We start from the raw sequence: 57,282 nt of genomic DNA on the forward strand, positions 1-57,282 counted from the left end.
CGGCCGCGACCAGGGGATGGGCTGCAGTCATGATCCATTTCATGCGGACGCGGCCCGCGGGCCGACGTATCGATGAACTCAATTGAAAATGAGACTCGATACTAGGCCGACTGATCCTGCCAGGCAAGACACGAGAAACATACGCGGCACATCTGTTGCATCGCGGGGCCGGTCGCCCGGCGCGATGCCACGCCCCAGCAAGCCATCAAGCCAGGTAGGCCGTCCCCGCCGTTTACCAGACCCTATCCCATATCTGCGCCGCACGCGTATCGCTAGGATTTGCCAACCCCTCCGTTCGTCGCTGCCGAGATAGCCAGATGCCACAGTTACCAGCCCAAGAGGTTCCAGATTCCGGGGACGCCTCCGGTCCGCGGTTCTCCCGCGACAACACGCTGCAAGCGCTGCCCCTGCAGTTCGTCGGCGCCGCGCGCGATTACTTCGGCGTCTGGCTCGTCAACGTCCTGTTGACGCTGTGCACCCTGGGAATCTGGTCGGCCTGGGCGAAGGTCAGGACGCGCCGCTGGTTCTACGGCCATACCCGCCTGGCGGGCGCCGGATTCGACTATCACGCCACCGGCGGGCAGATACTGAAAGGCCGCCTGCTCGCCATCGCCCTGCTCGTCGGCATCTCGGTCATCACCGCCTTATGGCCGCGGGCCGAGAGGGCGCTCACCCTTTTGTTCCTGGCTGGCATGCCCTGGGCCATCAATGCCGGCCTGCGGTTCAACGCCTGCATGACGTCCTGGAGCAATGTGCGTTTCGATTTCCGGGGCCGCTATGGGCGCGCGCTGCTGGTCTTCGTGCTCATCCCGCTGGCTTCGGTCTTCACGCTCGGACTGCTCGCGCCCCTGGCCACGCAGCGCCTGGCGCGCTACACGGCGTCAAGCTACCGCTTCGGCGCCGCGGCCTTCAGCTGCGCGCCGCGCCTGGGAACGCTGTATGCCGCGCTACTGCGCAGCATGGCGCTGTTGCTCGCGGTCTGCCTTCTCGGCCTGTTGATCACCCAGTTGGTCGGAACGGCGATGATCCCCGAGTTCTCGCTTGCAGAAATGCTGCGAGGACTGTCCGGGCCGTTGCCGAACCGCCATCGCCCGCTCACGCCCGGCCTGCGCATGTTCCTGGCCGTGCTGCCCGTCATGCTCGCGATGCTCTACGCCGCCGTGATCGTCGCGGCCATGTACTACAGCGCCTGCGCCCATAACGAAACCCTCAGCCGCTGCGCGTTGGCGGGCGGCCATCGCCTGCACAGCGACATGGCGCCGCTGCGCTATATCTGGATCACGCTGTCCGGCCTCGCGGCTAGCCTGGTCAGCGTGGGCCTGGCCTACCCCTGGGCGCGCGTGCGCCGCTACCGCTACGTGGCGCAATGCATCACTGTCCTGGCCGCGCCGGGCCTGGACGAATTCATATCGCAACAGCCGGCGCGTCGCCCCGGCGCCTTTGGCGCCGAACTCAGCCAGCTCGAAGGCTTTGCCGTTGTCTCATCGCTCTGACCTCCCCCTGCCCACAGGCGGCCCGGCCGATATGCCCGGCGCCGCGGACGCCGCGGCAGGCCATGCGATCCACGGACGGCTGTTCGAGGCTCGCGCGTCGGCCAGCCGCCCCGCGACCCTGCATTGGCGCGAGGATGGCAGCCTGATCCTGCGGCATGGCCAAGCGCAACAAGCGCTGCCGGCCGGCAGCGTGCGGTGGTCCAGCCGTATCGGCACGGCCGTCCGGCGCGCCACGCTGCCCGGCGATGGCATCTTCGAGACCGCCGATAACGACCAAGTCGACCGGCTGGAATGCCTTCACGGCCGCCGCACGCATCTGCTGCACCGCCTGGAACGTCTCAACCTGCCTGGGCTGGCGCTGGCGGCGCTGGTCACGCTGGCGTTCCTCGTAAGCCTGCGCTGGACCATCCCGTGGCTGGGCGACGCCATCGCCCGCACGGTTCCCCCCGCTGTCGAAGGCCGTCTTGGCGCCCACGTCCTGCAGACGCTGGATCAGACCGTATTGCGCCCCAGCCAACTCTCCCCCAACCGCCAACGCGCCATCCAGGCAGTGTTCGATGAATTGACGACCTATGCCGACGTGGGGCCGCAACGGCCACGACTGCTGTTCCGCCAGGCAGGCCCACTGGTCGGGGCCAACGCCATGGCATTACCGGGGGGCAGCGTCATTGTCACGGACGAATTGGCGCGCCTCGCCGAAACACCCGAAACCCTGGCCGGCGTACTGGCCCATGAAATCGGCCACATACAGCATCGCCACGGGATACGACGCCTGGGACGACTAGCCGGCCTGTCCACCGTGGCGCTGCTTTTCAGCGGCGACACCACCAGCCTGCTGCACGAGGCCAGCCTGCTGGGCACGGGACTGCTGGATCTGTCCTACTCGCGCGCCTTCGAACACGAAGCCGACGCCACCGCGGTGTCGCTGCTGCGCCAATCCGGCAGGGACCCGGCGCTGCTGGCGGCGCTACTACAACGCCTGAGCGCGCAGTCCGCGGCGGCGGGCGCCCTGCCGAACTGGCTGTCCAGCCATCCCGCGACGGATGCGCGGACGCGCTTCATCCTCGAAGCACGTTAGCCCGCGCCGGCGCCGCGCCACCCGGCATGCCTTGCTCCGCACTCCAACCTGTGTAAAATCCTGCCTCGACGCATCTGCAACGGATGCGCATCGCTACGACAGCGATCTTCGTGGACCCGGCATCGCCGGGTGGCTCGGCCGGGCGCCTATCCCTCGGACAATCCCAAGCGACTTACGGCTCGCTCCAGACTCGACATAGCATTTCGCTGCGATGCCGCGCTTGCTGACTTCAAGTTGGCCAAACCATGTCTTTTGTTTCCTCGTTCCGCCGTGACTGGCTCGCCAGTCCCCGCGCCGACATCCTCGCGGGCATCGTCGTTGCCCTTGCCCTCATCCCGGAAGCCATCGGCTTTTCGATCATCGCCCACGTCGATCCCAAAACCGGCCTGTATGCCTCGTTCTCGATCGCCGTCATCATCTCGCTGGTCGGCGGCCGTCCCGGCATGATCTCCGCCGCCACGGCCGCCGTGGCGGTGGTCGTCGCGCCCTTGGTGATCGAGCATGGCGTCGACTACCTGTTCGCCGCCACCGTCCTGATGGGAGTCATCCAGGTCCTGGCCGGATTCCTGCGGCTCGACCTGCTGATGCAGTATGTTTCGCGGTCGGTCGTCACCGGCTTCGTCAATGCGCTCGCCATTCTCATCTTCATCGCGCAACTGCCGCAACTGACCGGCGTCACCTGGGTCAGCTACGCCATGGTGGCGGGGGGCCTGGCCATCATCTACCTGTTCCCGCTGCTGACGCGGGTGGTGCCCTCGCCGCTGGTCGCGATCATTGTGCTGACAACCCTCAGCATCCTGGGCGGCCTGTCGGTCAATACCGTCGGCAGCATGGGCAAGCTGCCCTCCGCCCTGCCCTCCTTCCAATTGCCGGACGTGCCGTTTACGCTGGACACGCTGCGCATCATCCTGCCCTACTCGCTGACCATGGCGGCGGTGGGCCTGCTCGAATCGATGATGACCGCCCAGATCGTCGACGACATGACCGACACGCCCAGCGACAAACGGCGCGAATGCAAGGGCCAGGGCATCGCCAACTTCGTCACCGGCTTCTTCGGCGGCATGGGCGGCTGCGCCATGATCGGCCAGTCCGTCATCAACGTGAAGTCCGGCGGATCGACCCGGCTGTCCACCTTCGTCGCCGGCGCCTTCCTGCTGTTCCTGATCGTGGTGCTGGGACCGCTGGTCGCCCAGATCCCCATGCCCGCGCTGGTCGCGGTGATGATCATGGTGTCCATCGGCACGTTCAGCTGGCGCTCGCTACGCAACCTGCGCAGCCATCCCTGGCAATCGTCCGTGGTCATGCTCGCCACCGTCGTGGTCGTGGTGTGGACCCACGACCTGGCGCGCGGCGTGCTGGTGGGGGTGCTGCTCAGCGGCGTCTTCTTCGCCGCCAAGGTCAAGCGCCTGCTGACAGTCGAATCGAGCCTGTCCGCGGACGGAGCCACCCGCACCTACGCCTTCGCGGGGCAAGTGTTCTTTGCGTCCACCGACCGGTTCGCGGAGTCGGTCGACTTCAAGGAACCGGTCGGCCACGTGGTGCTGGACGTGTCCGCCGCGCATTTCTGGGACATCTCCGCCGTCGGCGCGCTGGACAAGGTGGTGATCAAGCTGCGGCGCGGCGGAGTGCGGGTGGACGTGCGTGGGCTGAACCAGGCCAGCGCCACGCTGATCGGCCGATTCGGCGTCCACGACAAAGTGCTCAGTACCGGTAGTTCACCCCCAGCATCGCACTGAACGGCGCGCCGTAGTAGTTGCTGTAGACGTTGGTGCTGGCGTAGTACTTCCTGTCCAGCACATTGTTCAGGTTGAGCGTGGCCGACCACTGGCGGTTGACCTGGTAGCGCGCCATCAGGTCGAGCACGGCGTAGCTGCTCTGCGACGATTCCAACTGCCTTCCACCCGGCCCCCGGCTGGTGAAGCCGCTGGCGCCTTCCCAGCGCACCCCGCCCCCTACCGTCAGGGCGCTCCAGTCGCCAGGCAGCCGGTAGGTGGTGTAAAGCTTGGCGATGTGGCGCGGCAACCCGACCTGGGTCGAGAATCCGCTTGGCAGGCGGCGGTCCACATAGGCATACGACAACTGCATCTGCCAGCCGGGCGCGAGTTCGCCGCTGAGCTCGGCTTCCACGCCGCGCAGCACGGCGCCATTGGCGGCGACGTAGGCGTTGTCGCCATTGGGCGCCAGCTTGTCGCCGTCCAGCATGGCATAGTTGTCCTGACGAGTGCGGAACAGCGCCAGCGCGCCGTTCAGGCGTCCGTCCAGCCAGGCGGTCTTCAGGCCGATCTCGTAGGTGTTGCCCTCGATCGGCGCGATGCCGCTGCCCGACACGGTCTGCGCCTGCTGCGGCAGGAAGATGCTGGTGTAGCTGGCGTAGGCCGACAGCGTCGGCGTCAGGTCGTAGACCACGCCGGCATACGGCGTGTAGACGCCGTGCTCGCGCATGTTGTCCGGATAGGCCGAGCCGTCGTTGTAGTTATAGGAGGCCTGCTGGTCCCACCAGGTGACGCGCGAGCCGAGCACCAGCGACAGCGCATCGGTCGGGCGCAGGCGCAGCGCGCCGTAGATCGCGCGCTGCTTCTCCGTGTAGTGGCGCTTGCCGGTGACCTGCCACTGCGGTTCCGGCATGTCGCCATCCCAGGCGCGCGCGTCCGGGATGGCCGGGTCGTAGCCCGGCGCGGCCCACAGCGGGTAGGTATCGTAGTCGCCCCGGGTGCGCGACAGGCTCACGCCCAGCACCAGGTCGTGGCGCCGGCCCAGCGCGTCGAAGGCGCCGCTCAGACTGGCGTCCAGGGCATTCTGGGTCTTTGGAATGGGCCACTTGGCGACCCACAGCGAAGCGCCCTGCCCGGTTTGAGGATTGGCCCAGCCGTTGCTGCTGAACCAGCCATAAGTGCGGTCATTGTCATCGCCGGTGCGCGACAGCGTCAGCGATCCTTTCCATGACGGCGTGAATTCGTGGTCGAGCGTGGCGAAGACGTTGTAGCGCGTGCGTTCCTGGCGGCTCCAGTTGGTGGCGGAATTGAAACGCTGGCGAAAGTCGGTCTTGGAACCATCCGCGTAATAGGCGGGGAAACCGAAATACGAGCACGCCGTGCATGTCTTGCGCTGGTATTCCGCGCCCAGCGTCAACAGGGTGCGTTCGCTCAGGTCGGCTTCGATGACGCCATACAGCAGTCGCGAATCCTGCTTGACGCGGTCGATGAACGAGCCGCCCTCCTGCCAGGCGCCCACCAGCCGCCCGCGCAGCTTGCCTGCTGCATCCAGCGGGCTGCCCAGGTCGAACTCGGTGCGGCGGTAGTCCCATGACCCCACGCGGGCGCCGACGCCGGCCTCAAACTCGCGAGTCGGCCGCTTGCGCACAAGATTGATCGAGGCAGCCGGGTTGCCCGCCCCGCTCAGCAGGCCGGTGGAACCCCGCACCACCTCGATGCGGTCATACAACGCGGTATCCAGCCCCAGGGCATTGAAGTCCTTGTGGGTCGGCACACCGTCGACCTGCATGTTGGTGATCTCCATGCCGCGCGCATACAGGCCTTTTTCGTTGTCGTCCGCCGAGCCCTTCTTCTTGAAAACCAGGCCCGGCGTATTGACGATGGCGTCCTCCAGGGTATTGAGGCCCTGGTCGGTAAGCCGCTGGCGCGTCATCACCGAGACCGATTGCGGCGTCTCGCGCAGCGTCATCGGCAGCCGGGTGGCGGTGTTCGACACGCCGACCGTGTACGAATCGGTCGCCTCGCTGGGCAGGGGCTCGCGCGCCCCCAGCACCTCTACCGGCGCCAGCATCTGCGCGTTGACCACGCGCAGGCCATAGCGATTGCCTCCCTGGTCGATCGCTTCCAGGCCGGTTCCCGACAGCATCGCCGCCAGGCCCGCGGCCACGCCATAGTCGCCTTGCAGGCCGGCGCTCTGGCGCCCTTGGGTGAGGGTGGCGTCGAACGCCAGCACCACGCCGGCCTGTGCGGCAAAGCGGCTCAGTGTCAGGCCCAGCGGTCCGGGGGGCAGGTCGTAATGGCGCGATACCTGCACGCTGGGCACGGCCTGCGCCAGCACCGGCGGCGCGGCGCCGAAGGCTGTCAAGGCAATCAGAACGGCAGGCGCCAGGGAAGCGAAGGCGGGGGGATGGCGAAGCAAGGGTACAGAAGGCATGGACTCAGGTTTCCGTGTGGCAGATCCGACGTAATCCCTGCTAAGTCGGACGAGGGCGGAAAAAGGACAATGCCGTGGGGAAAAAAAATCAGCGCCGGGCGACGATGCGGACGTAATAACGGGTGAAACGGGACACGCGGACCGGCAAGGCGCGCGCCACGGCGGCCAGGGCCTGGTCGGTGTCGTCAACCGGAAACGCCCCCGATAACCGCAGCCCCGCCACCGCTTCGTCACATTGCAACAGGCCCGGCCGATAGCGGTCGAGGCGGGCGATGAAGTCGTCCAGCCGCCAGTTGTCCACCACCAGCAGGCCGCGGGTCCAGGCATCGGGTTCGCCGACGATGGCGCCCGTCGTTTGCGCGCCCGATAGTGTCAGCGTGCCCTGCTCGCCGGCATGCAGGATCAAGGGCGCGCCCCCGTTGGCGGGTGCCAGCGCGACGGCATGGCGCAGCACTGCGACCCGCGTCATGCTGTCCAGCCGAGTGACGAGAAAGCGGGTGCCCAAGGGCCGCACGGCGCCATGCACGGTGAGCACACGCAGGGGCGGCAGGCCGGGCCGGGCATGTTCGGTGTCGATCAGGATTTCACCGGCATGCACGACGATGCGGCGCTGGCCGGCATCGACCGTGACGTCCACGGCGCTGGCGCTGTCGAGCCACAGCAGGGTGCCATCGGCCAACCGCAGCTCGCGGCGCTCCCCGGCCGCGGTACGGTAGTCGGCCAGCATCCGTTCCATCGGCAAGGCGCGCCAAGCCGTCAGGCCGCCCGCGCCCAGCAGCGCCACCACGCCCAGGCCATTACGCAGCGCGGCGCGGCGGCGCGAAAAATGCCGGTCGGCGCGGTGCAGCGTGTCCGCGGCCAGCCGCGCCGGCGCGGCCCCCAGCGTGCCCCGCAGCCGTTCGACCTGGCGCCAGATGCGCGCATGCTCGGGATCGGCCGCCAGCCACCGCCCATGCGCGGCCAGGTCGGCCGCGCTGACATCGTCCGCACAGAGCCGTGCGTACCATTGCGCCGCCGCGGCGATGGTCTTGTCCGCCATGGCCGCCTACGGCCTGGCCAGCGCGTACACCAGGCAATGCTCGGTGGCGCGCGCCATGTACTTCTTGACGGAACTGACCGTCACGCCCAGGCGGACGCCGATCTCGGCATAGCTGGCCCCTTCCAGCTGGGACATCAGAAAGGCGCGCCGCACTTTGTCGCCCAGGCCGTGCAGCATGGCGTCGATCTCGCGGATGGTTTCGAGCAGGATGGCCTGGGTCTCGGGGGACATGGCGCTGGCCTCGGGCTGCTGCGCCAGCGTTTCGAGCCAGGCGCGCTCGAGCGCCTGGCGCCGGATATGGTCGACCAGCGTGCGCTGCGCCACCGTCGCCAGGAAACTGCGCGGCTGCCGCACGCCCTGCAATTGCGCCATCGACGCCGGCGAGGCCAGCAGCCGCAGGAAGGTGTCCTGGGCCAGGTCGGCGGCCTCGGTCGGCACGCTCAGGCGCCGCAGCAGCCAGCCGCGCAGCCAGCCATGGTGGTCGCGGTACAGCCTGCCCAGTTCGCGGTGTTCCAGGGATTCCGTGGACGACATGGCCGTCGCATCAGCGCCTTGTGAATTTCAGGAATGGGAATTGTAATCATTATTGATGCGGGCGTTCAATTGCCGCTCCCCGCCCGATCCGGCCGGCGCCTCACGACGCCGGCCGCGTAACGCATCGCGTCCATGCGGACGCGACCCAGACCTACTTCAGCTTGCCCGAAGCGTCCTGCTCGACCACCAGGTCCAGCACATACACCTTCGACGGCGCATCCGCGGGCGGGTTCTTCCAGTCGTAGCGCTTGACGCGCAGCACCGTGCGCACGCCGTCGCGGTGGTCGTAGCCTTCGATCGATTGGTACAGCGGGTGCCAGTCTTCCTGCGGCGGCAACTGCACGCCGGCGTCGTTGTAGCGGCGCTCGCGCACCATCAGGCACTGATAGCGCGGGATCATGGGATGGCTGCAATCGACCCGCCGGGGCGCCACCTCCAGGAACATGATCTCGCCGGCGCTGCCATACAAGGTTTCCGGCGTCGGTTCGCCGACGAACGTCAGCACGCTGCCGTCGGCCGCCACCAGCGCCAGCTCGGGCTCGGCGGCATCGCCGCCGAGGGTGGCGCGCAGGTCGCCCTTCAGGCGCTGGCCGATGGCGGCGTCCAGCTGCATCAGGGCCGGCTCGCAGGCCTTCATGGTGGCAGCCAGGTTGGCCACGTGCAACACGCCGTCCTTGTAGGTATAGCCGCCGAACTGCGCATTGCAGCCGCCGCGCACGTTCATGGCGTCGGCCGTGAACGACAGACGCAGGGGCTGTTCAACCCCCTTTTGCAAGGCGGGAATGGACTTGCCCGAAGCATCGGTGGCCGACACCAGTCGCCAGTAGTACGCGGGCAGGCTCAGCGCATTCGCGGCGGCCGTGGAGGAAGAACGGGGCATGGTGGACGATCCTTCGCCAGGAGTGGAAACCGGTGCGCAGGCCTGCAGCAGCGCGGCGCAGACGGACGCCAGGAGCATTGTTTTTTTCATGGGTTTTTCCTATCAGCCGGAAGGCACTGGTAAAAACCCGGATTCTACGTCCGCGGCATGGACGAAACAGACCGGCTCTGTCCTGGGACGTATCAAAATCTTGCCACGTCGTTGAACGCGCGAAGTCATCTTCCGCCCACCAGATCGCTCGCTCGCCCCGGGACCGCACGAGCGATTCCAGCGCCCGGGGCGAATGGATCGCCGCCCTTCGGGCAATTACTTTCTGACACGCACGCGCTCCGGCCGGCGCAACGATGCTGCGCAGTGATGCGGATCTTTGCAGCATTGAGACGCGCCATCCATTGCGATGGCGCGCCCGCGTCGCGTCAATCGACCCGCAGCATGCCGGCCGCTTCGCGCACCCGGCCTTGCGCCAGCAGCGCCGCCAGCGCCAGCCCCAGGCGCGCCTCGGCATCCGCCAGGGTGCGCGACAGGCCCAGCAGGCGGCAAACCGACTTGACCACGTCCGCGCGCGGCGCATTGCCGGTCATGGCCAGCACGCGCAGGATGCCATTGGCCAGTTCCTCCAGGCAGACGTCGTCCACGCGGCGGCGCGTGGCCTCGTCCTCGCCCGCGCCACGAAATCCCGCCCAGGTCGCGGGCTGCGCCTGCGCCGGCCATAGGAAAGTGACCTCGCCTTCGCGGGTGCGGCCAATATCGGCGGGCGTCAGCAGGCGCAAGCGCTCGACGATGCGCGCCCCGGTGCGCTCCAGGCCCCAGGCCCGCGCCACCCGGCGATACAGCACGCTTTCGGGAAGCGGCCCTTCGGTCTCGATCACCTGGCGCAAGTCGGCGCTCAACCGCTCGTTGCTGGCCCGCGCGTAGAACGCCTGCGCGTCGCCCGCCGGCAGGTCGGTCACCGGATAGGTATCGATGCCGCCCGCCGGCTCAGACGGGCCTGGCGGCATGCCGCCCTCGGTGGTGATGGCGAAGGCCACGCCATCGTCCGCCGCGCCCTCTTCTTCGGGCGGGAGTTCGGGTTCCTGCGGCGCCTCCTCCTCTTCCTCTTTACGCGCAAGTTCCGCGTCCAGCCGCGCCAGCAGCTTTTCCTCTTCGCGCCCGGGATTGATCCACCAGTCGGTCGACCAGATCCGGTGCAGGCGCCATCCCAGCCCTTCCAGCACCACCTGGCGCAGGCGGTCGCGGTCGCGCGCGGTGGCGCCGGCGTGATAGGCCCGGCCGTCGCACTCGATGCCGAGCAGGTAGCGTCCCGGCGCGCGCGGATCGACCACGCCCATGTCGATGCGGTAGCCCGAGCAGCCGACCTGCGGATGCACCACCCAGCCGCGCTCGCGCAAGACCTTGATGACCTGCGTCTCGAACGGGCTGTCCGGCTCGCGGCCGCTGGGCAGCGATTGCGCCACCAGCGCGCGCGGCCCCTTCAGGGCGAACTCCAGGTAGTGCTTCAGGTCGCGCACGCCGGCGGCGCGCACGCGCGACAGGTCGATCTGCTCCGGCAGCAGCGTGCTATAGATCACCACGCCTTCGCGGGCCCGCGAAATCGCCACGTTCAGGCGGCGGTGCCCCCCTTCGCCGTTGAGCGGGCCGAAGTTCATCGTCATCTTGCCGGCCGCGTCCGGGCCGTAAGTGATCGAGAAATAAATCACGTCGCGTTCGTCGCCCTGCACGTTCTCCAGGTTCTTGATGAAGAGCGGTTCGCGCCCCTGCGCCGCGATGGCCCTGTCCAGCGCCGCATTGGCGCGGCGGCGCGCGTCCAGCAGGGTCTCGATGAGCGACTGCTGCGGCTGGTTGAACGTCACCACGCCCAGGCTCTGGCGGCGGCGCGCCGGGTCCAGGTAATGCTGCTCGATGCCCTGGACGATGGCATCGGCCTCGGCGCGGTTCGTGCGACTGCCGCCACGGTCGTAGACGCCGGCCACGCGCTCCAGCCGCACCGCCACATCGTCGGTGACCGGCGACGGGAAGGTGATGAGCTGCGAGTCGTAGTAGGTCACGTTGCTGAAGGTGATCAGGCTTTCGTGCCGGCTGCGATAGTGCCACTGCAGGCGCAGGCGGTTCATGTCGGCGCCCAGGCATTCGTCCAGGATGCTTTCCAGGTCTTCCACCAGGCCATCATCGCCGGCGCCATCATCCTCGTTGGCTGATTTGCTGAAGAAACTGGTGGGCGGCAACTGCTTGGTGTCGCCCACCACCACCAGCTGCTGGCCGCGCGCGATGGCGCCGATCGAATCCCACACCGGGATCTGCGAAGCTTCGTCGAACACCACCACATCGAACTGCGAATGGCCGGCATCCAGGTATTGCGCGACCGACAGCGGCGACATCAGCAGGCAGGGCTTGAGCCGGGGCAGCAAAGACGGCAGGCGCTGCATCAACTGGCGCACCGGCACATGGCGCGTCTTCTTTTGCAACTCGCGGCGCAACAGGCCCAGCTCGCTGTCGGGACTGACCAGCACGGCGTTGCTGGCGGGGACCTTGCCCGCCAGCAACGCCGCGATATGGGCGCACGTCAGTTGCTGGAAGCGCTCATCGGCCTCGCGGAACTCGCGGATCTTGCGGTCGTGATCGGCGCTGGAGAACGAACGCAGCAGCGGCGAATGGTCGATGACCTTCTTGACCCACCAATTTCGGTAGCTGAATTCGAAATGGGCCTCGACCCCGGCCAGCGGCACGCGCCCCGATTCCAGCGTCGCGACCAGGCCCTGCAACTGCATGCCGACCGCCTGTTCGCGCGCCTGGCGCCAGACGCACCACGACATCAGGCTCTGCCGATTGAGGCGCCAAGCGGCCAGCACCGCCTGGATGCGTTCGAGCGCGCCGTCATCACCTGGCGCCCCTGCCAGCGGCATGGTGGGCCGCGCCAGCGCCTCCAGCGCGGCAAGCTGGTCGCGCAGCGCGCGCCAGGCATCGCGGGTGTCGAGCAAACGCTGGCAGAGCGGCGCGCCCGGCTGCAGCAAGGCGCGGTTCTCGCCCACCAGCGGCTGCAGGCGCGTGCGCAGCGCGGTGGCCGCGGCCGGATCGCCGGCCATCAGCGTGACCGCTTCGGCAAAACGTTCGGCCCATTGCTCATGGCGCCCAACCTGCTCCCAATCCGTTGCCAGGCCGGCGTAGTCATTCAGCAGCAGGCGCTCGGCGTCGGCCTTCAAGGCCGCCAGTTCACGGTCTTCGGCGTTTACGCGCGCCAGCGGCTCCAGCATGGCGGCGATGGCGGTGTCGTCCGGACGGCGCGCGTCGGCACGATACGCCGCCAGCCGCTTGCGCACGCCGCGCCTGGCGAAGACCGACTTGGGCCACCAGGCGGCGCAGGCGGCCTGCCACTCGGCCCGCAGCGCCGTGGCATCCAGGTCCGCCAGCCGGGCCTGCCAGCCCGTTCCGACCTCGGCCCAGCAGGCATTGCGGGCCAGCCCATGGCGGGCCAGGGCCTGCACCCGCAGGCGCGCGGCCGGATCGTGCGCCTGCGCGGCCAGGCCGGCGGGCACGCGCGGCGCGGCCAGCAAGACATCGATCAGCGTGTCCAGGCGCGCGCAGGCATCCAGGCTCAGCCCGGCGGCCGGCACGCCCAGCTCCGCGCCGGCGGCATCCGCGCACGTTTTGAAAGCCGCCACCGCCTGATCCAGCGCCTGCGCCGCCGCCAGCAGCGCGTCCTGCCAGCTCGGGCTCCACTCGGTCATGCCGATATGCGCCAACGCGTGGCCATGCAGCGTGCCCAACTCGCCGGATAGCGTCGACATGCGCCGCGCCGCCTCGCGCAGCCGCGCCAGGTCTTTTTCATCATGCGACTGGGCATCCGGCCAGAACATGGGCGATGCTTCCTGACCGGCGTGCCGGATGCTGGTTCCGATGGCGTCATAGACCGTCAGGCCATTGGGGTGCCGCTGGTGCAGGGCCTGGACCAGCCCGTTCAGTGCCTGGCGCAGCACGCCCAGGCGCTCGGCTTCGCGGTTCCATTGCTCGCTGGTGCGCTGGCTGCCCAGCTCCAGCGCCTGGCCCAACTGCTGCAGCACCTCGGATTTACGCGCCTTGGACGAATGCAGTTCCAGGCAGAACGGCCCCAGGCCGATCTGGGCCAGGCGGCGATACACCACTTCCAGCGCCGCCATTTTCTCCGAGACGAACAGCACGGTCTTGCCGCGCGCCAGCAGGTGCGCGATCAGGTTGGTGATGGTCTGGCTCTTGCCCGTGCCGGGCGGCCCCTCCAGCACCAGGTCGCGGCCGGCGTCGACCGCGCAGATCGCCTTCAATTGCGAGGAATCCGACAGCAGCGGCGTCAGCAGGTCTTCCGGCCGGTAGTTCTCGTCCAGGCGCTCCAGGCGCGGATCCCAGGGTTCCTGCGCAAAGGCCTGGCCGGGATGGTCGATCAAGTGCCGCACGACGCGGTTGGCCTTGAGCTGGCCGCTGCGGTCCTGCAGGTCCTTCCACATCAGGTACTTGGTGAAGGAGAAAATCCCCAGGTGCACCTGCTCCAGCACCTCCCAGCCGGCGATCTCGCGCACCGCCAGCCGGAACGCCTGCAGCACCCGCGCCACATCCACGCCTTTGTCGTCGCTCGGCAGAACGTCCAGGCCGGGAATGCGCAACTCATACTCGTTGCGCAACATCTGCAGCAAGGTGGGATTGATGATGGTCTCATCGTCGTGGCGCACCAGCCGGAAACCGCTGCGCACCGACTGGCGCTGCAGCGACACCGGCATCAGGATCAGCGGCGCCAGGTGCGCGCTTTCGGCGGCGGCATGCTCGGTCCAGCGCAACATGCCCAGCGCCAGGTACAGGGTGTTGGCGCCGCCCTCTTCCAGGCCGGTGCGTGCGGCGCCGAAAATATTCAACAGGTTGGCGTCCAGCGCCTCCTGCGGCACGCGGGCGATCAGTTCATGATTGGCCAATGCCTCCAGCGCCATGTCGTCCAGCGGCGCGCGGCCGCCGCGGTCGACATGCACCTGCGCCACGCGCGGGTCGCTGCCCTCCATCAAGGCCGCCGGCAGGGGCCGTATGCGGAACTCACTGCCCTCGGCAATGGCATCTTCCAGCCGTGCCAAATCGGGCACCACCAGCGGCAGCGTGGACTTGGTGAGCTTGAAGTTCAGCAGCCGGTTGCGCAGTGTCAGGTCGAGCAGGCGCGACTTCCACCTGGCCAACCGGCCTTCGGGCGTGTCGTCGGCCGGTTCCAGGCTGATGACGAACTCCGGATCCAACGGCGGCAGAGCAGGCATCGGTTCGATGGCGGCGGGCGCTTCGATGGCCGGCGCCGCCTCCGGCGCCAGACCCGCGCCGCGCGACGGCAAGGGCTTGATCTGCAATTCGCGCGCGCGATGCACGTCGATGGCATAGCGGAAGGTATCCGCTTCGCGCAGGTGCGCCGCGCCCTGCTCCAGCGCCAGCCGCAAGGAGGGCCGGAAACTCGGATGCTGGGCGATGCCGGTGGTCTCGAACGCCAGGAACTCGCCGCTGTCCACGCGCTTGCGCACGGCCTGCACATCGTCGGTCAGGGGATCGGGGAAACTCGCCGGATGCAGCCACACCCCCACCCAGGCGTGGCCTTCCTTCATCAGGATCACGGGGCGCAGCCCGGCCTGCTCCAGGCACGACGAGAACAGCATGGCCAGATCCAGGCAGGTGGCCACGCGGGCCTCCAGGATGCGCTCCGGCGTGCGGATCTTCTGGCCATCGACACCGAAGGAGGCCGGCGGCTCGGCGTAATGCAACGCTTCGGCCGCCAGCGTGCTGTAGATGGCCGACACCTGCTGCCACACGACATCGCGGCGCTTGGACTGATAGCCGTTCAGAGTCAGGTCGGCCTGCTGTTCGCGCAGCAGCCGGGCGGCCTTGCCGATCAGCGCATCCACGGCCGGATTGTTGGGCATGGAAAACGCGGCCAGCAATTCCGGCAGGGCGCGCGTGCCGGCCCACTGGTCATAGGCCAGCACGGCCACGGACTGCGTCGCGCGGCCCACTTCCCGGCCGGCCGCCAGCGCCGTGACCTCGATGGCGGCGCGCTGCGCTTCCTGCAGTCCGGCCAGGTAGGCATGGTCAGGCGCCAGGTCCAGCGGCGCAATGCGGCGGATCTCGCCCGGCACCAGCATGTCGAAGCGCAGCCGCGCGCCCTGGGCGAATGCCGGATTGCAGCGGATCGCGATTTCGACGTTCTCGAAGGTCTCTTGCGAGCGATTGGTCAACCGCAGCGACCGCAGCACCGGCACCGCGTTCTGGATCGACGCGTAACCCAGCGTCGGATCGGCCTCGATGTCGATCGTGAGGGCGTCCAGCGCGACCGGCGCCGGGCCGGCCGGTCCGGCGGCATGCGCCGCGCCCTCCTGCAGGGCCAGGGGAGCCAGGTCTTGTCGCTTGTCCATCGATCTCTCTCTGCTCGGTTCATCGCCGTCAACCGGGCACTATAGACGGAAATCGATGGAATATTCGCCGCCTTCCCGACGTCCACACCAGTAGGGCCCGCTGCCGCAACGGCGCCGCGCCCCATCTGCCCATCCGCCGGTCAAACCGAAAAACATCCGGGACTGCAAGGACTTGCTCAAGCCAGGCACCAAGGTCATGGCGATCGCCGGCGCGGGCCAGACCGGCCAGTGGGACGACGTGGCCGGCCGCCTGGCAGCGGCGTTCGGCGCTACGTTCGGCGATAATCAGACACCGCCACGACTCGCGCCCGGTCCGCCCCGAGGCCACGCCCATGCGTATCCACGCCGCCCTGCTGCTCTGCCCCCTGGCCCTTGCCCTGCACACCGCGCTGGCGCGGGCCGACACCCGGGTGCAATCCCTCGACCAGGTGCCCGGCGCCATCAAGACGCAGGACGCCCGCAGGATGTACGACAGCCAGATGAGCGGCGCGCCACAGCCTGATGGCCTGGGCACGCAACTGCCGGCCGGCTTCACCAACGCCTTCCTGTTGCAGCAACTGGCGCCCGGCCGAAACCCGAACCGCCTGCTCCTGGCCGGCGCCAAGGCCTGGCCGCAACGCCCGGGCGCCTATGTAGCGCTGGTGTGCCTGGCGGCCAGCGCCGAGCGCGCCGAACGGCTCAAGCAGTTCGGCGGCGGCGACTGCGCCACCCTGTCGCGCGACCAGGACAACAACGAAGTCTGGATCGGCGTGTTCGAGTCGGTGCCCGGCGCCGCGCCCCGGCTGCTGGCGCGCACCGAGGCCCCGGTGACGACCCCCACCGACTGGAGCGACACCGATATCGACCCGCCCATGGGCCTGACCATGCAGGACGCCGGCGCGCCGATGCTGGCCACGCCCGAAAGCTGGAAACGCTTCGACCTGGCGCCCTACCGGATCGCGCCCGGCAACACGGCATTCGGCCTGCGCGCCGGCTGGAGCGAAGGCTACGCGGGCGGCGGCGCCGACTTCGAGGCGCTGTACCTGTTCCGCCTCGACGGCGCGGCCCTGCGCGTGGTGTTCGCCCAACCCATGGCGTTCGTCAAGAGCATCGCCGGCGACTGGAACCCCGACGGCACGCGTGAACACGACGAATCCGATGCCAGCAATTCCCTGGTGATCCTGCCGGGCAAGACCGCCGGCTACTTCGACATCCAACTGCGCCAGCAGGGCGGCAAATGGAAGCGCACGTTCAGGTGGTCGGCGGCGAAACAGGCTTACGAATAACGGCTCGTGTCGCTTCAGGCCGCATCCACATAATTCGGCTTACCGCCCAGGAATTTCAGCAACGCCTCCGGCTGGCTGACCTGCGCCAGCGGGATGAAATACACCTCGTCCGGCACATCCTGGCGCTGTACCGGAATGATCTGCAGATAATCCGGCGTCAAGGCGATCAACGCGATCTTGTCGTTTTCGTATTCGGACTCGAAATGGCTGCCGTTCTGGTCCAGCACAAAACGCTCGGGATAGAAACGCGCCGTTCCCTTCAGGCTGCTGGCGCCCTTGAAAATCGTCTTGCGGATCATGCGCTTGAGCACCCATTTGGGCGTCGGCTGGCCGCTGCCCAGGCTCTTGATGATGCGGCGGGTTTTGGCGGCGGCAATGAAGCTCAGCGCCATCAACAGCATCACGCTGGCGAAGACGGCGGTATGGGCGCCCACCTTGCCGGTGACCAGTTTCTCGATGCCGACGATGACGATGGACGCCAGGAAGGCGCCATGACGCACCCAGGTCCAGTTGCGTGTTGCTGCCTTGACCACATCGGCGGCGCGCTGGCGTTGTGCCAGCAGATGCGCTTCGAGCGTCTCCAGGGGCAGATCGTAGTCGGCTTGGCTGATGGGTGCGGCGTCGTTCACGGCAGGGCCTTTCTGTATACGGACAAAACCCACGATTATGCCTGCCCGCGGCGCAGGCGCTCGCGCGCCGCGCCGCCTGCGCGGCGTGGCCGGCCCGCCGCCCCGCTCGTAACGCTCCGGCCGCCCAATGAAAAACCCGCAGTCCCCATGCCGGGGACCTGCGGGTTTCGCGATCCGGTCTGGCGCCGCGCGCCAGACGCCCGCATCAACCGACCACGCGGAAACGCTCGGCGTCGTCCATGAAGGCCTTTTCGCCGAAGCCGTTTTCGTTGGAGCCGAACGGCATCTGCGCGCGCAGCTTCCAGCTGGCGGGCACGTTCCATTCACGCGCCACGGCGGCGTCGATCAGCGGATTGTAGTGTTGCAGGCTGGCGCCCACGCCGGCATTGGCCAGCGCGGACCAGACCGACAATTGCGCCATGCCGCCGGCCTGTTCCGACCACACCGGGAAGTTGTCGGCGTACAGGGCGAATTTCTCCTGCAGGCTGCGCACCACGTCCTGGTCTTCGAAGAACAGCACGGTACCCACGCCGGCGGCAAAGCTCTTGAGCTTGGCTTCGGTCTTGTCGAAGCCTTCGGCCGGGGCGACCTTGCGCACTTCCTCGATGGCCAGGTTCCACAGCTTGTCGCTTTCGGCGCCGAACAGGATCACGGCGCGCGAGCTTTGCGAATTGAACGACGAGGGGCTGTGCTTGATCGCTTCCTGGATCAGGGTCGCCAGTTCCTCTTTCGAGGCGGACAGGTTGCGGCCCAGCGAATACTGCGTGCGGCGCTTCTTCAGTGCGTCGAGGTATGCGTTGCTCATGAGGATATGCCTTTCGACTGGTAGATAGAGGGGTAAAGAGTGAGCAAATTCTACTGGCCGGCATCGCGGGCGACCACCGCCGGGCGGCCAAAAAGGGCGATTTTTCGCGGAACAAACTGTTCCAGTTTTGGAGCAAATGCCCTCGGACACCCAGCCGCGTGCGGCGATTGGCGCCCACCTTGGCACCGCCTTGGACAGCGGCGATCTTCAAGCCGCGCTTGAAGATCGCGCAAGAAACATTCGTTTCCCGAAGGCCGCGCGATCCCGGATAGTGAACGCCACAAGCCAGCCGCCTCCGCGGCGGTCCATTCCCCTCACCCGGCTCGTCGCGGCCCGCCACGACGACCTTTCCGGAGCATTCCATGCCGGCAGACACGGCTTCCTTCGTAGTCCAACTGGACGGCCACGCGGCCAGCGCCACCGACCTGGCGCCACTGGCGTTCGCCGGCTACGCCCATTTCACCGCGATGCAGGTGCGCGACCGCCAGGTGCGTGGCCTGGACCTGCACCTGCGGCGCCTGCGCGACGCATCGCTGGCGCTGTACGGCGTGGCCCTGCCGGACGACACGCTGCGCGCCTACCTGCGCCAGGCGATCCAGGCCGGCCCGGCCGACCTGTCCCTGACGGCCACGGTGTACTCGCCGGCCGGCGAATTCACCGTGGCGGGTCCCGAGATCCTGCCGCGGGTACTGGTGCGCACCGCCCCGCCCGCCGACGGCCCCGCCGGCCCCTTGGCGTTGGCCGTCATCGCGCACGAGCGCGTGGTGCCCGCCATCAAGCACGTCGGTGAGACCGCCAAGACCTATTACCTGCGGCAAGCGGCCGCGCAGGGCTACGATGATGTCGCCTTCACTGACCGCCAGGGGCGCCTGAGCGAAGCGTCGATCTGGAACCTGGCGTTCTGGGACGGCGATGCCGTGACGTGGCCCGAGGCCGACATGCTGGCCGGCACCACCCAGGGCATCCTGCAACGCCAATTGACGCGACTGGGCGTGCCGCAGCGCATCCGCGCCATGACGCCGGCCGACATGGCCCGGCAACAGGGCGCGGCGGTTATGAACTCGTGGACCCCGGGCATTGCCGTCAGCCGGATGGGAGACGCGGTGCTCCCCCTGTCGCATGACTTCATCGCGCTGCTGCACCGCGCCTACCAGGCCGAGCCGGCGGCCGCCATGTGAGGCCCGCTGTCGCGCCGGCGGCCTGCCCCTGAGGCCGCGACCGCCTGGCTTGGCTCGACCGCCTGCGACCGGCGGCGCCGGCCGACGCGTGTGCGACGCTGCGCTGCGCACGGCGGCGATGACGGACAGGGCGCTGCGGGAAAGCGGAATATTCCGGAGTGTGGGCAGGTACGTGGGTGGATGAAAATGGTGTCAGACTACGACTTCCCTCACTCGGAGCCTGCCATGCTGAAAGACCGCCGCTTCCTGATCTGGCTGTCCGTATTCGCGCTGGTCACCCTGTCGCATGTGGCACTGCTCTGGCCGCGTAGCCCGGAATATCCGTCCATTGGCGGCGGTGGCTATGACCTGTCGGGCTTCGTCTACACGCTTACCCTGCTCGCCTTCACCGGCATCTGGTCGCTCATCGCGCTGCTGGTGGCTTTTGGCCGCAACGAGGCCGCGGCGGCCCGGCGCGCCTACTGGCTGGCGGGCATCGGCGCGGCGGCCTTCGTGGTGGCGGCCATGTTGTTCGGCCACCACCTGCATTGAGGGCGGCGGGCGCGCGGTCCGCCGCCCTCTTGCGCAGTGCCGTCAGGTACCGACGGCGCTGCCGTCCTGCTTCCAGATCACCACGGTGGCCGGACGCGGCCGGCTGGCAGTGGCGTCGTCGGGCCACTTGGACGCCATCAGCGGGTTGTTCTGCGCATCCGTCACGCTCGGGCCTTCGCCCGGGTGCTGGATGTTGATGAACAGATACTTCTGGTCGGGCGTCCAGGTCAGCCCGGTCACTTCGCAACCGATCGGACCGGTCATGAAGCGGCGGATTTCCTTGGTGGCCGGATTGGCGACCAGCATCTGGTTATTACCCTGGCCGGCGTAGGCGCCGGTATTGGAGTAATTGCCGTCCGTCTCGATCCACAGCAGGCCGCGCTTGTCGAAGGCCAGGCCATCCGGGCTGTTGAAGGTGTTGTCCGCGGTGATGTTGGCCGAGCCGCTGCGCAGATCGGTGCGCGGGTACAGCGTCGGGTTGCCCGCCAGCACGAAAATATCCCATTCAAAGGTGAGCGACGCCGGGTCGCCGTTCTGCTCGCGCCAGCGCACGATCTGGCCGTACTGGTTGGCGGTACGCGGATTGGCGTCGTCGGCGCCCGGATGCTGGGGACCGCCCGGGTAGCGGGTGCCGCCGCCGCCGCGCGCGCTATTGTTGGTCAGCGTGACATATGCTTCGCGGGTGGTCGGATGGGTGGTGATCCACTCGGGCCGGTCCATTGGCGTGGCGCCCACGGCGTCGGCGGCCTGACGGGTCTTGACCAGCAGCTCGCCCATGTCCTGGTTGAACAGCGCGCCCAGCGTGCCGCCTGCCTGCGCCGGGGTGTCGAGCTTGAGTGGAATCCACTCGCCCACGCCCATGGCGTCGCCCTGCGCGGCGCCGTCCAGGAAACGCGCAACATACAGCGTGCCCTTGTCCAGCAACAGGCGGTTCAGCGCCGGGCGGGCTGGATCATACTTGCCGTCGGAGACGAACTTGTAGATGTACTCGCTGACCTGGTCGTCGCCCATGTAGACCACCACGCGCTTGTCGTCGGCCAGGGTCAGGGCGGCGTTCTCATGCTTGAATCGGCCCAACGCGGTCAGCTTCTTGGGCGTGGAGTTGGGATCGAACGGATCGATTTCCACCACCCAGCCGCAACGGTTGTATTCATTGGGTTCCAGCGCCCAGTTGAAGCGGTCGTCGTAATGGTCCCAACGGTACGAACCGCTGGAGGTCTTGCCCGCGCCCTTGTAGCGCTCCATGTGCGCCTGGTACTCGGCATCCGGGTAGTTCACGGTGGTCGGGTCGGCCGTGCCGACGCCGAAGTAGTCGGTGAAATTCTCTTCGCACGTCAGGTAGGTATTCCACAGCGTGTAGCCGTTGCCGCAATTGCCAAACGTGCCGAAGCAGCGCGTGCCCGACGGATCGGCGTTGGTGCGGACCAGGCGATTGCCCGCGGCCGGCCCCACCAGTTGCATGGCGACGGTGGCATTGACGCTGCGGTTGAAAGGCGAATCCAGCACCGGCTCCCACTGGCCATTGCTCAGGCGCAGATGGCGCACCGACACGCCGTGCGCATGTTGTGACTTGCGCACCCAGTCCAGATTCCACTGTGCATTGCCGGGCTGCACGCCAACGGGATAGAAGTACTCCGGCGTGGTGTATTCGTGGTTGGTGACCATCAGGCCTTCCACGCTGCTGCCGTTGGCGCTGTCGGTGCCATCTATCGGAAAGAAATGCATGCCGTCGTGGTTGTAGCCGAGCTGGCGCGCCTGATCGTCGCCGCCATTGCTGGCATCGGCCTTGAAGGCCGGCGCACCAGCGAACAGCGGATCGCCCCAACGGTTGATCACCGCGAACTGGTAGCCCTCGGGCACCACCACGGTATCGGCCGTGCTGATCGGCACCGCCTTGAAATTCAGTGCGACCGGCTTGGACGGATTTTCCCCGCCGGGCGTGGCGCCGGACGAATCGCCATCACCATCATCATCGCCGCCACAGGCGGTCAGGCCCGCGCCCATGAAGCCGACGGCGCCAGCGCCCAGGCCCGCCTTGAGAAAGCCCCGGCGCGACACCGCGCGGCGCACCACTTCATTGAAATGCACGGCCTGGGAAGGGTTGGACGCGATGTCGTCCTGATCCGAAGAGCTCATCAGTTTTTCCTGTCATTGTCGGTGTTCTCGACTGGCACACCCGCGAGCCAGCCTGGCGGCATCATCGTTCCCGAACATGACGCAGCAATAACAGCAAAATGAAAGGTTTATGAACAAAAGCTGAATACCATTGGCGGCATCAGGATGGCATGGCTATCGAGGCGGCGCACCGGGCTGGCGAGCCCAGAGGGGCGCCAGCTGGCACAGGCTTCGCCGCAGTGCGCTGGCCAAGCAAAACGCCCGCTGGAACTTGCGTTCCAGCGGGCGTTTTACAAGGAATTCCTGGTGCCGACGGCGAGACTCGAACTCGCACAGCTTTCGCCACTACCCCCTCAAGATAGCGTGTCTACCAATTTCACCACGTCGGCGGCTTTGACCAGAAAAGGCGTGCTTTCCTGGAAAGTCGAACATTCTATCACGTAATTACCGATAGGCGTAAATCTGTCGCTGGCATCACACTGTCATCTCGGCCGGCGATACTGGCAACGCCATGCCGCCCCGGCGATTGCCCCCGGATATCCATATGCACGGGAAGTCGTTGGCGCGCATGCCGGGCAGGCTTACGATGCCAGCCATACACAACAAACAGGGCCCCAGAGGCCCACGGAAGGGCTCCACCATGCAACGCTTGATATCCCCGATCCTGACCCGCCGCCCCACGCTGCTCGCCGGCCCGCGCAGCGCACGCCGCTATGATGCCGTCGTGTCCCTGCGAGCCTACCGCGAAGCACGCCAGTGGCGCGAATCCGCCCAGCGCATCCTCGCCGTATCCGCGCGCCACATGTTGCCGGGCGCCTGAGCGCGCCAGGCGCGGCGATGAGATTGCCGCGCGGTTTGTACGAAAAAAAAGCCGGCTGACGCCGGCTTTTTTCATGCTGATACGGGCCCTTACTTGGCCGGGGTTTCAGCCGGCTTGTCGCCCGCGGCAGGCGCGGCGGCCGGGGCCGACGGCACCGACGCATCCGGCTTGGGCGCGGCCGCCGGGGCGGGAACCGAGGCGGCGCCCGGGACCGACGAGGCGGCGCCCGGCACGGACGAAGCGCCCGGGACCGACGACGCACCGCCGCCTTGCGGCGCGGGCGCAGCGCCCGGCACTTGCGGCACGGAGCGGTCGGCCGGGAAGTTCTGCATCACGCCCGAATCGACGGCCGTGGCGCTCGACCCCTTGTGGCTGACATAAGCCAGGCCGGCCGTGGACGCGAAGAAGACCACCGCCGCCCACTTGGTGGCGCGCGACAGGAAATTGGCCGCGCCGGTGGCGCCGAACAGGCTGCCCGCCGAGCCGCTGCCGAAGGCGGACCCCATGTCGGCGCCTTTGCCCTGCTGCAGCAGGACCAGCACGATGATAGCCAGCGCCGAAATTACTTGGACGGCCAGCAGAAGTTTGAGCATCAAGGGCATTACAGACTCCGGAACGGAAACTTAGATGGCGGCGATTCGCAAAAATTCTTCGGCCACGAGCGAGGCGCCGCCGACCAGGGCGCCGTCGATATCAGGCATGGCGAACAAACTGGCGGCATTGGCAGCCTTGACGCTGCCGCCGTACAAAACCTGTACCTGGGCCGCGCCCAGCGCGGCCAGGGCGGCGCGGATGGCGCCATGGACTTCCTGCGCCTGCTCGGGGCTGGCGGTGCGGCCGGTGCCAATGGCCCAGACGGGTTCGTAGGCCAGCACCATGCGCGACACGGCCTCGGCGCCCAGCGCCAGCACCGGCTTGAGCTGGCGCTCGATCACGGCCAGCGTGTCGCCGGCTTCGCGGTCAGCCAGGGACTCGCCCACGCAGACCACCGGCGTCAGGCCGGCGGCCAGGGCCGCGCGGGCCTTGTCGGCGACCATCTGGTCGGTTTCGCCGTGCAGCACGCGGCGCTCGGAATGGCCAGCCAGCGCATAGCGGCAGCCGAATTCCTTGAGCATGGCGCCCGCGACTTCGCCCGTATAGGCGCCCTTGTCGTGGGCGCTGACGTCCTGCGCGCCCCACGACACGGCGCTGCCGGTCAGGGCCGAGGCGGCCTGGGCCAGATACGGAAACGGAACGCAGACACCGATCTCGCAATGGCTGGCGGCATCCGCGGCGCGCAGTTCGGTCAGCAACGCGGCATTCTCGGCCAGGTTGCCGTGCATCTTCCAGTTGCCCAGCACGAGGCGGGCGCGGTGTTCGACTGAAGTCATGGCGCAAATGTCAGAGTGGGTGAACCCGGGGGAAAAGCACCCGCCCACGGGCTGGCCTGGAAATAATTCCAGGCGAAACCCGTGATTGTATCCTGTTGCGCGGCCGCGCGCCGAACACCGCGCGTTTCTTACATCGTCAGGATGATTTTGCCGATGTTCTCGCCGCTTTCCATCATGGCATGGGCTTGGGCAGCCTGGGCCAAGGGGAAGGTGGCGTGGACGATCGGCTTGATCGCGCCCTGCTCCAGCAGCGGCCAGGCGCGCTCGCGCAGCGCCTGGGCAATGGCGCCCTTGAACGCCACCGGGCGCGGCCGCAGGGTCGAACCGGTGATGGTCAGGCGGCGGCGCATGACCTGGCTGGTATCCACGGCGGCCTGGGCCCCGCCCAACTGGGCGATGATGACGATGCGGCCATCGTCGGCCAGGCATTGCATGTCGCGGGCGATGTAGTCGCCGGCCACCATGTCCAGGATCACGTCGACGCCACGGCCGCCGGTGGCGTCCTTCACTTCCTTGACGAAGTCCTGCGTCTTGTAATTGATGCCGCGCGCGGCGCCCAGGGCTTCCACCGCGCGGGCGCGTTCATCGCTGCCGACCGTGGCGTAGACCGTGTTCCCCATGGCGCGGGCCAGCTGGATGGCCGTGGTGCCGATGCCGCTGGCGCCGCCGTGCACCAGCAGGATCTCGCCGTCGGCCAGGCTGCCGCGATCGAACACGTTGCTCCAGACGGTGAAGTAGGTTTCCGGCAGGCCGGCCGCTTCGATCTCGGACAGGCCCTTGGGGATCGGCAGGCACTGGGCGGCCGGCGCGACGCAGTATTCGGCATAGCCGCCGCCCGCCACCAGGGCGCACACCTTGTCGCCCAGCGCGAAACCGCTGCCGGCCAGGTCGCCGCCCACGATTTCACCCGCCACTTCCAGGCCCGGCAGGTCGGATGCCCCCGGCGGCGGCGCGTAGTTGCCCTTGCGCTGGAACACGTCAGGACGGTTGACGCCCGCGGCGCTGACCTTGATCAGAACTTCCCCCTTGCCGGCTTCGGGCGTAGGGCGTTCGGCGGGAACCAGGACCTCGGGGCCGCCCGGGCGTGAGATTTCTATACAGTGCATCGCGTGCCTCCTTCGCAGCAAATGGATTATTATTGCGCCCTTTACGGCAGGTCGCGTGTTCGCCGGGTAGAGTGTTTGCCTGGCGGCCGGATTGCCGCCGCCGCAGTAAAGCGGGACGCCAGGAAGCGTGGCAGAGTGGTCGATTGCACCGGTCTTGAAAACCGGCAACGGGCAACCGTTCGTGAGTTCGAATCTCACCGCTTCCGCCAAGGAACCGTTCCCCGCCCATTGGCAGCAATGGGCACGCGCCGCGCCTGTCGAGGCCGGTGCGCCAGCCCATGCTCTCCAGCATGGGCGTAGCCCACGATGCCCGCCCGCGCGACCGAGGCCACTCCCCATCGCCCCCGACCGGAACGTGACTTGCAACATGCAGTGCCCCAAATGCAATTGGCAGAACCCGGCCTCCCATACCCACTGCTTCAGCTGCCATGCGCCCCTGCCCGCGCCGGCGGCGCCGCGCGAACCGCGCGCCGCGAACGTGCCCGTCATCCCCGGCATCTGGCCGCGGCTGACCGCGAGCATGGTCGACGCGGCCACGATGATCGCGGCCATGTTCGCGTTCTCTTGGGCCGCCAGCCTCAGCTACGAAACGCTGCGGGGCCAGCCAGCCCCCCTGCCGCTCAGTCTCACGGCCGGCCTGATCGGCTTGTTGCTGCCCGCCTTGATGGACGCCTGGAGTAGCGGCTCACCCGGCAAACGGCTGTTCAAACAGCGCGTGGTCGCGCGCAATGGGCAAAGCCCCGGCCTGTTGCGATCCCTCTGGCGGCACCTGTTGAAATTCCCCCTGAATCTGGCGTTACCCGGCGTGTTCCATCACATCCAGCAAGCCATTTTCGGCGACCGCGCCCTGCATAACTGGGCTGCCGGCACCTACGTGGTGTCCAGCCAGGCCGACCCGCGACGGGTGCAGGCCGCCCTGGCCCAGGCCCGCCCGATCAGTGGCGCCGGCAAATTCCTGCTGTTCACCGCCGGCGCGGTGGTGCTGCTGCTGGCCGGCTTCGTGCTGGCCGCCCTGACCCTGGGCCCGCGCGATGCCGACAGCCCCCTGGCGGCCGATGTGCGGCGGCTCGACCGGGTGTCGCAACCGGTCAGGATGCTCGCGGAAAACCACTACCGCAGTACCGGCAAGTTCGCCGCGACGCTGCAGGCGCTGGGCGTGACGCGGGAATCGCTGGCCGCCAGCGGCTTTTCGGACTTGGAACTGAACCCGGTCAATGGCGTGCTGCGCTTCACCATCGCCGCGCCGGCCGGTATCGACGACACCTTCCCCCTGGCCGGCAAGCACCTGGTCTACCTGCCCGAACTGCGTGCCGAACGCAAAGGCGGCGGCATCCGGCGCTGGCAATGCGGCAGCGATGACATCGCCCCGAACGACCGCCCTTACCACTGCCGCCATGCGGCCGGCGCCGCGGCGCACTGATGCCCGCGCGCCCGATGCGGCGCCGCCCCACCGCCAGCGCGCTCACCAAGGAATCTGCTTGTCCAGCCTGATCGAATCCATCCTGCGCGCCGAAGACGGCGACGACTCGCCGCTCATGCTTGCGCTGTGCGACCGGGGCCTGCGCGAACAGCCCGACCGCGCCGTGATCTGGGCGTTGCGCGCGCGCTGCCACGCCACGAGCGGCGCCGGCGCCGCCCGCGATACCGACCTGGCGCGAGCGCTGGCACTCGACCCCTATTGCCCGGAAGCCGTCGGCGTGCAGGCCATGGCCTGCTATGACAAAGGAGACCGGCAAGAGGCCTGGCGCCTGCTGCGCGCCGCCGACCAGCGCGCGCCCGGACATTTCGGACTGCTGATGGCCCAAGCCTATCTGCTGATCAATGACCGCCGCCTGCAGGACGCCATCGATTGCTGGACCCACGCAATCCAGCGCCGCCCGCAAGCCGCCGCGCCGCATTGCTATATCGCCTCCAACCTGGCCAATGCCGGTCGCCACAACGAAGCCGTGCCGTACTTCGAGCGCGCCGTGGCGCTCGCGCCAGGCAGCGGCCGCTTCATGTATGACGCCGGCAACACCTATCGCCGCCTGGGCGACCTGCGCCAAGCCATCGCCATGTTCGACCGCGCCCGCGCGATCCTGGGCGAAGAAAACGCCATCCAGCACAACCGCGCCTCGTGCCTGCAGGCGCTGGGACGCGATGCCGATGCGGTGGAGGAATGGACCAGCCTGCTGCGCCGCGAACCCGACTGGGATTGGCCCCTGGAAGGCAAAGCCCGCTCGCTGCATCGCCTGGGCCGGGCCGACGAGGCCGCACCGCTTTGGCAACGGCTGGATGCGCTGTCGGACAGCGGCTGGGAAGGCCGCAAGGAGCAGGCCCGGGAATTCGTCCGCAGCGGGCATCCGGAACTGGCGCAGCAGGCCTTGCGCGGCCTGGATCCGCTGACCAGCGGCGATGCCCAATTGCTGTTCGTGGCCGGCAATGCGCAGCGCGACCTGCGCCAATGGGAACAGGCCCTGGCGTACTACCTGCGAGGCTACGAACTGGCGCCGGACAACGACTTTCTGCCCGGCAACGCCGCCGACATGCTCAACCGCCTGGAACGCTACGGTGAGGCCTTGCCCCTGTCGGAAGTCGCAATCTCGCTGGATCCCGATTGGCTGAAGTGGCGCCGCGTCCGCATCGACGCCTTGACGCACCTGGGGCGCGGCGCGGAGGCCGTCGCGGATGCCGAACGCGCGCTGCAGCGTTGGCCCGACGACAGCATGCTGCAGGCCGACGCCGTCAATGCCCTGCTGGCCGCCGAGCGTCACGACGACGCGCTGGCCGCGTGCGAACGGCTGATCGCGATGGACCCCGAATTCCGCAGCTGGGCCTTGTTCTCGCGTGGCGAGATCTACGGCGCCATGAAACGCCATGCGCAATCCGCGGCGGCTTTCCGCCAGGCCGCCGCGGCCTACCAACAGAACGGCAAGCCCCAGTACCAGCAACTGTCCTTGGACAAGGCCCTGGCGGCCGAGCAGGCAGCCAGCACGCCGCGGAGCCTGCTGGGCCGACTTTTCGGCCGCAAATAGGCATCACCAACGGCTTGGCGCGCGGCCTTGCGGCAGGGGCGTGTCAGGCCCCTGCGGGCGCCGCCGTCCAGCGATAGCCTTGCAGCAGGCCCAGCAGGCAATGCCGGACCGCGGCCACCGCCTCGTCACGCAGCGCGTCGGCGCGCCAGCCCATCTCGATGGCATAGCCCGGCATCGCCACCGGACACGGCAGCAGCCGCAGGCCGGTGACCTGCGCCAGCCCGCGCGCGGCATGGGTCGGCAGGGTGGCGAGCGCATCACCGCCGCGCAGCAGAAAAGCCAGCGCCGAAAAATGCGTGGTGGCCGCCAGTACCCGGCGCTTCAACCCCAGCCCGTGCAGCACTTCATCGACCACGCCGATGAAACCACCGGATGAAACCAGCACGTGCGGCCGAGCCGTGAAGTCCGCCAGCGACAGCCCGCCCCGATCCTGCGGCAGGCTGGCCGGGTCGACCAGGCAGGCATAGCCGCCCTGCCCCACGGTCACGCGTTGCAGCGCCGGCGCGGTCAGGCCGCCGGACGCGATCACCAGATCGACCTCGCGCGCCATCAGCATGTCGGCCGCCAGGCGGCTGTGGGTCTGGCGGAAAATCAGGCGCAGGCCCGGCGCGGCCGTGGCCAACGCCGCGATCGCCTCGCGGCCCAGCGCGATCTCGAAATCGTCCGACAGGCCCAGCGTGACTGAACGTCCGGCAAAGCCGGCCTCCCCCGGGCGGGCCAGCGACAGGCTCTGGCGGCATTTGTCCAGCGCTTCGCCAATGATCGGGCGCAATTCCCGCGCCCGCCGGCTGGGCGCAAGACCCCGGCCGGTGCGCACGAACAGCGGGTCGGCATACACGAGGCGCAGCCGCGCCAGCGCCGCGCTGACGGCTGACTGTGTCAGGCCCAGCCGTAACGCCGCGCGACCGGCGCCGCCTTCGTCGTAGATCGCTTCGAACACCTTGAGCAGGTTCAGATCGGTCGATTCGATATCGATATCACTCATATCACTTATTGCCAGATGGGATTGATTGATTTTAGGCGCGCCCCGACACTGAAACCTGTCGCCACGCGCGCCCGCTAACCCCTATCCCACTTCCCCGCAAGGAATCCCCATGGCCGCCAAGACCGTCGCCGCACTGCAGATCGGCGCCTCGCCCGAGGGCAAGGAACACACCCTGGAACGCATCCTCGCATTCGAGGCCGCGATCATCGATGCCGACGCCACGCTGGTGGTCATGCCCGAAGCCCTGCTGGGCGGCTACCCCAAGGGTGAAATCTTCGGCACCCGGCTCGGCTATCGCCTGCCCGAAGGGCGCGAGGCCTACGCCCGCTACTTCCAGAACGCCATCGACGTGCCCGGCCCCGAGACCGACGCGCTGGCCGGGCTGTCGCACCGCACCGGCGCCAGCCTGGTGATCGGCGTGATCGAACGCGCCGGCAGCACCCTGTATTGCAGCGCCCTCTACTTCGATCCCGCCACCGGCCTGGCGGGCAAGCACCGCAAGCTCATGCCCACCGGCACCGAACGCCTGATCTGGGGCCAGGGCGACGGCTCCACCCTACCCGTCCTGGAAACGCCAGCCGGCCGCATCGGCGGCGCCATCTGCTGGGAAAACCACATGCCGCTGCTGCGCACCGCCATGTACGCCAAGGGCGTGCAGATCTGGTGCGCGCCCACCGTCGACGAACGCGACATCTGGCAATGCTCGATGCGCCACATCGCCCACGAAGGGCGCTGCTTCGTCATCAGCGCCTGCCAGGTACAGCCTGCGCCCGCGGAACTGGGCGTGGAGGTGCCCGGCTGGGCGCCGCAACGCCCGCTCATCAATGGCGGCTCGCTCATCGTCGGCCCGCTGGGCGACGTGCTGGCCGGCCCGCTGCATGGCCAGACCGGCCTGTTGACCGCCTCTGTCGATGTCGACGACCTGGTGCGCGCCCGCTATGACTTCGACGTGGTGGGCCACTACGCGCGGCCCGACATCTTCACGTTGGAGGTGGATGAACGCGCGCGCCAGACCGTGCGTTTCAGCGGCTGATTTCCGCCGGCCAGCCCCTGGCCGGGCGTGAGACGCCCGGCTGCAGTGGTATAGTCACGGCCGCTGGATACCCATGCCGCGCCCGCGCGGTTCACCCGGTATCCCATTGCCGCCCCGCCAGCGGGGTCCGCAATGCCCGAGTGGTGAAATTGGTAGACACAAGGGACTTGAATCCATTTGAGCCCTCCGGAGGAAACTCCAGAGGTGTAGCCCGTCAAACTCGGCGAATGCCCTGGACCCGTTCCGAGCCAACGCCGAGCCAAGCCCGGTTCGCGAGAACCGGGAAGGTGTAGAGAGCAGACGGCGGGCACCTAAGGCCGCAAGGCTAAGGTGAAGGCGTGCTCCAGACCACGAACGGCGCCCCGCGCGCCGGCGGCGAAAGCCGAAGTGGTACGAAAATCCCTCGGCCGCAAGGCCGTACCGGTTCGATTCCGGTCTCGGGCACCATCGCACGCCTCCGTCGGCCCGCGCTTGCGCGTCCTTGCCGCCCCCATTCCTCTTCCCCCGTGGACATCCGGCCCTGGCCCGCTTTCCAGGCAGGCACGCTAAATATAGAATTGCGTCTGATTCCTATTCGCAAATCTTTTTTCATCATCGTGCAAGCGCCCTCAAATCCTGCGGCGGCCGATCCCAACCTGGTCGCGTCGATGTACCGCGAACACCACGCCTGGCTGTTCGCCTTCATGCGGCGCCAGACGGGCGGACACCCGGCCGACGCCTGGGACCTGGTGCAGGACACCTTCGAACGCCTGCTGCGCCAGACCTACCTGGAATCGCGCGGCTGGAACCGCGGCTACCTGGCCACCATCGCCCGCCGCCTGCTGATCGACCGCCACCGGCGCCGCGAACTGGAGACCGCTTACCTGGCCGCGCTGGCGCAACAGCCCGAGCCGCTCTCCCCGTCGCCCGAAATGCTGGCCCAGGTGTCGCAGCAACTGCTGGCCGTGTGCGCGGTGCTGGACCGCATGCCGCGGCGCATGCGCGAAGTGTTCCTGCTGGCGCGCCTCCAGGGCCTGTCCTACGAGGCGATCGCGAGCCGTCTGCATATCACGGTCAACGTGGTGCAGAAAGACATGGTCCAGGGTTGGCAACGCCTTTATCACGCGCTCGATGTCTAGGCGCCAGCCCGACGTGGTCGCGCAGGCCGCCGGCTGGCTGGTGCGCCTGGAACAGGACGGCAGCGCCGCCACGCGGCAGGCTTGGCAGCGCTGGTACGAAGCGTCGCCCTCGCACGCCAAGGTCTGGCGGCGCTTCGCGCTGCTGCAGGATGCCGTGCCCGCGAGCGGCGACGCCGCTGCCGCCGCGCTCGGGGCCATCGACTTTCGCCACGCGCGCCGGCGCACGCTCAAACTGCTGGCGGCCGGCGCCGGGATCGCGGTGGGCAGCCCGCTGCTCTATCGCCAGGCACAGGGAGCCGGCTGGTTCGCGGCCTACCGCAGCGCAACCGGCGAACAGCGCAACCTGGCGCTAAACGACAAAGTGGCGTTGATGATGAACACCGGCACCGCGCTGGACCTGAGGCAGGACGAACGCGGCCTGGACATCGAACTGCACGACGGCGAGATCATGCTGGACACCCGCGCCGCTGACTCGGCGCTGCGCGTGCTGACCCGCGGCGGCTGCATCGTGCCGACGCGCGCGCACCTGGCGGTGCGCGCGCAAGGCCCGCTGACGCGCGTGGCGCTCGATGCGGGAGAGGCCGTCCTCACCACCCGAGGCGATCTCAGCCTGAACCTGCGCGCAGGCGACGTGCGCCGCTTCTCGGCGCACCGCATCGAAGACGAGGCCGGTTGGGCCGGGCGCGAGTTCGCCTGGGTGCACGGCATGCTGATCGCCGACGATATGCCGCTGGCGGCGTTTCTCGCGGAACTGGCGCGCTATCGGCCGGGCCTGGTCCAATGCGACGCGCGCGTGGCCGCCCTGCGCGTGAACGGCAGTTTCCGCCTCCAGGATACGGACCAGGTCCTGGAGGCGCTGGCCGTCACGTTGGGCCTGCGGGTGCGGTATCGCACGCGCTACTGGGTCCGTGTCGAACCGGCCTGATTCTGAAACAACATGTAAATATCCGGCAGGTTCCCGACGCCCGCTCGTTAGGACAAGTTGAAGCCCGCTGCGCGGGCCCCAACCGAAGAACCCATACCGATGTCCCAACGACTCTCTCCTGACGGCGGCCGGATCCGCCGCTTCAAGCCAGCCGCGCTTTGCCTGCTTCTGTGCGCCGCCGCGCTCGCCGCGACGCCGCCTGCGCGGGCAGCGGAAAACGCCCCGGTGGATATCACGCTGCCAGCGCTGTCCTTGCAGGACGCGCTCCTGCGCCTGGGCCAGGCCGCCCGCGTGACCATCATCAGCGCCCCGCCGCTCACGGCCGGCAAACAGGCGCCGGCCATGCGTCTGCGGGGATCGGTGGCGGACGCGCTGCGACAGTTGCTACGCGGCAGCAAGCTGCGGGCCGTGCCCAACGCCAATGGCGAGGGCTACCGCATCGAACGCGCGCCCGAGCCCGTGGGCGCGGGCACAGCCATACTGCCCAGCGTGACGGTGCCCGGCCAGGGCATGGGCGACATCGGCCCGTTGGCCCTGGACAGCGGCCTGGGCACCAAGACCGCCACGCCACTCATCGAGACCGCGCAATCCGTGTCCGTGGTCAACCGCGAGCTGATGGACATGATCGGCGCGAAGAACACCGCCGAAGCCCTGCGCTACAGCGCCGGCGTCTCGGTAGGCTCGTATGGCGTGGACAGCCGCGTCGACGAGATTTCCGTGCGCGGCTTCCGCACGGGCAGCTTCGCCAACAACCTCTACCTGGACGGCCTGCGTCCGCCGGGCAGCAGCAGCGGCGCGACCGCCTCGGCCACCCAGTTCGACGGCTTCGGCCTGGATCGGGTCGAAGTGCTGCGCGGCCCCTCGTCGGTGCTGTACGGCCGGATCGCGCCGGGCGGGCTCGTCAACGTGGTGAGCAAGCGGCCCACCGATTACGCGCGCGGCGAGATCGGAGTCGGCACCGACACCGACGGCCTGGCCCGCCTGAACGCCGACGTCAGCGGACCGATGGGCGACTCTGGCGAATGGCTGTACCGCGTGGTGGGCACCGCCTATCACGCCGACACCCAGGTCGACTACGTGGAACTGAACCGCGTGATGCTGGCGCCCAGCCTGACCTGGCGGCCGTCGGCGCGCACGTCGTTGACCCTGCTGGCCAACTATCAGCAGGACCGCGGCGGCAGCACCTACCAGTTCCTGCCTTCCCACGGCACGTATCACGCGACCGCCTACGGCCGCTTCGGTTCCGACCGCTTCCTGGGCGAACCCGGCTTCAACCGCTACGACCGCACGCAATACGCCATCGGCTATGAATTCAGCCACGCCCTGACCGATCAGGTGAAGCTCGGCCAGAAGCTGCGCTACATGCGGGTGGATACCGACAACGCCGGCGTCTCGCGCCAGGGCGACCTGCAGGCCGACGGCCGCACGCTGCGGCGCACGGCGTCCAGCAACCAGATCCGCTCGGAAGGCTTCACGGTCGACAACAACGCCCAGTTCGATTTCGGCCTGGGCCGGACCGAACACACCCTTCTCACGGGCCTGGACTATCGCACCCAGACTATCCGCGTGGCGCAAGCGTCCGGCCGGGCTTCCTCGCTCGACGTCTTCGCCCCGGTCTACGGCAGCCCCGTCGTCATGAGCGCCATGACGCCCAGCCGGCGCAGCGACAGCGAGCAGACCGGCATCTACGCGCAGGACCAGATCCGCTGGGGTCCATGGGCCGCCACGCTGGGCCTGCGCCACGACTGGTCGCGGGACAATTCGCTGGTGCGCGCCACCGGCGCCAAGACGCATTACGACGACGAAGCCACCACGTGGCGCGCCGGCGCGGTCTATCTGTTCGAGAACGGCCTGGCGCCCTATGCCAGCTATGCCACGTCGTTTGAGCCGGTCAACGGGGTCGGTTTCGAGGACCGGCCTTTCAAGCCGACCGAGGGCAAACAGGCCGAGGTCGGCATCAAGTACCAACCGCCGGGTTCTCGCAGCATGATCACGTTCTCGGCGTATGAAATCAAGCAGCGGAACCTCACCACACCGGACCCCGATCCCACGCATTTGTGCAACGGCCGCCAATGCCAGGTCCAGACCGGCGAAGGCCGCGTCCGCGGCCTGGAGCTGGAAGGCAACTTCGCGCTGACCGACAACATCACGGTCGTGGCCTCGGCCACGCTGATGCGCAGCGAAGTCACCCAGAGCAATGGCACGGAGCAGGGCAACGAACTGCCGCGCGTGCCGCGCCGCAGCTACAACCTGTGGCTGGACTATCGCCTGCCACAGGACATCGCCCCGGGCCTGAGCCTGGGCGCCGGCCTGCGCCATACCGGCAGCAGCTACGGCGACACCGCCAACGAGTACCGCAGCCCCTCGGTGAACCTGATCGACGCCGCCATACGCTACGATCTGGGCGCGGTATCTCCCAGCCTGAAGGGCCTGAAATTCTCCCTCAACGCCAGCAACCTGACCGACAAGGAATATCTCGCAAGCTGCTCGGGTAGCGCCAGCTGCTACTACGGCGCGCGGCGCAATATCTCGGCGACCCTGAACTACAACTGGTAGGCCTCTCATGAAAAACAAGATCCCGCATCCGATTTCCGCCGCCGTGCTGGCGTGCATCCTGGCCACAGCCGCGCAAGCGCCGGCGGCCGCGCCGGACGCGCCGCTGCGTCCGGGCATGCAGCCACTGGGGGAAACCGTGGCCGATCGTCCCTCGGCGGTCTACCGCTACGAAACACACAATCTGGCATCGGACGACGGCAAGCGCCACTACCGTATCCAGATCGCCATCCCCAGAAAGGCCCCCGCTAGCGGGGGCAGCCCGGCGCTCTACATGCTGGACGGCAACGCCGCCCTGGCCACGCTGACGCCGGACGACCTGGACAAGCTGGGCCAGGGCCACGCGCCGGTGCTGGTCGCGCTGGGCTACGACGTCGACACGCGCAACGACGTCGTGTCGCGGGCCTATGACTACACCCCGCCAGTATTCGAGAACGGCAAGCCGGTGCCCGGCCCCGTGGTGCGCGGCCGCGTCGGCGGCGGCGCCGACATTTTCCTGGCGTTCATCCGCGCCCAGGTCAAACCGCTGGTGCGCGAACGCGCCGCCATCGACCCGGAACGTGAATACCTGTGGGGCCATTCATACGGCGGGCTCTTCGCGCTGCACGTGCTCTTCACGCAGCCGCAGGCCTTCTCCCGCTATATCGTCGGCGACCCCTCGGCCTGGTGGCACGACGGCGCGCTGATCCAGGAATGGCGGCGGTTCGACGCCCGCAAGGCCGCCGGCAAGCGGGTGGCCATCCTGGTCGGCACCAAGCCGCGCGATCCCAGCCGTCCCACGCCCGGCGGCGCTGTGCCCGCCACGAGCGAAGATCCGCGCGCCGCCGTGCGCGAGATGGCCCAGGGCCTGCAGTCGGCGGGCGCCGACGCCAGCTATGAAGCCTTCCCTCAGTTCGGCCACGGCGAGATGATCCGGGCGTCGCTGGAACGCGCGCTGGAAATCGCGATTCAGCCTTGAAGACCGGCCACCCAGCGCAAGCGCTTACACTGCACGGTCGCGGCCGCATCCCGGCCGCTCCGAACGCTTCGCCTGCCTTGACCATTCCTAACGCCACTCCGCCCTTCATCGTCCTGGACGCCTGCGTCCTCATGTCCGGCATCCTGCGCCGCCTGCTACTGCGCCTGGCCGAGGCCGGCGTGTTTCAGCCGGTCTGGACCGAACGCATCGGCGAGGAGTGGCGCCGCAATGCCTGCCGCATCTGGGACATTCCGCCCGAGGTCATGGCCGAATTCTGGGCCGAGATGAACGCCCGCTTCCCGCAGGCCAGCGAGCGCGACACGCAGGTCTACGAAGCCACGCTGCGCTACAGCGACCCCAAGGACTTCCATGTCATCGCCGCCGGCCTGGCGCGCCGCGCGCGCTGCGGCCTGCCACAAACACCCGTGGTGCAGGTGCTGACCTGGAACCTGAAGGATTTCAATCGCTCGGAGCTGCGCCGGCAAGGGCTGGACGTGTACAACCCGGACCGCATGCTGGCGCAGTGGTGGCAGGACGGCGCCGAGCGCATGCGCGCGGCCATCGCGCAGATTCCGGCGGACTACGTCGCACTGGGGCGCGACCCCGAGCCCCTGGGCGCGACCTTGCATCGCGAGCGGCTGTACCGGCTCAAGAACCAGGTGGGACGCGACCCGGAACTGGGCCGCGCGTGACTCAATGGTCGTGGTTGCTAGCCGCGAAACCGGCCGCATTCAGGATATCGATCACTTCCTGGATGTGCTCCGGGCCGCGCGTCTGCAGCACGAAGTCTACTTCCACGTTGCGCACCGGCAGTGAGGTGAACGCGCGCTGGTGATGCACCTCGGTGATGTTGGCCTGGGCGTCGGCGATCAGCTTGGTGGCGTGCGCCAGCGCGCCCGGCAGGTCGCGCAGGTCGACGCGGATGCGCGCCAGGCGCCCGGCGCGCACCATGCCGCGCTCGATCAGCTCGCCGAGCATCAGGGGGTCGATGTTGCCGCCGGTCAGCACCAGGCCGATGCGCTTGCCCTTGAACTGTTCGCTGCCCGCTTCCTGGGCCCGCAACAAAGCCGCCAGGCCGGCAGCGCCCGCGCCTTCGACCACGGTCTTCTCGATTTCCAGCAACACCACGATGGCATGCTCGATGTCGGCCTCGCTGACCAGTTCGATCTGGTCGACCAACTGGCTGACGATCGGCTGCGTCAGCGCGCCGGGCGACTTGACCGCGATACCTTCGGCGATGGTGTACTGGCCCTGTTCCATCGATACGCCCTTGACCGCGGCGTACATGGCGGGAAAGCGTTCGGTCTGCACGCCGATGATCTCGATACCCGGCTTGAGCGCCTTGGCCGCGGTGGCGATGCCCGCGATCAGGCCGCCGCCGCCGATGGCGATCACCAGCGTGTCCAGTTGCGGCTGGTCTTCCAGCATCTCCAGCGCCACCGTGCCCTGCCCGGAAATCACGGCTTCGTCATCATAGGGATGGATCATGATCAGCCCGCGCTGCCTGGCCAATTCGTAACCATGCGCCTTGGCGTCATCGAAGGTATCGCCGGCCAGCACCACCTCGGCGCCGAAGCGGCGCGTGTTGGCGATCTTCACGGTCGGCGTGAAGCGCGGCATCACGATCACCGCCGGCACGCCCATGCGCTGCGCGTGGTAGGCCACGCCCTGCGCGTGGTTGCCGGCCGACACAGCGATCACACCGGCGCGGCGTTCCTCGTCCGACAGCGTCAGCATGCGATTGAGCGCGCCGCGCTCCTTGAAACTGGCGGTGAACTGCAGGTTCTCGAACTTCAGCCAGATCTCGGCGCCGAAGATGTCGGACAGCGTGCGCGACAGGGTAAACGGCGTCTTGAGCACCTGGCCGCGCAGGTTCTCGCGGGCGGTCTGGATGGAAGCGATATCGATCACGATGAAAAAATCCTGTTAGCGCACCGGCAGGAAATTGAACAGCAAAAGCCCTTGCGCGTAATTGATGCCGATGCGCCGCGAGTTCTCGCCAAGCAGGTTGGCGATCAGATCGAGCCGGCCGATGATGGCGCCGAACTCGCGCTCGAAGCTGAGGTTGGTGGCCTGCGGTGAAATCTCGTTGGCCAGCAACAGCGGCTCGCCCAGGCTGTTGCGGCGCGACGCCAGCAGCCAGGCCGCCGCCTCGACATTCCGTGCCGCATTGTAGACCCGCTGCCCGTCGAGCGCGTCGGTGGCATACAGGCGCGTCTTGCCGTTGTGCGCGGCGATAATGGTGTCGGCCAGCCCGTAGATGAAGGCGCCGACGCGGTCGCCGCTGTAATTGGGATCGAGCGAGACGGCCAGGATCTGGATGTCATGCAGGCCGGCCAGATCGGCCGGCGGGACGCGCACCTCGATCGCATGCTTGACCCGAGCCACCGCGGTGGCATGGTCGGCCACGCCGGTCTTGCGCCATTCGCGGGGATTGCGCCGATAGAGCTTGTCCAGCAGGCTGTAGAGGCTGGCCAGGTTGTCGCGCACCTCAAGGGTGACGGTACGGTTGAAATCGGTCTGGACGAACTGGTCAGCCGACATGCTTTCGCCCTTGGGCGACCCCTGGCCCGGCCCTGGCGCGGACATGCATCCGGCCAACAGCGATCCCAGCAGCACGGCCGCCAGCGTGGCGTATCCTCGCCCTCGCGTCATGCTCGACCCATCCGAATCCCCCTTTTCGTGGCGCCCTTGCCGGCTCGCGCCGTGCTGGCGTTGGTATCACGCGCAAGACTTTACCGTAAGGCGCGCGAAGATGGGAGATACCCGGTATTCGAAGACGAAAGAAGATGAATCAAGGCCGCAGCCGGGCGTAAAAAAAACGGCGCCTGACGGCGCCGCTTTGCTCACGCGGAAAGGCCGGCCTTATTCGGCTTGCGGTTCCGCTTGCGGAGCGGCTTCGGCAGCAGGTTGCTGCTGCTCGATGCCGCCGATAGCCTTGATCGACAGGCGCAGGCGGCCCTTGTCGTCGGCCTCGATGACCTTGACGCGGACCTGCTGGCCGACCTTCAGCACATCGTTGATGTTGGCGATGCGGTAATTGGCGATTTCCGAGATGTGCAGCAGGCCGTCACGGCCCGGCAGCACTTGCACGATGGCGCCGAAGTCCAGCAGGCGCAGCACCGAGCCGTCGTAGATCTGGCCCACTTCGACGTCGGCGGTCAGCTCGACGATACGGCGCTGGGCTTCCTTGGCCTGCGCTTCGTCGACGCTGGCGATCACGATCGTGCCGTCGTCGGAGATGTCGATCTGCGTGCCGGTCTCTTCGGTCAGCGCGCGGATGGTGGCGCCGCCCTTGCCGATCACGTCGCGGATCTTCTCGGGGTTGATCTTGATGGTCAGCATGCGCGGGGCGAAAGCCGACAGCTCGCCGCGCGAACCGTCCAGCGCTTCCTTCATCTTGCCCAGGATGTGCAGGCGGCCTTCGCGGGCCTGCGCCAGCGCCACTTGCATGATTTCCTTGGTGATGCCCTGGATCTTGATGTCCATCTGCAGTGCGGTGACGCCGTTTTCGGTGCCCGCGACCTTGAAGTCCATATCGCCCAGGTGATCTTCATCACCCAGGATGTCGGTCAGCACGGCGAACTTGCCGCCGTCCAGGATCAGGCCCATGGCCACGCCGGCCACGTGATCCTTGACCGGCACGCCGGCGTCCATCATGGCCAGCGAGCCGCCGCAGACCGAAGCCATCGACGACGAGCCGTTGGACTCGGTGATTTCCGACACGATACGGATGGTGTACTGGAAGTCTTCCGGAGCCGGCAGCAGCGGGATCAGCGCGCGCTTGGCCAGGCGGCCGTGGCCGATTTCACGACGCTTGGGCACGCCGATGCGACCGGTTTCGCCGGTGGCGAACGGAGGCATGTTGTAGTGCAGCATGAAGCGGTCGCGGTATTCGCCCATGAGCGCGTCGATGATCTGCTCGTCCTGCTTGGTGCCCAGCGTGGCCACGACCAGCGCCTGGGTTTCACCACGGGTGAACAGGGCGCTGCCGTGCGCGCGGGGCAACACGCCCAGGCGCACGCTGATGGGACGCACGGTGCGGGTGTCGCGGCCGTCGATGCGCGGTTCGCCGTTCAGGATCTGGCCGCGGACAATGGCCGATTCCAGCGAGAACAGGATGTTGTCGACCGTGACGGCGTCCGGCGCCGGCTCGCCCTTATCGGCGGCGGCGGCGTTCAGCTTGGCCGAGACGTCGGCGTAGACTTCGCGCAGCTTGGTGGTGCGGGCCTGCTTTTCACGGATCTGGTAGGCGGCGTTCAGGCCTTCCTGGGCGGCCGCGGTGACGGCGGCGATCAGGGCCTCGTCCTTGGCGGGCGGCTGCCAGTCCCAATCGGGCTTGCCGGCGTCCTTGACCAGTTCGTGGATGGCGTTGATAACGGCCTGCATCTGCTCGTGGCCGTAGACCACGCCGCCCAGCATGATTTCCTCGGACAGCTGATCGGCTTCCGATTCCACCATCAGCACGGCGTTTTCAGTGCCGGCCACCACCAGGTCCAGCGCCGAGGACTTGAGCTGCGAAGCGGTCGGGTTGATGGCGTATTGGCCGTCGATGTAGCCCACGCGGGCGGCGCCGATCGGGCCATTGAAGGGGATGCCCGAGATGGCCAGCGCGGCGGACGCGCCGATCATGGCGGGAATGTCGGGATCGATTTCAGGATTGACCGACAGCGTGTGGATGACCACCTGGACTTCGTTGTAGAAGTCTTCGGGGAACAGCGGACGCAGGGGACGGTCGATCAGGCGCGAGGTCAGCGTTTCCTTTTCGGACGGCTTGCCTTCGCGCTTGAAGAAACCACCGGGGATACGGCCGGCGGCGTAGGTCTTTTCGATGTAGTCGACGGTCAGCGGGAAGAACGTCTGGCCCGGCTTGGCCTTCTTGGAGGCCACGACAGTGGCCAGGACGACGGTGTCCTCGATCGACACCACCACGGCGCCGGAGGCCTGGCGAGCGATTTCGCCGGTTTCCAGGACGACCGTGTGCTGGCCGTACTGGAACGATTTTGTCACTTTGTTGAACATGACGATTATTCCTTACAAATGAAAAACCGTGGCCGTCGCGACATGCGTCGCACCGACCACGGTTGCGTCATGGGGAGCCAGCCCCGTCGATCACTTGCGCAGACCGAGTTTTTCGATCAGTGCGCGGTACGAGTCGGGATTGCGGCCCTTGAGATAGTCGAGCAGCTTGCGGCGACGGCTGACCATACGCAGCAGACCGCGGCGCGAGTGATGGTCCTTCATGTGTTCTTTGAAGTGACCGGTCAGTTCGTTGATACGGGCGGTGAGCAGAGCCACCTGGACTTCGGGGGAACCGGTATCGCCTTGAGCGCGTTGGAATTGCGCAACGATATCGGATTTCTTGATGTCAGCTACAGACATGGATGACCTCTTCGGACATGCGACAGGGCCGAGGCGCCCTGACGTGGTTTGAAAAAAAATCGCTGCCGGCGAAAAGCATTATTGCGTTCTCACTGCTGCTTCGGGGCCACCCTGGAAACACCGGAAATCCCGGGCCAGCGCCCTGTTGGATTCCCATCCAGCCCAGCCCCGTTGCCGGCGCAAAGCATCTTGCAAAATCAATACACTTGATAAAGCCCGGCGATTATAGCCGATTCGCTAGAATTACCCCAGAGACAGCGCCGGCCCGCCGCCAGGCATCGCACCGCTGCCCCGCCGCAAGGCATCAGGAGCCACGATATGTCAAATTATTACAGAATTGCCCGCACCACCCTGGCCGCCGCGGCCCTCGCCGGGCTGGCCGCCTGTGCCAATCTTGCCCAGGTCGCCCCGGGCACCCCGCTGGCCGAGGTCCAGACCCAGTTCGGCCGGCCCAATTTCGAATGCCCGCAGGCCAACGGCGGTCGCCGCGTGATCTGGACGCAGCAGCCCATGGGCCAGTACGCCTGGGGCGCCAACGTCGGCGCCGACGGTCGGGTCGACCGCGTCATGCCATTGCTGACCGATGCCCACTTCAGAGTGCTGGAACAGGGCCAATGGGGCCCGGACCGCGTGCGCTGCGAGTTCGGCCCGCCAGCCCGCATCGAGGAAGCCGGCCTGGGCGAGAAACGCGAGGTCGTGTGGTCGTACCGCTACAAGGAAAACGGCGTCTGGAATTCCCTGATGTATGTCTACATGGGGCGCGACGGCAACGGGGTGACACACTTCCACCCCGGCCCGGACCCGATGTACGACGATGACCGCTTCATGTGGCGCTGATATGTGGCGCTGATCCTGCGCCGCCTGCCCAGCAAAAAACCCGCTCGCGGCGGGTTTTTTGCGTGAGGCGCCACACGTTCGGTCAGGACGACTGGCCGCGGCGCTCCTGCTGCAAGCGCCGGGCGCGGTTCCAGCGCCAGGCCCAGGTGATCCAGCCCGACAGGCCATACAGCACGAACAGGCCGAACAGCACCACCGGGGGATCGCTGGACACGAACACGAACACCGCCACCACCAGCAAGATGCCCCAGAACGGCACGCTGCGGCCCAGGGCAAAGCTCTTGCCGCTGAAGAACGGCGCGTTCGACACCATGGTGATGCCGGCGTACATGGTCAGCGTGAACGCGACCCAGGCCATCACGCTGTCGTGGATCGGCAGCTTGTTATCGACCGCCAGCCAGACGAAGCCGGCCACCAGCGCCGCCGCCGCCGGACTCGGCAGGCCCTGGAAGAAGCGCTTGTCCACCACCGCGATATTGGTATTGAAGCGCGCCAGGCGCAGCGCGGCCCCGGCCACGTAGACGAATGCCGCCAGCCAGCCCCAGCGTCCCAGGTCATTCAGGATCCATTCGTACATCACCAGCGCCGGCGCCACGCCGAACGACGTCATGTCCGACAGCGAATCGTATTGTTCGCCAAAGGCCGACTGGGTATTGGTCAGGCGCGCCACCCGGCCGTCCATGCCGTCCAGCACCATGGCCACGAAGATGGCGATCGCGGCAACCTCGAAGCGGTTGTTCATGGCCTGCACCACGGCATAGAACCCCGCGAACAGGGCCGCGGTGGTGAATGCATTGGGCAGCAGGTAGATGCTTCGGTGGCGGTTCTCGGAATCGCGCATGGAAAAATTGGGCATGGTCTCAATTACTTACGACAGACATTGAAAGGTTAACTCATCTGGCCCCGCAACGGGCCGCAGCAAGGGCCATGCCCGCGCCGGCACAAAAAAAACGGCATGCCTTCGCCAGGCATGCCGCTTTCGGCCGGCGCGCGCGGGGCGCAAACCCCGCGCGCACACCGGAATCAGTTCTTGGACTTGTCCACCAGCTTGTTGGCGGCGATCCAGGGCATCATGGCGCGCAGCTTGCCGCCCACCACTTCGATCTGCGATTCCGCGTTGATGCGGCGGCGCGAGGTCAGCGTCGGGGCGCCGGCGGCGTTTTCCAGGATGAACTTCTTGGCGTATTCGCCGGTCTGGATGTCCGTCAGGCACTGGCGCATGGCCTTGCGGGTCTCGTCCGTCACGATCTTCGGGCCGGTCTCGTACTCGCCGAATTCGGCGTTGTTCGAGATCGAGTAGTTCATGTTGGCGATGCCGCCTTCGTAGATCAGGTCGACGATAAGCTTCAGTTCGTGCAGGCACTCGAAGTAGGCCATTTCGGGCGCGTAGCCGGCTTCCACCAGCGTGTCGAAACCCGCCTTGATCAGTTCGACGGTGCCGCCGCACAGCACGGCCTGCTCGCCGAACAGGTCGGTTTCGGTTTCTTCACGGAAGTTGGTTTCGATGATGCCGGCACGGCCGCCGCCGTTGGCGCTGGCGTACGACAGGGCCACGTCACGCGCGGCGCCCGACTTGTCCTGGTAGACCGCGACCAGGTGGGGCACGCCGCCGCCCTGCTTGTAGGTGTTGCGCACCGTGTGGCCCGGGGCCTTCGGGGCGATCATGATGACGTCGATGTCTTCACGCGGCACGACCTGGCCGTAGTGGACGTTGAAGCCGTGGGCGAACGCCAGGGCGGCGCCGGCCTTGATGTTGGCGTGCACTTCCTTGTTGTAGACCGAGGCGATGTTCTCGTCGGGCAGCAGCATCATGACGATGTCCGCGGCCTTGACGGCTTCCGCCACTTCCTTGACCTGCAGGCCGGCGTTGGCGGCCTTGTCCCACGAGGCGCCGCCCTTGCGCAGGCCGACGATGACCTTCACGCCCGAGTCGTTCAGGTTCTGGGCGTGGGCATGGCCTTGCGAGCCGTAGCCGATGATGGCGACGGTCTTGCCTTTGATGAGGGAGAGGTCGCAGTCTTTGTCGTAGAAAACTTTCATGGGGTGCTCCAGATATCTTGGATTATTCGTTGGTTCGTATGTAGGGTGCGGCTTGGCCTGGAAGGCCGGTCAAATCTTCAGGATCCGTTCACCGCGGCCGATGCCGGACACGCCGGTGCGCACGGTTTCCAGAATGGCACTGCGGTCCAGGGCCTCCAGGAAGGCCTGTACTTTTTCCTGCACCCCGGTCAGTTCGATGGTGTAGGACTTGTCGGTCACGTCGATGATGCGGCCGCGGAAGATGTCCGCCATGCGCTTCATTTCCTCGCGCTCCTTGCCGACCGCGCGCACCTTCACGAGCATCAGCTCGCGCTCGATGTGCGCGCCTTCGGTCAGGTCCACGACCTTGACCACGTCCACCAGGCGGTTCAGGTGCTTGGTGATCTGCTCGATGACCTCGTCCGAGCCCGTCGTGACGATGGTCATGCGCGACAGCGTGGCATCCTCGGTCGGCGCCACGGTCAGGGTCTCGATGTTGTAGCCCCGCGCCGAGAACAGGCCGACCACGCGCGACAGCGCGCCGGGCTCGTTTTCGAGGAGGACGGAAATCACGTGCTTCATGGTGGCCTCCTTACAGGTCTTCAGAGCCGAGCAGCATTTCGGTCAGCCCGCGGCCGGCCTTGACCATCGGCCACACGTTTTCGGTGCGGTCGGTGATGAAGTCCAGGAAGACCAGGCGCTCCTTGTGCTTGCCAAACGCTTCGCGCAGCGCCGGTTCGACGTCGGCCGGGCGCTCGATGCGCAGGCCCACGTGGCCATAGGCCTCGGCCACCTTGACGAAGTCGGGCAGCGAATCCATGTACGACTCGGAATAGCGTGAGCCGTAGTCGATCTGCTGCCACTGCCGCACCATGCCCAGGAAGCGATTGTTCAGGCAGACGATCTTGGGCGTCAGCCGGTACTGATGGCAGGTCGACAATTCCTGGATGTTCATCTGGATCGAGGCCTCGCCGGTGATCACGGCGACGTCCTGGCCCGGATTGGCCATCTGCACGCCCATGGCGTACGGCAGGCCCACGCCCATGGTGCCCAGGCCGCCGGAGTTGATCCAGCGGCGCGGCTTGTCGAACTTGTAGTACTGCGCGGCCCACATCTGGTGCTGGCCCACGTCGGAGGTGACGAAGGCGTCGCCGCCGGTCACTTCCCAGAGCTTTTCCACCACGAACTGCGGCTTGATGACTTCGTCCGAGTTGGCGAACTTGAGGCATTCCTTGCCGCGCCAGACTTCGACCTGCTCCCACCACTTGGCGATGGAAGCGGGCTTGTGCTCGGCCGAGGCGGCCTCGTACTGCGCGCTCAGGTCGGCCAGCACATCCTTGACGTTGCCGACGATCGGCACGTCCACGCGCACGCGCTTGGAGATCGACGACGGGTCGATATCGATATGGATGATCTTGCGGGCGTTCTGGGCGAAGTGCTTGGGGTTGCCGATCACGCGGTCATCGAACCGGGCGCCGATGGCCAGCAGCACGTCACAGTGCTGCATCGCCATGTTGGCCTCGTAGGTGCCGTGCATGCCGGGCATGCCGACGAACTGGCCGCTGCTGGCGGGGAAGCCGCCCAGGCCCATCAGGGTGCTGGTGCAGGGCGCGCCCAGTTGCGACACGAGCTTGTTCAGCTCGGGCGCGGCGTTCGACAGGATGACCCCGCCGCCGGTGTAGATCATGGGCCGTTCGGCGGCCAGCAGCATCTGCACGGCTTTCTTGATCTGCCCCTGGTGGCCCTTGTTGACGGGCGCATAGGAACGCATCGAGATCTCGCCCTTGGGCGGGGTGTACTTGCACTGCGCGACGGTGATGTCCTTGGGGATATCCACCAGCACCGGGCCAGGACGGCCGGTGCGCGCGATGTAGAACGCGCGGCGCATGGTTTCGGCCAGATCCTTGACGTCACGCACCAGGAAGTTGTGCTTGACGCAGGGACGGGTGATGCCGACGGTGTCGCATTCCTGGAAGGCGTCCTCGCCAATGGCCGCAGTGGGCACCTGCCCGCTGATGATGACCATGGGGATGGAATCCATGTAGGCGGTGGCGATGCCGGTGACGGCATTGGTCACGCCCGGACCGCTGGTCACGATGCAGACGCCGACCTTCTGCGACGAGCGCGAGTAGGCATCGGCCGCGTGCACGGCGGCTTGCTCGTGACGAACCAGGATATGCTGGAATTTGTCCTGCTTGAAAATCGCGTCGTAGATGTAGAGCACCGCGCCGCCAGGGTAGCCGAAAACGTGTTCCACGCCCTCATCGGCCAGGCAGCGCACGACGATATCGGCGCCATTCATTTCCATGTTGTCATTCCTTTCAAAACCGGCCCTGCAACCCTGACTGCTGCGCGCCCGGATACGGCGGCAACGGAACCCATACCGGCCACGGCAACATGATCCGGCGCTTAGCGGCTCACGGAGCCACGCCACCCGGACACCCTGCCGACCCGGCATACGTTCGACAGAACGCAGTGCGAACGCCCCTGGGGGACGCTGGAGGTCGAAATGGAAGCCTTGGCAACACACGCTTGTGGCGCGGCCAACGGCAAAAGTATCTGCTGCAGGAGGGCTGGGAGGTGACCCTGGCCATCCGCCTCATCGCGCCGGTTTCGGATAGGCAGACCGGCGCAAGTGGAGCAATTTACCGCGTTGCGGCAAACGTAGCAAATCGAGGTTTCGCGGACGTTGCACGGAAGTCGCGCCGGCGCCTGCGGGAAAGTTCGGTAACCATCCGGCCCCTAAAACACGGTCAGCCTCTCTATACTTGTCGCGTTACCCGGATTCGAGTCCCGCGCCCATGGATCTGCGCATTGCCAGCATTCGCCGCTTCCTCTACAGCCACTACTTCTTCGGCGGCGTGCGCCAGGGCGTGGGCATGCTGCTGCCGGTGCTGGTGCTGGGGGGGCTGTTCGGCCACTACACCACCGGCCTGGTAGCCACCTTCGGCGCGCAGTGCCTGGCCATCATCGACCAGCCCGGCGGGCCGCAGCGGCACCGCACCAACGAGATGCTGGGCGGCGCCGCGCTGGGCACGCTGACCGTCGTCATCACCGGCCTGGCCTCGACCCACCCCGTGCTGATCTGGCTGGTGGTCATCGCGCAGTGTTTCGTCTATTCCATGTTCACGGTGTTCGGCAAGCGCGGCGGCCTGATCGGCTTTGCCGGCCTGCTGCTGATGACGCTGACCATGCATTCGCCGCTGGAACCGCAGGCAGTGCTGGGACATGCCGCCGCGACGCTGGGCGGGGCGCTGTTCTATGTGGCGTTCAGTCTGGGATTTTCACGGCTGTTCTGGCTGCGCGAGGAACAGCAGGCCATGTCGGTGGCGCTGTTCGCCACCGCCGACTACGTGGCCGCGCGCGCCACCTTCTACGACGAAACGGCCGACCTGGACGAGGCCTACCGCACCCTGATCCAGCGCCAGTCGATCATGACCGAAAAGCACCAGGCGGCACGCGACATGGTGCTGCGCGCCCTGCCGCGCGGCAAGGGCCTGGGCGACCGCCAGCGCGTGATGATCTGGAACATGTTCGTCGACATGCTGCAGTTGCTGGACACGCTGGTGGCCACCCACACCGACTACGCCGCGCTGCGGCGCGCGCTGGCCGGCAACGACTGCCTGATGTTCATGCGCGACGCGCTGGTGAAGATGTCCCTGGAATTGAACCGCATCGCGCTGGATGTGTCGCGCGGCCGCAAGGTGCAGTACCGCAGCAGCGCCAAGGCCGAACTGCGCGCCATCGAATACGAGATCGAGCAGCTCAAGCAGCAGGGCCTGGGCGAGCGCGAGCCCGAGATGCTGGCGCTGATCGTGCAGGTGCTGCGCCGGCTGCGCAATTCGGCCCGCATCGTCGACCGCCTGGCCGACCATACCGCCGCCTCGCCGGATGCCAAGCCCACCGACGTGCTGCGCATCAATAAGTCGCTGACGCGCTTCATCTCGCGCCAGGAATTCCGCGTCGGCCTGCTCACCAGCAACCTGCGGCTGGACTCGCCGCACTTTCGTTACGCGCTGCGCGTGACGGCGGCGGCGGCCATCGCCATGACGCTGGCCAGCCAATGGCTGTCGCCGGCGTTCTCGGCGCACAACTACTGGATCATGCTGACCATCGTCATCATCATGAAGCCGGGCTTTGCGCTGACCCGACAGCGCAATGGCTGGCGCCTGATGGGCACGCTGATCGGCTGCATCTGCGCCCTGCTGCTGTTCAACGTCACCGACCGGCCCGGCATCCTGTTCGCGGTGCTGCTGGGCGCCTGCATCATGGGCAACAGCATGGTGCAGCTGAACTACATGGCCAGCGCCATTTTCAACACGCTGTTCGTGGTGCTGGTGTTCCATTTCGTCTCGCCCGGCACGGTGTCGATGTCGGTGATCGGCGAACGCGCCATCGACACCTTGATCGGCTGCGCCCTGGCGCTGGTATGCAGCTACATCCTGCCGTGGTGGGAAGCGCGCTACCTCAAGCCGCTGGCGGCGGCGGCCACCCGCGCCAACCGCGAGTACCTGATGGCCGGCATGCGCTACGTGGAAGCGATGCAGGCGCATGGCGCACCGGTGGGCGCGGCCGCCGACGCCACGCCCGCCGTCACCGACGCCGACCTGGCCTGGCGCCTGGCGCGCAAGAACGTGCACATTGCCTTCAGCAATTTCGCCGAGGCGTTCTACCGCATGATGAGCGAGCCCAAGTCGCACCAGGTCAGCGTGCCGGAACTGAACAACCTGCTGATCCAGAACCACGTGCTGGCCTCGCAGATCACCGCGGCCATTCCGATCCTGGCCGCGCTGCCAGCCACGCCGCAGGCGGTGCAACAGGCGCTGGCCGGCATGGTCGAACTGCTGGACCAGAACCGCGCCCAGGCGCCCGCCGACCTGCCGACCCAGTTCGACACCGCGGGCGAGCAGGCGGCGCTGGTGTATCCGGTCAAGCAGATGCTCAAGGCCTCGCACATGATCCGGCAGGAACTGCAGGCGCTGGCGGATCCGCTGCATGCGCCGCCGGTGGCGGCGCCGGCCTGAACCCTTGCCGCAATAAAAAACCGGCCTCGCGAGAGGCCGGCTTTCTCATGGCCGCCAGCGGTTCGTTCAAAGCTTGCGGCGGAACACGAGCTTGTCGTCGGTGGAGACCGAGGCGTCGTACCGGTAGCCTTCCAGGTCGAAGCCTTGCAGGCCTTCCGGCTTGGACACCTTGTGCAGGATGGCGTAGCGCGCCATCAGGCCGCGCGCGCGCTTGGCGTGGAAGCTGATGATCTTCCAGGCGCCGTTTTTCCAGTCCTGGAACACGCACTGCACCACGCGCGCCTTGAGCGCCTTCAGGTCGACCGACTTGAAATACTCTTCCGAGGCCAGATTGACGATGACCGGCGCCTTCTGCCCGGCCTGGCGTTCGTTGAGATAGTCGGCAATGGCGCTGCCCCAGTATTCGTACAGGTTCTTGCCCTTCGGCGTCTGCAGGCGCGTGCCCATTTCCAGGCGGTACGGCTGCATCAGGTCCAGCGGCCGCAGCACGCCATACAGGCCGCTGAGGATGGCCACATGATCCTGGGCCCAATCCAGTTGCTTGGCCGACAGGGTCGCGGCGTCCAGGCCCTCGTACACGTCGCCATTGAAGGCCAGCACGGCCTGGCGCGAATTGGCCTGGGTGAAGGTGCGCTTCCATTCGGCGTAGCGCTGCGCGTTGAGCTCGGACAGCGCCGGGCTCAGGCTCATCAGTGCGGCAATGTCGTCCGCGGTCTTGGTCTTCAGGACCTTGATCAGGCCGGCGGCCTGGTCCACGAACAGCGGCTGGGTGTGCGTCTCGATGTGCACCGGCGAGTCGTAGTCCAGCTTCTTGGCGGGGGAAAGCAGAAACAGCATGCGGAGGTTCCTTTGATCAGCGCGCCGTCCAGCCGCCATCGACGGAGACGGTGGTGCCGGTGATTTGCGCGGCGGCATCGGAGGCCAGGAAAACGGCCGTGCCGCCCAGTTGCTCGGGCGTGACGAATTGCAGCGACGGCTGCTTTTCGCTGAGCAGTTCGCGCGCGGCGGTTTCCTGGTCGACGCCATTCTTTTCGGCCAATGCCGAGATCTGCTTTTCGACCAGCGGGGTACGCACCCAGCCCGGGCAGATGGCGTTGGCGGTGACGCCCTGGCCGGCGGTTTCCAGCGCGGTTACCTTGGTGAAACCGACCACGCCGTGCTTGGCGGCGACGTAGGCCGACTTGTTGGCCGAGGCTACCAGGCCGTGCGCCGAGGCGATGTTGATGATGCGGCCGAAGCCCTGCTTCTTCATGTGCGGCAGCGCGGCGGCCGTGCCATGGAACACGGCCGACAGATTCAGCGCCAGGATCGCATCCCATTTTTCGGTGGGAAAGTCCTCGATCAGGGCGGTGTGCTGGATGCCGGCGTTGTTGACCAGGATGTCGATGCGGCCCATCTGGCGCACCGCGTTGTCGATCAGGCCGCGCACGGCGTCGCCCTTGGACAGGTCGGCGCCGTCGTACAGCACCTTGACACCATGCTGGGCGGCCAGCCCGGCGCGCACCTTTTCGATCTCGGCGGCGTCGCCGAAGCCGTTCAGGACGATATCGGCGCCCTGCGCGGCCAGCGCGGTGGCGATACCCAGGCCGATCCCGCTGGTGGAACCGGTGACGACTGCGACTTTTCCTTTGAGCATAGATGTTCTCCTGTGGCGGGGCGCGGAATGCGGACGGCGGCCGGAACGCGCCGGCCGGCGCCGTGGGCGAAACACGGACTGAAAAATCGCGTCAAGTGTAGCCGCCCGGCAAGACGCCCATCATGCCATGCCCCCACGCCCTGCGGGGTCAAGCGCGGGGCGGCGGCGGCGGCGGGCCGACGCGGGAAATGGGCGCCTCCGGCAAGGTGGAATCGGACGAATCCGGGTCCGCGCGCGCGGCACGCGGATCGGTCGGCAAGTCCGCCATGCCCCCCAGGCGTTCCGGAATACGTTCGAGCAGCTTGATCAGGATCGGCACCACCCCCATCGACACCGCCACCACCACGGCCAGCACATCGCGCTGCCCAAGATCCACCAAGTGGTTATCCCAGGCTTCGTTGAAGATCGCGAAGCTGAATTCGCCCCCCTGCGCCAGCACCATGGCGAACAACAGCCGGTGATAGCGCGGCAAGCCCAGCAGGCGCGCAAAACCGTACAGCACGAGCGCCTTGACCGCCAGCAGCGCGGCCACCCCCGCGCCGATGAACTTCCAGTGTTCCGCCACCACGTGCAGGTTCATGGACATGCCGATGGCCACGAAGAACAGGCCGAGCAACAGGCCCTTGAAGGGCTCGATCGCGTTTTCCAGTTCATGGCGATAGCGCGATTCGGCCATCAACACACCGACCAGGAAACCGCCCAGGCCAGCCGACAGGCCCGCGTAATCGAACAACTGCGCCGTGCCCACGACCAGCAGCAATGCCGCCGCGGTGAACAGTTCCTTCAACTTGGCCTTGGCGGCCCAGCCCAGCAGACGCAGCCGATAGGCCGCGGCCACCACCGCCACCGCGATCAATGCCTCTTTGAAAGAGGGGGCCGAGGTGCCGCCCGATCCCAGCAGGCCCGCCGCCACCAGCATCGGGATCGCCGCCATATCCTGGAACAGCAGCACCCCCAGCGCCGAGCGCCCCATCGGCGTGCGCGTCAGGCCGCGTTCCTCCAGCAGCCGCAAGGCGACCGCCGTCGATGACAGCGCCAGCGACAGGCCGCACAACACCGCCGCCTGCCACGCCATGCCCGCCATGTGACGCAAGGCGGCCCCGAACACCACGCCCAGCAGCAGGCCGCAAGCCAGCATCTGCGCGGCCCCCAGCGTGAACACCTCGTGGCGCATCGCCCACAGGCGCTTGGGCGCCAGTTCCAGGCCGATGATGAACAACATCATCACCACGCCCCACTGCGACACATTGACCATGTCGGGAACGTCCGTCACCAGCTTCAGGCCCGAGGGCCCCACCAGCACGCCGGCCAGCAGGTAGCCCGGAATGGCACCCAGGCCCAGCCGCTGGGTCAGCGGCACGCACAGCACGGCGGCCAGCAACAGGATCAGGATCAGGTTCATCGGCGCGGAACGGGCGGATCGGAACAATCCGATTCTGAGCAAGGATGACTTGCCTGGGAAGCAGATGAAACCCGCTGAAGCGTTCGATATCGAAGGGCTTTACACAAAACTTTTTTTTGCTGTAGAATTGCGGGCTTCGCTGCTCCGACAACGCAGATTCTTCCGACCAGGGATCTGATTGCGGGAAACCCGGAAAAACCTCGACAGGCCAGAACCTGCCGGTGCTTGACCAGGAATTTCGCCGTTACGGAATCCAGCCACGGAGAGGTGGCAGAGTGGTCGAATGTACCTGACTCGAAATCAGGCGTACGGTATCCCCGTACCGTGGGTTCGAATCCCACCCTCTCCGCCAGTATTCAAAAAAGGCCAATCCCTCGGGATTGGCCTTTTTCTTTGCGCGGCCCCACCGGCAAGGCGCGGGGTGATGGCCCCGTCCTGGCGGTGAGCCGTCACCCTTGCGCGACGATGCCGGCGTCCTGGATGGTCTTGGCATACTTGCGCTGCTCATCGCGCATGAAGTCGGCGAAACGCTGCGCGCTGCCGCCGCCGTCTTCGGCGCCCACCTGGGCCAGCTTTTCCTGCACATCGGCCATGGCCAGCACCCGGTCGATGTCCCGATTCATGCGCGCGACCATGTCGGCCGGCATGTTGGCCGGGCCGACCATGCCGAACCAGATGCTGGCCTCGAAGCCCGGATAGCCCTGCTCGGCCACCGTCGGCACGCCGGGATGACTGGGGGAGCGCTGCCGCAGCGTCTGCGCCAGCGCCAGCACCTTGCCGGCCCGGATCAGGGGGGTGGCCGTGGTCATGCCCTCGAAGCAGTACTGTACATGGCCGCCCAGCAGATCGTTCATCAGCGGCGCCGAGCCCTTGTAGGGTACGTGCAGCACATCGATACCGGCGCGCGCCTTGAAGATTTCCAGCGCCAGGTGTTGCGCCGAGCCGCTGCCGGCCGACCCGAAGATGATCTTGCCCGGCTGCGCGCGGCACAGCGCCACCAGCTCGGGAAGGCTCTTGGCCGGCTGCGCCGCGCCGCCGATCAGCAGCGTCGGCGTCTTGCCCACCAGCGCGATGGGCGAGAAATCGCGTTCTGCCGAGTAAGCCAGTTTGGGATGCAGGCCCGGCGCGATGCCGTGGCTGTTGATGTGGGCCATCAGCAGGGTGTTGCCGTCACCCGGCTGGCGCGCCACCTGCTCGGCGGCGATGATGCCGGCCGCGCCGGCGCGATTCTCGATGATGACCGGCATGTTCCATAGCAGACCCAGCTTCTGTCCCAGCAGGCGCGCCAGCACATCCGTGCCGCCCCCCGCCGGAAAGCCGACCACGATCTTGACCGGCCCCGCCGGCAGATCCTGCGCCCGGGCCGATGGCAGGACGAGCGCGGCCCCTAGCGCCGCGGCGCCGGCAATGAAATCCCTGCGTTGCATATCTGTCTCCTCGCGCACCGGGTTCGTGCCCGGTGACTGTTGTTGAGCCTGCCGCGTCCGCCGTCCAGCCGCCGGTTGGCGGCCGGACCACGGCGCGGGGTCCTGCAATGCGGCTCAGGCCGCGGGTACCGCCAGCCGCTGGGCCAGTTGCGCCGCCTGCGCGGCGCCCAGTTCCACCAGCGGCGGCCGCACCGTGGCCCAGACCGGATCGCCCTGCCGCTGTGCCAGCGTGGCCTTCATGGCCGGAATCATCGGATACGACTGAAAGATGGCGCGGGTTTCGTTCAGGGCCCGCTGCCGTTGCTCGGCGCCGGCCTCGCGCCAGGAACGGTACAAGGCGACGATGGGCGCGGCGTTGACGTTGCCGGTGGCGGTGATGCAGCCCGCGCCGCCCGCCCGCATCGTCTCCAGCAGCACCGTCTCGGTGCCGGCAAACACGTCGAAGCCGCGCGGCTGGAAGTCGCGCAGCATGGCCGCGGTGTTGTCCCAGTCACCGGAACTGTCCTTGATGCCGGCGATGATGCCCGGAAACGCACCCAGCAGCCGCTCGATCAGGCCCAGGCTGATGGGCACGCCCGACACCGGCGGGATGTGATACAGGTAGATGCGCAGACGCTCGTCGGCGACCTGCTCGATCACGTGGGCATAGGCGCGGAACAGGCCTTCGTCGCTGACCCCCTTGTAGTAGAAGGGCGGCAGCATGAGCACGCCGCCGCAGCCGGCGCTGACGGCATGGCGGGTCAGCGCCACCGCATCCGGTAACGCGCAGGCGCCGGTGCCCGGCATCATGCGCGCGGCTGGCAGGCCGGCATCGAGCAAGGCGTCCAGCAATTGGCGCTTTTCCGCCACGCTGAGCGAATTCGCCTCGGAATTGGTCCCGAAGATCGCCAGGCCGGCCCCCTGTTCCAGCAGGGCGCGGCAATGCGCCACGAAGCGCGGCACGCTCGGCGACAGGTCCGCATTGAAGGGGGTGAGGACCGGGGAATAGACGCCTTGGGGCCGGTCAGCGGCACGTTTGCTCATGAAGGATCTCCTGTCAGCGGCCGAGGCGGGTCCACCTGCCGTAGCGCTCGACCATGCGCTCATCGAAACCGAATCCCAGACCCGGCTCTTGGTGCAACACCACGCGGCCCTGCTTATGAGTCAACTGGCGGTCCACCAGCCTGCGGAAATTCAGCACCTGGTCGTCCCAGAAAAACTCAACATAGCGCGCATTGGGCGTGGCGGCCACCAGCGGCGCGTGCACGTCGTGGAACCAATGCGGGCAGACCACCACGCCGTAGCTGGCGGCGGTGGCGGCAATGCGCTTCCATTCGGTGATGCCGCCGCACACCGCGGCGTCGGTCTGCAGGATGCCGGCCGCGCCCTTGTCCAGCAGCTCCTTGTGATACCAGCGGCCATAGCCGATCTCGGCGGTGGCGATGGGCAAATGCGTCAGGCGCGCCAGCTTGGCATGGCTGTCGATGTCGTCAGGACCGAACGGCTCCTCGATGAAGTACGGTTCGTACTGTTCGAAGCGGCGGATGTACTGCATGGCCTGGGTGACGTCCTGCCAGGCGTTGTTGCAGTCCATCATCAGCTCGACGTCCGGCCCGACGGCCTCGCGCGCCGCCTTCAGCCGCGCCTCCTCCTCACGCGGCGAGAGGCGGCCGGTCTTCATCTTGACGGCGGAAAAGCCCTTGGCGACATAGCTGGCCATTTCCTCGCCCAGGTGCTGCGGCGTCTTGCCGTCCAGGTAGTAGCCGCCGCTGGCATAGGCCGGCACCGACTCCAGCTCGACCGCGCCGAGGAACTTGTGCAAAGGCAGGCCGGCGGTCTTGGCATTCAGGTCCCAAAGCGCAATGTCCAGCGCACTGAGCGCGCGCATCACCGTGCCCTGGCGTCCCTGCAGCAGGGCTTCCTGGTACATGGCCTGCCACAGTCCCTCGACCGCGTGCGAGTCCTTGCCCAGCAGCACCGGCGCCAGCAGGCTCTGCACCGCCGCCTCAAAAATCGCGCCACCGGCGCTGCCGACGTAGCAGAAACCGATACCTTCGACGCCGTCGGCGCTACGGACCTTCACCAGTCCGTAGTGGCGGGTGGAGACGGTACGGTTCGAAAACGAAGTGACCTTGTCCAAGGGCACCGCGGCGGCGCAAACGTCGATGGATTCAATGATGGGCACGGCTGGCTCCTGATAACGGGAATAGTGCGCGTTGCGCTGCCGGCGCGCCTTGCGCCGGCGCAACGCTCAGACGCATTCTTGCTGGCCCTAAAGAAACAAACAATTATGCTTAACCATATTTAGAATATGTAAAAAACATCTTTTGAGTGTCGCGACATGGATTCGAGATTTCTGCAGACCTATGTGCATGTGGTGGAACTGGGCTCCATCGCGCAGGCCGCGCGCCACCAGGGATTGACGCCGGCGACCGTGCAGCAGCGGCTGCGCGCGCTGGAGGCGGACATGGGCAGCGCGCTGATCGCCCGCTCGGGCCGCACGGTCAAGCCTACCGCCGCCGGCACCCGCATCCTGGAACGGGCCCGCAACCTGCTGCGCGACCTGCGCGATCTGCGCTCGGCCGCCACCGAGTCCGACCTGCCCGCCGGCCCGCTGCGCCTGGGCGCCACGCCCACCGCGCTGACCGGCATCATGCCGCCGGTGCTGCGCGCGTGGGCGGCGCGCCATCCCCACATCGAGATCTATATCGAGCCGGCGCCCACCACCCTGCTCTACGGCAAGGTGCTGGCGGGAGAACTGGACGGCGCGCTGCTGGTGCATCCGCTGTTCGCGATTCCCAAATCCTGTGTCTGGCGCGATCTGCGGCGCGAGCCGCTGGTCCTGGTGACCCCGGCAGACATGATCGTGCGCGACCCGTTGGCGGTGATCAGGCGCGAACCCTACATCCGCTACGACCGCAGCGTGGTGGGCGGCCGCATGGCCGATGATTACCTGCGCGCCCGAGACCTGCGGCCGCAAGTGCGCTTCGAGCTGGACGGCATCGACTCGATCGCCAAGCTGGTCTCGGAAGGGCTGGGGGTTGCGCTGCTGCCTGACTGGGCCACCACCGGGGTCTCGGCGCCGGTCAAGCGCTGGCCGCTGCCGGCGCCATGCCCGGTGCGCACGGTGGGCGCGATCTGGCCGCGCTCGGGCGTGCGCTCGGAGTTGATGCGGGTGTTCGTGGCGCTGGCGGAAAGCGACACCGCGGCGCGCTGACGGCGGCGCCAGCGATGGCGACGCCGTCGGTCCCGGCTACGCCGGCCGTTCCGCTGACGCCCCCGGCGCCGCAGGCTCGGCCAGGTTGCCCAGCAGACGGCCCTCGCGCGCCACCCGCGTGCCGCCGGAGATCACCAGGCGGCGCGGTGCGCGCTGCGCCACGGCCTCGGCCACGCCGCTGGCCGCCACCAGCACCAGATCGGCGCGGGCACCGGGCGCCAGCCCATAATCCGCGAAACCACAGGCACGGGCCGCGGCGGTCGTGACGCAGTCGAAGACCCAACCGATTTCGTCATCACGCCGCAAGTCATTGCGCAAGCCGATCATCATGGCGCGCGCCAGCATGTCGGGACTGCCGTACGGGGTCCAGGTGTCGCGGATGCCAT

47 protein-coding genes, 3 tRNA genes and 1 other annotated feature (2 of these 51 running past the window's edge) are annotated in these 57,282 nt (G+C 67.3%); of the genes, 21 read left to right on the forward strand and 29 right to left on the reverse strand.

Going from position 1 to position 57,282, the window contains the following annotated elements; all coding sequences use genetic code 11:
• A protein-coding gene (locus tag K2W61_RS02350; protein ID WP_175140906.1) for a sigma-70 family RNA polymerase sigma factor crosses the window boundary here: on the reverse strand, positions 1-31 show its beginning. 488 nt of this gene lie to the left of the window's left edge; 31 of the gene's 519 nt are visible here — the first part of the coding sequence; its start codon is at positions 29-31; the stop codon falls past the left edge of the window.
• A 286-nt stretch (positions 32-317) separates the two neighbouring features.
• Between K2W61_RS02350 and K2W61_RS02355 the strand changes: the two genes are divergently transcribed.
• From K2W61_RS02355 to K2W61_RS02365, 3 genes are all read left to right on the forward strand, one after another.
• Entirely contained in the window at positions 318-1,493 is a 1,176-nt protein-coding gene (locus K2W61_RS02355; protein WP_236755002.1) for a YjgN family protein, read from the forward strand.
• 31 nt (positions 1,494-1,524) lie between these two features.
• Complete coding sequence (locus K2W61_RS02360; RefSeq protein ID WP_236755003.1) at positions 1,525-2,571, forward strand: M48 family metallopeptidase; 1,047 nt, start codon at positions 1,525-1,527, stop codon at positions 2,569-2,571.
• Positions 2,572-2,680: 109 nt separating this feature from the next.
• Positions 2,681-2,734, forward strand: a sequence feature (sul1 is cis-regulatory element that is thought to sense ions involved in sulfur or methionine metabolism; They are found in Alphaproteobacteria).
• 82 nt (positions 2,735-2,816) lie between these two features.
• Positions 2,817-4,307: a SulP family inorganic anion transporter gene (locus K2W61_RS02365; protein ID WP_175131373.1), complete on the forward strand. Its 1,491-nt coding sequence runs from the start codon at positions 2,817-2,819 to the stop codon at positions 4,305-4,307.
• On the opposite strand, the gene K2W61_RS02370 is transcribed toward K2W61_RS02365, so the two are convergent.
• From K2W61_RS02370 to K2W61_RS02385, 4 genes are all read right to left on the reverse strand, one after another.
• Positions 4,273-6,717 (reverse strand): TonB-dependent siderophore receptor, encoded by a 2,445-nt coding sequence (locus tag K2W61_RS02370; protein ID WP_236755004.1) that lies wholly within the window; start codon positions 6,715-6,717, stop codon positions 4,273-4,275. The genes K2W61_RS02365 and K2W61_RS02370 overlap by 35 nt on opposite strands.
• A gap of 88 nt (positions 6,718-6,805) precedes the next feature.
• A complete protein-coding gene (locus K2W61_RS02375; protein WP_236755005.1) occupies positions 6,806-7,756 on the reverse strand; it encodes a FecR domain-containing protein in 951 nt (316 codons plus the stop codon).
• A gap of 6 nt (positions 7,757-7,762) precedes the next feature.
• Positions 7,763-8,290: a sigma-70 family RNA polymerase sigma factor gene (locus K2W61_RS02380; RefSeq protein ID WP_175131370.1), complete on the reverse strand. Its 528-nt coding sequence runs from the start codon at positions 8,288-8,290 to the stop codon at positions 7,763-7,765.
• 151 nt (positions 8,291-8,441) lie between these two features.
• The gene (locus K2W61_RS02385; RefSeq protein ID WP_217467940.1) at positions 8,442-9,170 is read right to left on the reverse strand and encodes an META and DUF4377 domain-containing protein; all 729 of its coding nucleotides are present in this window, start codon (positions 9,168-9,170) and stop codon (positions 8,442-8,444) included.
• Here K2W61_RS02385 and K2W61_RS02390 point away from each other — a divergent pair.
• Positions 9,169-9,375 (forward strand): hypothetical protein, encoded by a 207-nt coding sequence (locus K2W61_RS02390; RefSeq protein ID WP_175131105.1) that lies wholly within the window; start codon positions 9,169-9,171, stop codon positions 9,373-9,375. The two genes, K2W61_RS02385 and K2W61_RS02390, sit on opposite strands and share 2 nt — an antisense overlap.
• A gap of 211 nt (positions 9,376-9,586) precedes the next feature.
• Here K2W61_RS02390 and K2W61_RS02395 read toward each other — a convergent pair whose 3' ends face one another.
• On the reverse strand, positions 9,587-15,568 hold the full coding sequence (locus tag K2W61_RS02395) for a DUF3320 domain-containing protein (protein WP_236755006.1): 5,982 nt from the start codon (positions 15,566-15,568) through the stop codon (positions 9,587-9,589).
• Positions 15,569-15,900: 332 nt separating this feature from the next.
• Between K2W61_RS02395 and K2W61_RS02405 the strand changes: the two genes are divergently transcribed.
• Positions 15,901-16,833: a hypothetical protein gene (locus K2W61_RS02405; protein ID WP_175131367.1), complete on the forward strand. Its 933-nt coding sequence runs from the start codon at positions 15,901-15,903 to the stop codon at positions 16,831-16,833.
• Between the two features lie 14 nt (positions 16,834-16,847).
• Here K2W61_RS02405 and K2W61_RS02410 read toward each other — a convergent pair whose 3' ends face one another.
• Both K2W61_RS02410 and K2W61_RS02415 read right to left on the reverse strand, forming a co-directional pair.
• The gene (locus tag K2W61_RS02410; RefSeq protein WP_236755007.1) at positions 16,848-17,462 is read right to left on the reverse strand and encodes a hypothetical protein; all 615 of its coding nucleotides are present in this window, start codon (positions 17,460-17,462) and stop codon (positions 16,848-16,850) included.
• Between the two features lie 205 nt (positions 17,463-17,667).
• A complete protein-coding gene (locus tag K2W61_RS02415; protein ID WP_236755008.1) occupies positions 17,668-18,267 on the reverse strand; it encodes a nitroreductase family protein in 600 nt (199 codons plus the stop codon).
• A gap of 362 nt (positions 18,268-18,629) precedes the next feature.
• On the opposite strand from K2W61_RS02415, the gene K2W61_RS02420 reads away from it, so the two are divergent.
• Together K2W61_RS02420 and K2W61_RS02425 are read left to right on the forward strand one after the other, a co-directional pair.
• Positions 18,630-19,445 carry an aminotransferase class IV family protein gene (locus K2W61_RS02420; RefSeq protein WP_236755009.1) on the forward strand — a complete coding sequence of 272 codons (816 nt, stop codon included), beginning with the start codon at positions 18,630-18,632 and terminating at the stop codon, positions 19,443-19,445.
• A gap of 225 nt (positions 19,446-19,670) precedes the next feature.
• Positions 19,671-19,976, forward strand: a complete 306-nt coding sequence (locus K2W61_RS02425; RefSeq protein WP_175131363.1) for a hypothetical protein — start codon at positions 19,671-19,673, stop codon at positions 19,974-19,976.
• A 42-nt stretch (positions 19,977-20,018) separates the two neighbouring features.
• On the opposite strand, the gene K2W61_RS02430 is transcribed toward K2W61_RS02425, so the two are convergent.
• Positions 20,019-22,112, reverse strand: a complete 2,094-nt coding sequence (locus K2W61_RS02430) for a PhoX family protein (RefSeq protein ID WP_175131362.1) — start codon at positions 22,110-22,112, stop codon at positions 20,019-20,021.
• 283 nt (positions 22,113-22,395) lie between these two features.
• A tRNA-Leu gene (locus K2W61_RS02435) sits at positions 22,396-22,480 on the reverse strand.
• Positions 22,481-22,731: 251 nt separating this feature from the next.
• Between K2W61_RS02435 and K2W61_RS02440 the strand changes: the two genes are divergently transcribed.
• Positions 22,732-22,911, forward strand: a complete 180-nt coding sequence (locus tag K2W61_RS02440) for a hypothetical protein (RefSeq protein WP_175131361.1) — start codon at positions 22,732-22,734, stop codon at positions 22,909-22,911.
• Positions 22,912-23,000: 89 nt separating this feature from the next.
• Here the strand turns inward: K2W61_RS02440 and secG are convergent, their stop codons facing one another.
• The 3 genes from secG to K2W61_RS02455 all read right to left on the reverse strand — a co-directional run bounded on the left by secG (position 23,001) and on the right by K2W61_RS02455 (position 25,387).
• Complete coding sequence (gene secG / locus K2W61_RS02445) at positions 23,001-23,513, reverse strand: preprotein translocase subunit SecG (protein WP_175131360.1); 513 nt, start codon at positions 23,511-23,513, stop codon at positions 23,001-23,003.
• A gap of 21 nt (positions 23,514-23,534) precedes the next feature.
• Positions 23,535-24,281 (reverse strand): triose-phosphate isomerase, encoded by a 747-nt coding sequence (gene tpiA, locus K2W61_RS02450; RefSeq protein WP_175131359.1) that lies wholly within the window; start codon positions 24,279-24,281, stop codon positions 23,535-23,537.
• Positions 24,282-24,409: 128 nt separating this feature from the next.
• Positions 24,410-25,387, reverse strand: coding sequence for an NAD(P)H-quinone oxidoreductase (locus K2W61_RS02455; protein ID WP_236755010.1), 978 nt, complete (start codon positions 25,385-25,387; stop codon positions 24,410-24,412).
• A gap of 121 nt (positions 25,388-25,508) precedes the next feature.
• On the opposite strand from K2W61_RS02455, the gene K2W61_RS02460 reads away from it, so the two are divergent.
• From K2W61_RS02460 to K2W61_RS02470, 3 genes are all read left to right on the forward strand, one after another.
• Positions 25,509-25,596, forward strand: a tRNA-Ser gene (locus K2W61_RS02460).
• 158 nt (positions 25,597-25,754) lie between these two features.
• The gene (locus K2W61_RS02465; RefSeq protein WP_236755011.1) at positions 25,755-26,807 is read left to right on the forward strand and encodes an RDD family protein; all 1,053 of its coding nucleotides are present in this window, start codon (positions 25,755-25,757) and stop codon (positions 26,805-26,807) included.
• Positions 26,808-26,865: 58 nt separating this feature from the next.
• A complete protein-coding gene (locus tag K2W61_RS02470; protein WP_175140917.1) occupies positions 26,866-28,401 on the forward strand; it encodes a tetratricopeptide repeat protein in 1,536 nt (511 codons plus the stop codon).
• A 43-nt stretch (positions 28,402-28,444) separates the two neighbouring features.
• Here the strand turns inward: K2W61_RS02470 and K2W61_RS02475 are convergent, their stop codons facing one another.
• On the reverse strand, positions 28,445-29,386 hold the full coding sequence (locus tag K2W61_RS02475; protein WP_175140918.1) for a LysR substrate-binding domain-containing protein: 942 nt from the start codon (positions 29,384-29,386) through the stop codon (positions 28,445-28,447).
• A 109-nt stretch (positions 29,387-29,495) separates the two neighbouring features.
• On the opposite strand from K2W61_RS02475, the gene K2W61_RS02480 reads away from it, so the two are divergent.
• The 6 genes from K2W61_RS02480 (at position 29,496) to K2W61_RS02505 (ending at position 36,665) form a co-directional block, all read left to right on the forward strand.
• Complete coding sequence (locus tag K2W61_RS02480) at positions 29,496-30,419, forward strand: carbon-nitrogen hydrolase family protein (RefSeq protein WP_236755012.1); 924 nt, start codon at positions 29,496-29,498, stop codon at positions 30,417-30,419.
• A 596-nt stretch (positions 30,420-31,015) separates the two neighbouring features.
• Complete coding sequence (locus tag K2W61_RS02485; RefSeq protein ID WP_175131347.1) at positions 31,016-31,537, forward strand: sigma-70 family RNA polymerase sigma factor; 522 nt, start codon at positions 31,016-31,018, stop codon at positions 31,535-31,537.
• Positions 31,530-32,462: a DUF4880 domain-containing protein gene (locus tag K2W61_RS02490; protein WP_236755013.1), complete on the forward strand. Its 933-nt coding sequence runs from the start codon at positions 31,530-31,532 to the stop codon at positions 32,460-32,462. The genes K2W61_RS02485 and K2W61_RS02490 overlap by 8 nt, the downstream gene beginning before the upstream one ends.
• A 225-nt stretch (positions 32,463-32,687) precedes the next feature.
• Positions 32,688-35,018, forward strand: a complete 2,331-nt coding sequence (locus K2W61_RS02495) for a TonB-dependent siderophore receptor (protein WP_236755014.1) — start codon at positions 32,688-32,690, stop codon at positions 35,016-35,018.
• 7 nt (positions 35,019-35,025) lie between these two features.
• Positions 35,026-35,973 carry an alpha/beta hydrolase gene (locus K2W61_RS02500; RefSeq protein WP_236755015.1) on the forward strand — a complete coding sequence of 316 codons (948 nt, stop codon included), beginning with the start codon at positions 35,026-35,028 and terminating at the stop codon, positions 35,971-35,973.
• Positions 35,974-36,104: 131 nt separating this feature from the next.
• Positions 36,105-36,665 (forward strand): PIN domain-containing protein, encoded by a 561-nt coding sequence (locus tag K2W61_RS02505; protein WP_236756939.1) that lies wholly within the window; start codon positions 36,105-36,107, stop codon positions 36,663-36,665.
• Between the two features lies 1 nt (position 36,666).
• On the opposite strand, the gene K2W61_RS02510 is transcribed toward K2W61_RS02505, so the two are convergent.
• From K2W61_RS02510 to rpsO, 4 genes are all read right to left on the reverse strand, one after another.
• Entirely contained in the window at positions 36,667-37,884 is a 1,218-nt protein-coding gene (locus K2W61_RS02510; protein WP_175131342.1) for a threonine ammonia-lyase, read from the reverse strand.
• Between the two features lie 15 nt (positions 37,885-37,899).
• Positions 37,900-38,628, reverse strand: coding sequence for a hypothetical protein (locus K2W61_RS02515; protein WP_175131341.1), 729 nt, complete (start codon positions 38,626-38,628; stop codon positions 37,900-37,902).
• Between the two features lie 210 nt (positions 38,629-38,838).
• Positions 38,839-40,995: a polyribonucleotide nucleotidyltransferase gene (gene pnp, locus K2W61_RS02520; RefSeq protein WP_175131340.1), complete on the reverse strand. Its 2,157-nt coding sequence runs from the start codon at positions 40,993-40,995 to the stop codon at positions 38,839-38,841.
• A gap of 90 nt (positions 40,996-41,085) precedes the next feature.
• Entirely contained in the window at positions 41,086-41,355 is a 270-nt protein-coding gene (gene rpsO, locus K2W61_RS02525) for a 30S ribosomal protein S15 (RefSeq protein ID WP_006223612.1), read from the reverse strand.
• A gap of 318 nt (positions 41,356-41,673) precedes the next feature.
• Here rpsO and K2W61_RS02530 point away from each other — a divergent pair, with 318 nt between their 5' ends.
• On the forward strand, positions 41,674-42,192 hold the full coding sequence (locus K2W61_RS02530; protein ID WP_236755016.1) for a hypothetical protein: 519 nt from the start codon (positions 41,674-41,676) through the stop codon (positions 42,190-42,192).
• A gap of 82 nt (positions 42,193-42,274) precedes the next feature.
• On the opposite strand, the gene pssA is transcribed toward K2W61_RS02530, so the two are convergent.
• The 4 genes from pssA to K2W61_RS02550 form a co-directional block, all read right to left on the reverse strand.
• Entirely contained in the window at positions 42,275-43,048 is a 774-nt protein-coding gene (gene pssA, locus K2W61_RS02535; RefSeq protein WP_175131338.1) for a CDP-diacylglycerol--serine O-phosphatidyltransferase, read from the reverse strand.
• Positions 43,049-43,215: 167 nt separating this feature from the next.
• Positions 43,216-44,232, reverse strand: a complete 1,017-nt coding sequence (ilvC, locus tag K2W61_RS02540) for a ketol-acid reductoisomerase (RefSeq protein ID WP_006389118.1) — start codon at positions 44,230-44,232, stop codon at positions 43,216-43,218.
• Positions 44,233-44,301: 69 nt separating this feature from the next.
• Positions 44,302-44,793 (reverse strand): acetolactate synthase small subunit, encoded by a 492-nt coding sequence (gene ilvN, locus K2W61_RS02545; protein ID WP_006217868.1) that lies wholly within the window; start codon positions 44,791-44,793, stop codon positions 44,302-44,304.
• Positions 44,794-44,803: 10 nt separating this feature from the next.
• On the reverse strand, positions 44,804-46,573 hold the full coding sequence (locus tag K2W61_RS02550) for an acetolactate synthase 3 catalytic subunit (RefSeq protein WP_276512718.1): 1,770 nt from the start codon (positions 46,571-46,573) through the stop codon (positions 44,804-44,806).
• 439 nt (positions 46,574-47,012) lie between these two features.
• On the opposite strand from K2W61_RS02550, the gene K2W61_RS02555 reads away from it, so the two are divergent.
• Complete coding sequence (locus K2W61_RS02555; protein ID WP_236755017.1) at positions 47,013-49,235, forward strand: FUSC family protein; 2,223 nt, start codon at positions 47,013-47,015, stop codon at positions 49,233-49,235.
• 66 nt (positions 49,236-49,301) lie between these two features.
• On the opposite strand, the gene yaaA is transcribed toward K2W61_RS02555, so the two are convergent.
• From yaaA to K2W61_RS02570, 3 genes are all read right to left on the reverse strand, one after another.
• Positions 49,302-50,072, reverse strand: coding sequence for a peroxide stress protein YaaA (gene yaaA / locus K2W61_RS02560; RefSeq protein ID WP_236755018.1), 771 nt, complete (start codon positions 50,070-50,072; stop codon positions 49,302-49,304).
• A 16-nt stretch (positions 50,073-50,088) separates the two neighbouring features.
• Entirely contained in the window at positions 50,089-50,871 is a 783-nt protein-coding gene (locus tag K2W61_RS02565) for a 3-hydroxybutyrate dehydrogenase (protein WP_236755019.1), read from the reverse strand.
• Positions 50,872-51,019: 148 nt separating this feature from the next.
• Positions 51,020-52,273 (reverse strand): cation:proton antiporter domain-containing protein, encoded by a 1,254-nt coding sequence (locus K2W61_RS02570; RefSeq protein ID WP_175131403.1) that lies wholly within the window; start codon positions 52,271-52,273, stop codon positions 51,020-51,022.
• A 261-nt stretch (positions 52,274-52,534) separates the two neighbouring features.
• On the opposite strand from K2W61_RS02570, the gene K2W61_RS02575 reads away from it, so the two are divergent.
• Positions 52,535-52,625: transfer RNA gene (locus K2W61_RS02575), tRNA-Ser, on the forward strand.
• Between the two features lie 97 nt (positions 52,626-52,722).
• On the opposite strand, the gene K2W61_RS02580 is transcribed toward K2W61_RS02575, so the two are convergent.
• The 3 genes from K2W61_RS02580 to K2W61_RS02590 form a co-directional block, all read right to left on the reverse strand.
• On the reverse strand, positions 52,723-53,700 hold the full coding sequence (locus K2W61_RS02580) for a Bug family tripartite tricarboxylate transporter substrate binding protein (protein WP_175131333.1): 978 nt from the start codon (positions 53,698-53,700) through the stop codon (positions 52,723-52,725).
• 114 nt (positions 53,701-53,814) lie between these two features.
• Positions 53,815-54,723, reverse strand: a complete 909-nt coding sequence (locus K2W61_RS02585; RefSeq protein ID WP_236755020.1) for a dihydrodipicolinate synthase family protein — start codon at positions 54,721-54,723, stop codon at positions 53,815-53,817.
• Positions 54,724-54,736: 13 nt separating this feature from the next.
• Complete coding sequence (locus K2W61_RS02590) at positions 54,737-55,864, reverse strand: mandelate racemase/muconate lactonizing enzyme family protein (RefSeq protein WP_236755021.1); 1,128 nt, start codon at positions 55,862-55,864, stop codon at positions 54,737-54,739.
• 156 nt (positions 55,865-56,020) lie between these two features.
• Here K2W61_RS02590 and K2W61_RS02595 point away from each other — a divergent pair, with 156 nt between their 5' ends.
• The gene (locus K2W61_RS02595; protein WP_175131330.1) at positions 56,021-56,896 is read left to right on the forward strand and encodes a LysR family transcriptional regulator; all 876 of its coding nucleotides are present in this window, start codon (positions 56,021-56,023) and stop codon (positions 56,894-56,896) included.
• Between the two features lie 36 nt (positions 56,897-56,932).
• Here the strand turns inward: K2W61_RS02595 and K2W61_RS02600 are convergent, their stop codons facing one another.
• Positions 56,933-57,282: the end of an amidohydrolase family protein gene (locus K2W61_RS02600; protein ID WP_236755022.1), read on the reverse strand. It continues 886 nt past the right edge of the window; only the last 350 of its 1,236 coding nucleotides appear in the window; its start codon lies beyond the right edge, outside the window — the gene reads right to left on this strand; its stop codon occupies positions 56,933-56,935.

It is taken from the genome of Achromobacter pulmonis, assembly GCF_021733725.1.
Lineage (GTDB): Bacteria > Pseudomonadota > Gammaproteobacteria > Burkholderiales > Burkholderiaceae_B > Achromobacter > Achromobacter pulmonis.

Bases quoted from the DNA above. Each gene is read 5' to 3' on its own strand.
- K2W61_RS02355 (WP_236755002.1), top strand. From the start codon at position 318: ATGCCACAGTTACCAGCCCAAGAGGTTCCAGATTCCGGGGACGCCTCC.
- K2W61_RS02360 (WP_236755003.1), top strand. From the start codon at position 1,525: ATGCCCGGCGCCGCGGACGCCGCGGCAGGCCATGCGATCCACGGACGG.
- K2W61_RS02365 (WP_175131373.1), top strand. From the start codon at position 2,817: ATGTCTTTTGTTTCCTCGTTCCGCCGTGACTGGCTCGCCAGTCCCCGC.
- K2W61_RS02370 (WP_236755004.1), bottom strand. From the start codon at position 6,717: ATGCCTTCTGTACCCTTGCTTCGCCATCCCCCCGCCTTCGCTTCCCTG.
- K2W61_RS02375 (WP_236755005.1), bottom strand. From the start codon at position 7,756: ATGGCGGACAAGACCATCGCCGCGGCGGCGCAATGGTACGCACGGCTC.
- K2W61_RS02380 (WP_175131370.1), bottom strand. From the start codon at position 8,290: ATGTCGTCCACGGAATCCCTGGAACACCGCGAACTGGGCAGGCTGTAC.
- K2W61_RS02390 (WP_175131105.1), top strand. From the start codon at position 9,169: ATGGTGGACGATCCTTCGCCAGGAGTGGAAACCGGTGCGCAGGCCTGC.
- K2W61_RS02385 (WP_217467940.1), bottom strand. From the start codon at position 9,170: ATGCCCCGTTCTTCCTCCACGGCCGCCGCGAATGCGCTGAGCCTGCCC.
- K2W61_RS02395 (WP_236755006.1), bottom strand. From the start codon at position 15,568: ATGGACAAGCGACAAGACCTGGCTCCCCTGGCCCTGCAGGAGGGCGCG.
- K2W61_RS02405 (WP_175131367.1), top strand. From the start codon at position 15,901: ATGCGTATCCACGCCGCCCTGCTGCTCTGCCCCCTGGCCCTTGCCCTG.
- K2W61_RS02415 (WP_236755008.1), bottom strand. From the start codon at position 18,267: ATGAGCAACGCATACCTCGACGCACTGAAGAAGCGCCGCACGCAGTAT.
- K2W61_RS02420 (WP_236755009.1), top strand. From the start codon at position 18,630: ATGCCGGCAGACACGGCTTCCTTCGTAGTCCAACTGGACGGCCACGCG.
- K2W61_RS02425 (WP_175131363.1), top strand. From the start codon at position 19,671: ATGCTGAAAGACCGCCGCTTCCTGATCTGGCTGTCCGTATTCGCGCTG.
- K2W61_RS02430 (WP_175131362.1), bottom strand. From the start codon at position 22,112: ATGAGCTCTTCGGATCAGGACGACATCGCGTCCAACCCTTCCCAGGCC.
- K2W61_RS02440 (WP_175131361.1), top strand. From the start codon at position 22,732: ATGCAACGCTTGATATCCCCGATCCTGACCCGCCGCCCCACGCTGCTC.
- secG (WP_175131360.1), bottom strand. From the start codon at position 23,513: ATGCCCTTGATGCTCAAACTTCTGCTGGCCGTCCAAGTAATTTCGGCG.
- tpiA (WP_175131359.1), bottom strand. From the start codon at position 24,281: ATGACTTCAGTCGAACACCGCGCCCGCCTCGTGCTGGGCAACTGGAAG.
- K2W61_RS02455 (WP_236755010.1), bottom strand. From the start codon at position 25,387: ATGCACTGTATAGAAATCTCACGCCCGGGCGGCCCCGAGGTCCTGGTT.
- K2W61_RS02465 (WP_236755011.1), top strand. From the start codon at position 25,755: ATGCAGTGCCCCAAATGCAATTGGCAGAACCCGGCCTCCCATACCCAC.
- K2W61_RS02475 (WP_175140918.1), bottom strand. From the start codon at position 29,386: ATGAGTGATATCGATATCGAATCGACCGATCTGAACCTGCTCAAGGTG.
- K2W61_RS02480 (WP_236755012.1), top strand. From the start codon at position 29,496: ATGGCCGCCAAGACCGTCGCCGCACTGCAGATCGGCGCCTCGCCCGAG.
- K2W61_RS02490 (WP_236755013.1), top strand. From the start codon at position 31,530: ATGTCTAGGCGCCAGCCCGACGTGGTCGCGCAGGCCGCCGGCTGGCTG.
- K2W61_RS02500 (WP_236755015.1), top strand. From the start codon at position 35,026: ATGAAAAACAAGATCCCGCATCCGATTTCCGCCGCCGTGCTGGCGTGC.
- K2W61_RS02505 (WP_236756939.1), top strand. From the start codon at position 36,105: ATGTCCGGCATCCTGCGCCGCCTGCTACTGCGCCTGGCCGAGGCCGGC.
- K2W61_RS02515 (WP_175131341.1), bottom strand. From the start codon at position 38,628: ATGACGCGAGGGCGAGGATACGCCACGCTGGCGGCCGTGCTGCTGGGA.
- pnp (WP_175131340.1), bottom strand. From the start codon at position 40,995: ATGTTCAACAAAGTGACAAAATCGTTCCAGTACGGCCAGCACACGGTC.
- rpsO (WP_006223612.1), bottom strand. From the start codon at position 41,355: ATGTCTGTAGCTGACATCAAGAAATCCGATATCGTTGCGCAATTCCAA.
- K2W61_RS02530 (WP_236755016.1), top strand. From the start codon at position 41,674: ATGTCAAATTATTACAGAATTGCCCGCACCACCCTGGCCGCCGCGGCC.
- pssA (WP_175131338.1), bottom strand. From the start codon at position 43,048: ATGCCCAATTTTTCCATGCGCGATTCCGAGAACCGCCACCGAAGCATC.
- ilvC (WP_006389118.1), bottom strand. From the start codon at position 44,232: ATGAAAGTTTTCTACGACAAAGACTGCGACCTCTCCCTCATCAAAGGC.
- ilvN (WP_006217868.1), bottom strand. From the start codon at position 44,793: ATGAAGCACGTGATTTCCGTCCTCCTCGAAAACGAGCCCGGCGCGCTG.
- K2W61_RS02555 (WP_236755017.1), top strand. From the start codon at position 47,013: ATGGATCTGCGCATTGCCAGCATTCGCCGCTTCCTCTACAGCCACTAC.
- yaaA (WP_236755018.1), bottom strand. From the start codon at position 50,072: ATGCTGTTTCTGCTTTCCCCCGCCAAGAAGCTGGACTACGACTCGCCG.
- K2W61_RS02565 (WP_236755019.1), bottom strand. From the start codon at position 50,871: ATGCTCAAAGGAAAAGTCGCAGTCGTCACCGGTTCCACCAGCGGGATC.
- K2W61_RS02570 (WP_175131403.1), bottom strand. From the start codon at position 52,273: ATGAACCTGATCCTGATCCTGTTGCTGGCCGCCGTGCTGTGCGTGCCG.
- K2W61_RS02580 (WP_175131333.1), bottom strand. From the start codon at position 53,700: ATGCAACGCAGGGATTTCATTGCCGGCGCCGCGGCGCTAGGGGCCGCG.
- K2W61_RS02585 (WP_236755020.1), bottom strand. From the start codon at position 54,723: ATGAGCAAACGTGCCGCTGACCGGCCCCAAGGCGTCTATTCCCCGGTC.
- K2W61_RS02595 (WP_175131330.1), top strand. From the start codon at position 56,021: ATGGATTCGAGATTTCTGCAGACCTATGTGCATGTGGTGGAACTGGGC.